Origin of the sequence: Kitasatospora sp. NPDC051705, from assembly GCF_044453265.1 — a bacterium.
Lineage (GTDB): Bacteria > Actinomycetota > Actinomycetes > Streptomycetales > Streptomycetaceae > Kitasatospora.
Window position 1 is genome coordinate 74,469 of sequence record NZ_JBITCO010000018.1, and the last position, 55,621, is coordinate 130,089.

Annotated in this window: 51 protein-coding genes and 1 pseudogene (1 of these 52 running past the window's edge); 16 read left to right on the top strand and 36 right to left on the bottom strand. The window is 75.0% G+C overall.

The annotated features are described in order from the left end of the window. Positions 1 to 72: 72 nt before the first annotated feature. Entirely contained in the window at positions 73 to 924 is an 852-nt protein-coding gene (locus ACIA8Q_RS22515; protein WP_360211436.1) for an IclR family transcriptional regulator, read from the bottom strand. 369 nt (positions 925 to 1,293) lie between these two features. Here ACIA8Q_RS22515 and ACIA8Q_RS22520 point away from each other — a divergent pair, with 369 nt between their 5' ends. The 3 genes from ACIA8Q_RS22520 to ACIA8Q_RS22530 are packed head-to-tail and all read left to right on the top strand — an operon-like array spanning position 1,294 to position 4,467. After that, a complete protein-coding gene (locus ACIA8Q_RS22520; protein ID WP_360211434.1) occupies positions 1,294 to 2,604 on the top strand; it encodes an extracellular solute-binding protein in 1,311 nt (436 codons plus the stop codon). A gap of 37 nt (positions 2,605 to 2,641) precedes the next feature. Beyond that, a complete protein-coding gene (locus ACIA8Q_RS22525; RefSeq protein WP_360211432.1) occupies positions 2,642 to 3,622 on the top strand; it encodes a sugar ABC transporter permease in 981 nt (326 codons plus the stop codon). After that, positions 3,619 to 4,467, top strand: coding sequence for a carbohydrate ABC transporter permease (locus ACIA8Q_RS22530; protein WP_360211430.1), 849 nt, complete (start codon positions 3,619 to 3,621; stop codon positions 4,465 to 4,467). The genes ACIA8Q_RS22525 and ACIA8Q_RS22530 overlap by 4 nt, the downstream gene beginning before the upstream one ends. Before the next feature lie 61 nt (positions 4,468 to 4,528). Here ACIA8Q_RS22530 and ACIA8Q_RS22535 read toward each other — a convergent pair whose 3' ends face one another. Next, complete coding sequence (locus ACIA8Q_RS22535; protein ID WP_360211428.1) at positions 4,529 to 5,329, bottom strand: VOC family protein; 801 nt, start codon at positions 5,327 to 5,329, stop codon at positions 4,529 to 4,531. 121 nt (positions 5,330 to 5,450) lie between these two features. Next, positions 5,451 to 6,095 carry an alpha-ketoglutarate-dependent dioxygenase AlkB gene (locus ACIA8Q_RS22540; protein ID WP_360211426.1) on the bottom strand — a complete coding sequence of 215 codons (645 nt, stop codon included), beginning with the start codon at positions 6,093 to 6,095 and terminating at the stop codon, positions 5,451 to 5,453. A 186-nt stretch (positions 6,096 to 6,281) separates the two neighbouring features. On the opposite strand from ACIA8Q_RS22540, the gene ACIA8Q_RS22545 reads away from it, so the two are divergent. After that, positions 6,282 to 8,675 (top strand): ATP-binding cassette domain-containing protein, encoded by a 2,394-nt coding sequence (locus tag ACIA8Q_RS22545; protein WP_396317595.1) that lies wholly within the window; start codon positions 6,282 to 6,284, stop codon positions 8,673 to 8,675. Positions 8,676 to 8,770: 95 nt separating this feature from the next. Next, complete coding sequence (locus ACIA8Q_RS22550) at positions 8,771 to 9,358, top strand: hypothetical protein (RefSeq protein ID WP_396317596.1); 588 nt, start codon at positions 8,771 to 8,773, stop codon at positions 9,356 to 9,358. Between the two features lie 64 nt (positions 9,359 to 9,422). On the opposite strand, the gene ACIA8Q_RS22555 is transcribed toward ACIA8Q_RS22550, so the two are convergent. From ACIA8Q_RS22555 to ACIA8Q_RS22610, 12 genes and pseudogenes are all read right to left on the bottom strand, one after another. Further along, on the bottom strand, positions 9,423 to 11,051 hold the full coding sequence (locus ACIA8Q_RS22555) for an amidohydrolase (RefSeq protein ID WP_396317597.1): 1,629 nt from the start codon (positions 11,049 to 11,051) through the stop codon (positions 9,423 to 9,425). Continuing rightward, positions 11,051 to 11,902 (bottom strand): PaaX family transcriptional regulator C-terminal domain-containing protein, encoded by an 852-nt coding sequence (locus ACIA8Q_RS22560; RefSeq protein WP_360211418.1) that lies wholly within the window; start codon positions 11,900 to 11,902, stop codon positions 11,051 to 11,053. The genes ACIA8Q_RS22555 and ACIA8Q_RS22560 overlap by 1 nt, the downstream gene beginning before the upstream one ends. 52 nt (positions 11,903 to 11,954) lie before the next feature. Continuing rightward, on the bottom strand, positions 11,955 to 12,713 hold the full coding sequence (locus ACIA8Q_RS22565) for an Asp/Glu racemase (RefSeq protein WP_360211416.1): 759 nt from the start codon (positions 12,711 to 12,713) through the stop codon (positions 11,955 to 11,957). 132 nt (positions 12,714 to 12,845) lie between these two features. Next, the gene (locus ACIA8Q_RS22570) at positions 12,846 to 13,748 is read right to left on the bottom strand and encodes a fumarylacetoacetate hydrolase family protein (protein ID WP_396317598.1); all 903 of its coding nucleotides are present in this window, start codon (positions 13,746 to 13,748) and stop codon (positions 12,846 to 12,848) included. 19 nt (positions 13,749 to 13,767) lie between these two features. After that, entirely contained in the window at positions 13,768 to 14,967 is a 1,200-nt protein-coding gene (locus ACIA8Q_RS22575) for a cupin domain-containing protein (protein ID WP_360211412.1), read from the bottom strand. Next, entirely contained in the window at positions 14,964 to 15,938 is a 975-nt protein-coding gene (locus ACIA8Q_RS22580; protein ID WP_360211410.1) for a carbon-nitrogen hydrolase family protein, read from the bottom strand. The genes ACIA8Q_RS22575 and ACIA8Q_RS22580 overlap by 4 nt, the downstream gene beginning before the upstream one ends. A gap of 146 nt (positions 15,939 to 16,084) precedes the next feature. Beyond that, positions 16,085 to 18,640 carry an FAD-dependent monooxygenase gene (locus tag ACIA8Q_RS22585; RefSeq protein WP_396317599.1) on the bottom strand — a complete coding sequence of 852 codons (2,556 nt, stop codon included), beginning with the start codon at positions 18,638 to 18,640 and terminating at the stop codon, positions 16,085 to 16,087. Beyond that, positions 18,637 to 19,038: a thioesterase family protein gene (locus tag ACIA8Q_RS22590; protein WP_363365017.1), complete on the bottom strand. Its 402-nt coding sequence runs from the start codon at positions 19,036 to 19,038 to the stop codon at positions 18,637 to 18,639. The genes ACIA8Q_RS22585 and ACIA8Q_RS22590 overlap by 4 nt, the downstream gene beginning before the upstream one ends. Positions 19,039 to 19,053: 15 nt before the next feature. Next, positions 19,054 to 20,664, bottom strand: a pseudogene (locus tag ACIA8Q_RS22595) (AMP-binding protein); the annotation flags it as partial. 395 nt (positions 20,665 to 21,059) lie between these two features. After that, on the bottom strand, positions 21,060 to 22,010 hold the full coding sequence (locus tag ACIA8Q_RS22600) for a hypothetical protein (protein ID WP_360211408.1): 951 nt from the start codon (positions 22,008 to 22,010) through the stop codon (positions 21,060 to 21,062). Between the two features lie 216 nt (positions 22,011 to 22,226). Then, positions 22,227 to 22,778 carry a GNAT family N-acetyltransferase gene (locus ACIA8Q_RS22605; RefSeq protein ID WP_360211406.1) on the bottom strand — a complete coding sequence of 184 codons (552 nt, stop codon included), beginning with the start codon at positions 22,776 to 22,778 and terminating at the stop codon, positions 22,227 to 22,229. Continuing rightward, complete coding sequence (locus tag ACIA8Q_RS22610; RefSeq protein ID WP_360211404.1) at positions 22,775 to 24,097, bottom strand: DUF6271 family protein; 1,323 nt, start codon at positions 24,095 to 24,097, stop codon at positions 22,775 to 22,777. Before ACIA8Q_RS22610 ends, ACIA8Q_RS22605 begins: the two co-directional genes overlap by 4 nt. Before the next feature lie 493 nt (positions 24,098 to 24,590). On the opposite strand from ACIA8Q_RS22610, the gene ACIA8Q_RS22615 reads away from it, so the two are divergent. The 7 genes from ACIA8Q_RS22615 to ACIA8Q_RS22645 all read left to right on the top strand — a co-directional run bounded on the left by ACIA8Q_RS22615 (position 24,591) and on the right by ACIA8Q_RS22645 (position 31,488). Continuing rightward, positions 24,591 to 25,790 (top strand): peptidoglycan-binding protein, encoded by a 1,200-nt coding sequence (locus tag ACIA8Q_RS22615; RefSeq protein ID WP_360211402.1) that lies wholly within the window; start codon positions 24,591 to 24,593, stop codon positions 25,788 to 25,790. 310 nt (positions 25,791 to 26,100) lie between these two features. Continuing rightward, positions 26,101 to 26,703, top strand: a complete 603-nt coding sequence (locus tag ACIA8Q_RS22620) for a DUF2269 domain-containing protein (protein WP_360211400.1) — start codon at positions 26,101 to 26,103, stop codon at positions 26,701 to 26,703. Between the two features lie 123 nt (positions 26,704 to 26,826). After that, positions 26,827 to 27,942 carry an MsnO8 family LLM class oxidoreductase gene (locus ACIA8Q_RS22625; protein ID WP_360211501.1) on the top strand — a complete coding sequence of 372 codons (1,116 nt, stop codon included), beginning with the start codon at positions 26,827 to 26,829 and terminating at the stop codon, positions 27,940 to 27,942. A gap of 680 nt (positions 27,943 to 28,622) precedes the next feature. Continuing rightward, the gene (locus tag ACIA8Q_RS22630) at positions 28,623 to 29,006 is read left to right on the top strand and encodes a hypothetical protein (RefSeq protein WP_360211398.1); all 384 of its coding nucleotides are present in this window, start codon (positions 28,623 to 28,625) and stop codon (positions 29,004 to 29,006) included. Between the two features lie 142 nt (positions 29,007 to 29,148). Further along, complete coding sequence (locus ACIA8Q_RS22635) at positions 29,149 to 30,495, top strand: hypothetical protein (RefSeq protein WP_396317600.1); 1,347 nt, start codon at positions 29,149 to 29,151, stop codon at positions 30,493 to 30,495. An 82-nt stretch (positions 30,496 to 30,577) separates the two neighbouring features. Continuing rightward, positions 30,578 to 30,973: a roadblock/LC7 domain-containing protein gene (locus ACIA8Q_RS22640; RefSeq protein ID WP_360211394.1), complete on the top strand. Its 396-nt coding sequence runs from the start codon at positions 30,578 to 30,580 to the stop codon at positions 30,971 to 30,973. A 137-nt stretch (positions 30,974 to 31,110) separates the two neighbouring features. Continuing rightward, the gene (locus tag ACIA8Q_RS22645) at positions 31,111 to 31,488 is read left to right on the top strand and encodes a hypothetical protein (RefSeq protein WP_360211392.1); all 378 of its coding nucleotides are present in this window, start codon (positions 31,111 to 31,113) and stop codon (positions 31,486 to 31,488) included. Positions 31,489 to 31,634: 146 nt separating this feature from the next. Here ACIA8Q_RS22645 and ACIA8Q_RS22650 read toward each other — a convergent pair whose 3' ends face one another. The 7 genes from ACIA8Q_RS22650 to ACIA8Q_RS22680 all read right to left on the bottom strand — a co-directional run bounded on the left by ACIA8Q_RS22650 (position 31,635) and on the right by ACIA8Q_RS22680 (position 38,431). Further along, entirely contained in the window at positions 31,635 to 32,036 is a 402-nt protein-coding gene (locus tag ACIA8Q_RS22650) for a DUF6188 family protein (RefSeq protein WP_360211390.1), read from the bottom strand. Positions 32,037 to 32,184: 148 nt separating this feature from the next. After that, on the bottom strand, positions 32,185 to 33,321 hold the full coding sequence (locus ACIA8Q_RS22655) for an NUDIX hydrolase (RefSeq protein WP_360211388.1): 1,137 nt from the start codon (positions 33,319 to 33,321) through the stop codon (positions 32,185 to 32,187). 215 nt (positions 33,322 to 33,536) lie between these two features. Continuing rightward, on the bottom strand, positions 33,537 to 34,472 hold the full coding sequence (locus ACIA8Q_RS22660; RefSeq protein ID WP_360211386.1) for an SGNH/GDSL hydrolase family protein: 936 nt from the start codon (positions 34,470 to 34,472) through the stop codon (positions 33,537 to 33,539). After that, on the bottom strand, positions 34,447 to 35,670 hold the full coding sequence (locus ACIA8Q_RS22665; RefSeq protein WP_360211384.1) for a glycosyltransferase: 1,224 nt from the start codon (positions 35,668 to 35,670) through the stop codon (positions 34,447 to 34,449). Before ACIA8Q_RS22665 ends, ACIA8Q_RS22660 begins: the two co-directional genes overlap by 26 nt. After that, a complete protein-coding gene (locus ACIA8Q_RS22670) occupies positions 35,667 to 36,884 on the bottom strand; it encodes a glycosyltransferase family 1 protein (protein ID WP_360211382.1) in 1,218 nt (405 codons plus the stop codon). Before ACIA8Q_RS22670 ends, ACIA8Q_RS22665 begins: the two co-directional genes overlap by 4 nt. A gap of 110 nt (positions 36,885 to 36,994) precedes the next feature. Further along, positions 36,995 to 37,183, bottom strand: coding sequence for a DUF1508 domain-containing protein (locus ACIA8Q_RS22675; RefSeq protein WP_360211380.1), 189 nt, complete (start codon positions 37,181 to 37,183; stop codon positions 36,995 to 36,997). Positions 37,184 to 37,477: 294 nt separating this feature from the next. Then, positions 37,478 to 38,431 (bottom strand): DUF2690 domain-containing protein, encoded by a 954-nt coding sequence (locus ACIA8Q_RS22680; RefSeq protein WP_396317601.1) that lies wholly within the window; start codon positions 38,429 to 38,431, stop codon positions 37,478 to 37,480. A gap of 450 nt (positions 38,432 to 38,881) precedes the next feature. On the opposite strand from ACIA8Q_RS22680, the gene ACIA8Q_RS22685 reads away from it, so the two are divergent. Continuing rightward, positions 38,882 to 39,376 carry a helix-turn-helix domain-containing protein gene (locus ACIA8Q_RS22685; RefSeq protein WP_396317602.1) on the top strand — a complete coding sequence of 165 codons (495 nt, stop codon included), beginning with the start codon at positions 38,882 to 38,884 and terminating at the stop codon, positions 39,374 to 39,376. A 155-nt stretch (positions 39,377 to 39,531) separates the two neighbouring features. On the opposite strand, the gene ACIA8Q_RS22690 is transcribed toward ACIA8Q_RS22685, so the two are convergent. From ACIA8Q_RS22690 to ACIA8Q_RS22710, 5 genes are all read right to left on the bottom strand, one after another. After that, positions 39,532 to 40,296, bottom strand: a complete 765-nt coding sequence (locus tag ACIA8Q_RS22690; RefSeq protein ID WP_396317603.1) for a D-Ala-D-Ala carboxypeptidase family metallohydrolase — start codon at positions 40,294 to 40,296, stop codon at positions 39,532 to 39,534. Positions 40,297 to 40,443: 147 nt separating this feature from the next. Beyond that, on the bottom strand, positions 40,444 to 41,169 hold the full coding sequence (locus ACIA8Q_RS22695; protein WP_360211372.1) for a peptidoglycan-binding protein: 726 nt from the start codon (positions 41,167 to 41,169) through the stop codon (positions 40,444 to 40,446). A gap of 230 nt (positions 41,170 to 41,399) precedes the next feature. Further along, positions 41,400 to 42,497: an N-acetylmuramoyl-L-alanine amidase gene (locus ACIA8Q_RS22700; RefSeq protein ID WP_360211370.1), complete on the bottom strand. Its 1,098-nt coding sequence runs from the start codon at positions 42,495 to 42,497 to the stop codon at positions 41,400 to 41,402. A 211-nt stretch (positions 42,498 to 42,708) separates the two neighbouring features. Next, on the bottom strand, positions 42,709 to 43,092 hold the full coding sequence (locus tag ACIA8Q_RS22705) for a peptidoglycan-binding domain-containing protein (protein ID WP_360211368.1): 384 nt from the start codon (positions 43,090 to 43,092) through the stop codon (positions 42,709 to 42,711). A 208-nt stretch (positions 43,093 to 43,300) separates the two neighbouring features. Continuing rightward, on the bottom strand, positions 43,301 to 43,948 hold the full coding sequence (locus tag ACIA8Q_RS22710) for an HNH endonuclease family protein (protein WP_360211366.1): 648 nt from the start codon (positions 43,946 to 43,948) through the stop codon (positions 43,301 to 43,303). A 591-nt stretch (positions 43,949 to 44,539) separates the two neighbouring features. Here ACIA8Q_RS22710 and ACIA8Q_RS22715 point away from each other — a divergent pair. Then, entirely contained in the window at positions 44,540 to 44,761 is a 222-nt protein-coding gene (locus tag ACIA8Q_RS22715; RefSeq protein ID WP_360211364.1) for a hypothetical protein, read from the top strand. Positions 44,762 to 44,915: 154 nt separating this feature from the next. On the opposite strand, the gene ACIA8Q_RS22720 is transcribed toward ACIA8Q_RS22715, so the two are convergent. Together ACIA8Q_RS22720 and ACIA8Q_RS22725 are read right to left on the bottom strand one after the other, a co-directional pair. Further along, entirely contained in the window at positions 44,916 to 47,012 is a 2,097-nt protein-coding gene (locus ACIA8Q_RS22720) for an MMPL family transporter (RefSeq protein WP_360211362.1), read from the bottom strand. 166 nt (positions 47,013 to 47,178) lie between these two features. Then, positions 47,179 to 48,120 carry a deoxyribonuclease IV gene (locus ACIA8Q_RS22725; protein ID WP_360211360.1) on the bottom strand — a complete coding sequence of 314 codons (942 nt, stop codon included), beginning with the start codon at positions 48,118 to 48,120 and terminating at the stop codon, positions 47,179 to 47,181. A gap of 247 nt (positions 48,121 to 48,367) precedes the next feature. Here ACIA8Q_RS22725 and ACIA8Q_RS22730 point away from each other — a divergent pair, with 247 nt between their 5' ends. Together ACIA8Q_RS22730 and ACIA8Q_RS22735 are read left to right on the top strand one after the other, a co-directional pair. After that, positions 48,368 to 49,453, top strand: a complete 1,086-nt coding sequence (locus ACIA8Q_RS22730) for a right-handed parallel beta-helix repeat-containing protein (RefSeq protein ID WP_360211358.1) — start codon at positions 48,368 to 48,370, stop codon at positions 49,451 to 49,453. A gap of 76 nt (positions 49,454 to 49,529) precedes the next feature. Next, complete coding sequence (locus tag ACIA8Q_RS22735) at positions 49,530 to 50,561, top strand: methyltransferase (RefSeq protein WP_387903982.1); 1,032 nt, start codon at positions 49,530 to 49,532, stop codon at positions 50,559 to 50,561. A 75-nt stretch (positions 50,562 to 50,636) separates the two neighbouring features. On the opposite strand, the gene ACIA8Q_RS22740 is transcribed toward ACIA8Q_RS22735, so the two are convergent. The 7 genes from ACIA8Q_RS22740 to ACIA8Q_RS22770 all read right to left on the bottom strand — a co-directional run. Continuing rightward, entirely contained in the window at positions 50,637 to 51,344 is a 708-nt protein-coding gene (locus ACIA8Q_RS22740) for a class F sortase (RefSeq protein ID WP_360211354.1), read from the bottom strand. Between the two features lie 119 nt (positions 51,345 to 51,463). Next, complete coding sequence (locus tag ACIA8Q_RS22745) at positions 51,464 to 51,940, bottom strand: hypothetical protein (RefSeq protein ID WP_360211352.1); 477 nt, start codon at positions 51,938 to 51,940, stop codon at positions 51,464 to 51,466. 338 nt (positions 51,941 to 52,278) lie between these two features. Further along, positions 52,279 to 52,608, bottom strand: coding sequence for a TcmI family type II polyketide cyclase (locus ACIA8Q_RS22750; protein ID WP_360211350.1), 330 nt, complete (start codon positions 52,606 to 52,608; stop codon positions 52,279 to 52,281). Continuing rightward, a complete protein-coding gene (locus ACIA8Q_RS22755) occupies positions 52,605 to 53,060 on the bottom strand; it encodes an SRPBCC family protein (protein WP_360211348.1) in 456 nt (151 codons plus the stop codon). Before ACIA8Q_RS22755 ends, ACIA8Q_RS22750 begins: the two co-directional genes overlap by 4 nt. A gap of 1 nt (position 53,061) precedes the next feature. After that, complete coding sequence (locus ACIA8Q_RS22760) at positions 53,062 to 53,322, bottom strand: acyl carrier protein (RefSeq protein ID WP_360211346.1); 261 nt, start codon at positions 53,320 to 53,322, stop codon at positions 53,062 to 53,064. A gap of 38 nt (positions 53,323 to 53,360) precedes the next feature. Further along, positions 53,361 to 54,602, bottom strand: a complete 1,242-nt coding sequence (locus tag ACIA8Q_RS22765; RefSeq protein ID WP_360211344.1) for a beta-ketoacyl synthase N-terminal-like domain-containing protein — start codon at positions 54,600 to 54,602, stop codon at positions 53,361 to 53,363. A gap of 5 nt (positions 54,603 to 54,607) precedes the next feature. Next, on the bottom strand, positions 54,608 to 55,621 hold the 3' portion of the coding sequence (locus ACIA8Q_RS22770) for a beta-ketoacyl-[acyl-carrier-protein] synthase family protein (RefSeq protein ID WP_360211342.1). Its footprint extends 243 nt past the window's final position; only the last 1,014 of its 1,257 coding nucleotides appear in the window; its start codon lies off the right edge, out of view; its stop codon occupies positions 54,608 to 54,610.

Consider the following 55,621-nt stretch of genomic DNA (forward strand, 5'->3'; position numbering starts at 1 on the left):
CCTGGCGCTCTATTCCGGACGGGGTCCGGTGCCTTTCGGGGTGCCGGGCCTTTTCCGTTTTTCCGGGGTGGATCAGGACGGCTGGCGGTCGGAGCCGAGTTCGCGGGAGATCCGCAGGCCGGCCTGGGCGACGACCGGGCCGAGGGCCCGGACCCGGGCGGCGGTCATGCGGGAGGTCAGGCCGGAGACGGACAGGGCCGCGGTCACCTCGCCGGTGTGGTCGAAGATCGGTGCGGCCACGCAGCGGACCTCGGGTTCGTTCTCGCGGTCGTCGATGGAGTAGCCGCGGGCGCGGATCCGGGCGAGGTCGGCCCGTAGGCGGGGCTCGTCGGAGATGGTCCAGGCCGTGACGGGGCGCAGCCCGGCGGCGACGACCTCGGTGACGGCCTCGTCGGGGAGCCAGGCGAGGATGGCCTTTCCGGTGGCGGTGCAGTAGGCGGGGGCCCGGCTGCCGACGCGCGAGGCCATCCGGACGTTGGTCTCGTCCTCGACCTTGTCGAGGTAGACGATCCCCGGGGCCTGCCAGACGGTCAGGTGGACGGTCTCGCCGGCCTCGCGCTGGAGCCGGCGCAGGTGTTCGGCGGCGACGCTGCGCAGGTCGAGGGTGGACAGATAGGCCTGGCCGAGGCGCAGTGAGCCGTGGCCGAGGCGGAACCAGCCGGTCTCGCGGTCGCGGTCGAGGAGGTGTTCGTCGAGCAGCGGGCCGGCGAGCCGGAGCACGGTGCTCTTGTTGAGGTCGAGGGCCTCGGCGAGCTGGGCGAGCGGGACGCCGCGTCCGTCGCCGTGGTCGCGGACGTGGCCGAGGACGGCGAGTGCCCGGCGCAGCGAGGACGACTGGTTGCGCTCGGTCGTGGCCTTCCGGCCGGCACCGGCACCGGTGCCCGCGGGCTGGTCGGTCGCGGCCCCGGGGCCCGTCTCCGTCATGGGTCCGTCCCTCGTCTCGTGCTGCCGGTGGTCCCGCGCCCTGCGGCGGCGGTGGTCAGAACGTACCCGTTCGAGTCGGCTCCGCCGCTTCTTCGACACAACGTTGTGCAGTGCAAAACTTCCCGAACCGCCTCTTGTTGGCGCCGATCGCCCGCGCCTAACGTCCCTGCCATCGAGCAGGCGGGCCGTCCCACCCGAACGGTCCGCGTTGCCGCACCCTCACACCGGCCTGCCCGGGACGCCGTCGCGTGCGTCCGGGCCGGCCACCACCCACACCCACCATCGGCCCCGGTCAGGGCCCGCTTCGACGTACCCGTCCCCAACGGCGCGCGTCTCGGCGGCAACTGTCGGGAGGGGAGGTCCTCACCCATGCGACTCATCGGACGGAGTGCCGCGGCCGTCGTCCTCGCCGCCGGCTGCCTCGCCGCGACGGCCTGCGCTCCGGGCACCGCGGCACCGGCCGTGGACCGGGCCGGCGACGACCGGACGGGCACCCTCCAGGTCTGGCTGTACAACGAGGCCGGCAACGCCGCCAAGGAGGCGGTGATCGCCAAGGCGGTCGGCGAGTTCCAGGCCTCCCACCAGGGCGTCACCGTCCGGGTCGGCTACATCGACACCGACGCCTCGGCCCGCGCGGCCAAGATGAAGGGCGCCTTCAACGACCCCAACAGCGCCCCCGACCTGGTGGAGTTCGGCAACACCGACCTCCCCGGCTACGTCGCCGCGGGCGGTCTCGCCGACATCGGCGCCGACCTGGACGCCTGGCCGGACAAGGGCGACCTGGACCCGGCGATCGCCAGGACCGCCGTCGTGGACGGCAGGACCTACGGGCTGCCCTGGTGGGTCGGCGTCCGCGCCCTCTACTACCGCAGCGACCTGTTCACCGAGGCCGGGCTCGCCCCGCCGGCCTCGTACGCCGACCTCGTCGCGGCCACCCGGAGCATCCACGCGGCGCACCCCGACACCTTCGGCATCGCCGTCGGCGGCAAGTACACCTTCGGCGCGCTGCCGTTCGTCTGGGACGCGGGCGGCGACATCGCGGCCAAGGACGGCACGGCCTACAAGGCGGCCATCGACTCGCCGGCCTCGCAGGCCGGGATCAAGCGCTACACCGACCTCTTCGGTGCCGACGGCTGCCCCGCCCAGCAGTGCGCCGACCTCACCGGTGGCAAGACCGTGGACCTGTTCGCGGCCGGCAAGTCGGCGATGGCGATCCTGCCCAACTCCAGCCGCAGCAAGGTCGACGCGGGCGCGGTGAAGGGGAAGTACGGCGTGGTGCCGCTGCCGGGGGAGAAGGCCGGTTCGATCGCGCCGGCCTTCGCGGGCGGCAACAACCTCGGCGTGATGAAGGCGGCCAAGCACCGCACCCTCGCGGTGGAGTTCGCCCGGCTGCTGGCCGGCCCCGCGTACCAGGAGCAGATGTACGACGCGATGGGCAACCTGCCGACGCTCAGGTCCGTCAGTGCCAGGGTCGCGGCCAAGGACGCCTTCCTGAAGCCGTTCACCGACACCATCGCGGCGGGCACCAGGTTCGTGCCGCTGGACCAGGCCTGGGCGCAGATCGACGCCCAGTCGGTGATCCCGACCATGCTGCAACAGGTCGTCACCGGCAAGGCGGACGTGGCCAAGGCGTCCGGTGACGCGGCGGGCCGGATCACCTCCGCCTTCGCCGCGCACTGACCCCGCCCCGGCCCGTGGAAGAGAGCAGGTCCCGCACGTGTCCGTCCCCACCACGACCGCCCCGGCGGCGCCGCCCTCCCCGGGCAGTCGCCGCGGGGGCCCGGCGCCGGCCGCACCCCCGGGCGGCCGGCGCCGCCGAACCCCGCTGCTGCTGCTCCTGCCGGCCGCGGTCGTCCTGGTACCGCTGGTCGCCTATCCGATCTACCAGTTGGGCCTGTTGTCCGTGCTGGACTTCGGGCAGGCGCAGGCCTCCGGCGGGGCCCCGACGTCCTTCGTCGGCCTCGGCAACTACACGAGGATCCTCCAGGACGGCCAGTTCTGGTCGGTGCTGCTGCAGACGGTCGGCTTCGCCGCGTTCTGCGTGCTCGCCACCCTGGCCGTCGGCGCCGCGCTGGCCGTGCTGCTGACCAGGGTCGGCCGCTGGCCCCGGCTGGTGCTGACCACCGCCGCGACGGCGGCCTGGGCGGCGCCGGCGATGACCGGGTCGACGGTCTGGAGCTTCCTGTTCGACACCAACCTCGGCCTGGTCAACCACACCCTGGTGCGACTCGGGCTGACCGGCTTCCACGAGTTCAACTGGTTCTACGACAAGTGGACGGCGTTCCTGATCGTCGGTGCCGTCGTGGTGTGGCACTCCTTCCCCTTCGTGATGGTCACCCTCTACGCGGGGATCCGCGCGATCCCGGAGGAGATCCTCGAGGCCGCCGCGCTGGACGGCGCCAACACCTGGACGACCTTCCGGCGGATCACGGCACCGATGCTGCGGCCGATCCTGACGATCGTGGTGATCCAGTCGGTGATCTGGGACTTCAAGGTCTTCACCCAGATCTACGTGATGACCGAGGGCGGGGGCATCGCCGGCCAGAACCTCGTGCTGAACGTGTACGCGTACCAGAAGGCGTTCGCCTCCTCGCAGTACGGGCTGGGCGCGGCGATCGGCGTGATCATGCTGCTGGTCCTGGTGATCCCGACGGTCCTCTACATCCGCACCCTCCGACGGACGGGGAACGACCTGTGAACTCCCGCAGCCGGTGGCGCCTCGCCGCCGACACCAGTGCGCTCGTGCTGGCGGCGGCCACCGCCTTCCCGGTCTTCTGGATGGTGCTCTCCGCCTTCAAGCCCAAGGGCGAGGTGCAGTCGCTGGACCCGAAGCCGTGGACGGCCCACCCCACGCTGGAGAGCTTCCGCCAGGTGCTCAGCGTGGACGGCTTCGGCCGGTACTTCGTGAACAGCCTGGTCGTCGCGCTGTCGGTGGTGGTGCTCTCGGCGGTCGTGGTGTTCCTCGCCGCGGTGGCCGTGACCAGGTTCAGGTTCCGGTTCCGCACCACCGTGATGGTGATGTTCCTGATCGCCCAGATGATCCCGGTCGAGGCGCTGACCATCCCGCTGTTCTTCATGTTCCGCGACGCCGGGCGGTTCGCCCCGGGGGTCGGGCTGAACACCCTGGCCTCGCTGGTCCTGGTGCAGTTGGCGTTCTCGCTGCCGTTCGGCATCTGGATGATGCGCGGATTCGTCGCCGCGGTGCCGGTGTCCATCGAGGAGGCCGCGCAGATCGACGGCGCCAGCCGCACCCGCATCCTGTGGCGGATCCTGCTGCCCCTGGTGGCGCCGGGCCTCGCGGCGACCAGCGTGTTCTCCTTCATCGCGGCGTGGAACGACTTCGTGTTCGCGAAGACCTTCATCATCAGCGCCACCGAGAACCAGACCCTGCCCTCCGCCCTGCTGGTCTTCTTCAAGCCGGACGAGAACGACTGGGGCGGCATCATGGCGGCGTCCACCCTGATGACCGTCCCGGTGCTGGTGTTCTTCGTCGCCGTCCAGCGCAAGCTGGTCTCCGGGCTCGCGGGCGCGGTGAAGGACTGACCGCGGCCGCCCCTCCGGCGGCGCCGGCGGGCCCGGGCCCGCTCCTTCGGACCCAGCCGGCTCAGGCGGCCGCCGCGGACTCGCCGGGCGGGACGCCGATCAGCGTGAACAGGGCGCCGGCGTCGTCCCGGACCAGGGCCGCGCGGCCGAACGGCGTCGGCCCGGGGCCGGTCAGCACGGTGCCGCCCAGGGCCCGGACCAGGGCGGCCGCGCGGTCGGCGTCGGCCGTCGCGAAGTGGGTCAGCCAGGCGGGGGCGCCCGTCCCGGCGGGGCCGATGCCGCCGGCCGGGCGGCCGTCCACGCGGAAGACGGTGGAGCCGGCGGCCGGCCGGTCGTAGCCGTAGCCGAAGACACGGCGGTAGAAGTCCCGGGCGGTGTCCGGCGCGGGGGACCGGTGCTCGTTCCAGGCGAACGCGCCGGGCTCGTCGACCAGGCCCGCGCCGTCGATCGCGCCGGCCCGCCAGAGGCCGAAGACCGCTCCGAGCGGGTCGACGGCGAGGGCGGCGTGCCCCTGGTCGGGGACCTCGTACGGCTCGCGGACGATCCGGCCGCCCGCGGCCCGGACCAGGGCGGCCGTGTGCGGGAGGTCGGCGCAGGCGAGGTAGGTCGTCCACCCGGCGTCCGGGGCGCCGGACGCCGCGGCGGCTTCCGGCTCCCCCGCCCCCTCCGGTGTCCCTGCCGTGGGTGCCGTGATCGCGGCGACCTGCGCGCCGTACCGGGTGGCGACGGCCTCCGCGGGGCCGGTCGGCACGAACCCCCAGTCGAACAGCGCGCCGTAGAACCGCTGTGCCCTCGGCAGGTCCGGCGTCGTCAGCACGACCCAGCACGGGACGCCCTCGTGGTACCTGCCGGCCTTCGGCATGCGGCCTCCTCCGTGCCGGGCGCCCCACTGGCCAGCGTCCGCGTCCGGCCGGGCGGCGGCAACCGGTGGGTTCCAGCGGCTGCCGCGGAGCCGACCGCGCCCCGCAGGTCGGGTCCGCGGGTCAGGCCACCCCGTGCGGCCGGAACTGGACGCTGATCCGCGGGCCCACCGGTCGGGCCGTCTTCGGGACAGCGTGCTCCCAGGTGCGCTGGCAGGAGCCGCCCATCACCACCAGGTCCCCGTGGCCGAGCGGGTGCCGGACCACCGGGCCGCCCCCGGCCCGGGGCCGCAGCAGCAGCGCGCGCGGCTCGCCGACGGAGAGGATCGCCACCATGGTGTCCTCGCGGGCGCCGCGCCCGATCCGGTCGCCGTGCCAGGCGACGCTGTCCCGGCCGTCCCGGTAGTAGCAGAGGCCGAGGGTGCGGAAGGGCTCGCCGAGCTCCTGCGCGTAGTGCCGGCTCAGCGCCGTCCGGGCCCGGCCGAGCACGGGGTGCGGGGGCTCGGCGTCCGCCGGGTAGGAGGCGAGCAGCCGGGGGACGTCGACCGTCCGCTCGTACATCTCGCGCCGTTCGGCCCGCCACGGCACGGTCGCGGCCAGGTGTTCGAACAGCAGGTCGGCGCCGTGCAGCCAGCCGGGCAGCACGTCCAGCCAGGCCCCGTCGCCGAGCGCGGTGCGGCGCAGCCCGGTGAGCGCCCCGAGGCGGACCTCGCCGTCGTCGCCGGCGTCGTCGAACAGCGAGGGCTGGAGGTGGACGGTGCTGTGCATGGGGTCAGCGTACGCCCGGATTCGAACGAGTGCGCGAATAGTGGTCTGCGCGACGTGCGCCCGCGCCCGCCGGTTAGGCTTCGGAGGTGCCGGGCCGGTCGCCGTCCACGGGCTCCCGGGAGGCGTCGGCGACCCCCGCGACGACGGCCCGCCCCCTCGCAGCCCCGCCCCACGGATGGAGAGACGATGAGCAAGCCCAGGAGGACGGCGGCGCAGCCGTCCGCCGCGTACGGCGCCGACGGCCACGACATGATCCGCGTGCACGGGGCCCGGGTGAACAACCTCAAGGACGTCAGCGTCGAGATCCCCAAGCGCCGGCTGACGGTGTTCACCGGGGTCTCCGGCTCGGGCAAGAGCTCCCTGGCCTTCGACACCATCGCCGCCGAGTCCCAGCGGCTGATCAACGAGACCTACAGCGCCTTCGTCCAGGGCTTCATGCCGACGCTGGCCCGCCCCGAGGTGGACGTCCTGGAGGGCCTGACCACCGCGATCATCGTCGACCAGCAGCGGATGGGGACGGACCCGCGCTCCACCGTCGGCACCGCCACCGACGCCAACGCCATGCTGCGGATCCTGTTCAGCCGGCTCGGCGAGCCGCACATCGGCTCGCCCCAGGCGTTCTCCTTCAACGTCCCCTCGGTCAGCGGCGCCGGCGCGATCACCGTGGAACGCTCCGGGCGGACCGTCAGGGAGAAGCGCAGCTTCAGCATCACCGGCGGCATGTGCCCGCGCTGCGAGGGCCGCGGCCGGATCTCCGACATCGACCTCACCCAGCTCTTCGACGACACCAAGTCGATCTCCGAGGGCGCCATCACGATCCCCGGCTGGAAGACCGACAGCTGGTGGACGGTCGGCGTCTACGCCAACTCCGGCTTCCTCGACCCGGACAAGCCGATCCGCCGGTACACCAAGAAGGAGATGCACGACTTCCTCCACCGCGAGCCCACCAAGGTCAAGGTCAACGGCGTCAACCTCACCTACGAGGGCCTGATCCCCAAGCTCCAGAAGTCGATGCTCTCCAAGGACCGCGAGGCCCTGCAGCCGCACATCCGCGCCTTCGTCGACCGCGCCGTCACCTTCACCGCCTGCCCCGACTGCGACGGCACCCGGCTCAGCGCGGCCGCCCGCTCCTCCAAGGTCGGCGGGATCAGCATCGCCGACGCCTGCGCGATGCAGATCAGCGACCTCGCCGACTGGGTCCGCGACCTCGCGGAGCCGTCGGTCGCACCGCTGCTCGGCACCCTGCGGCACACCCTCGACTCCTTCGTGGAGATCGGGCTCGGCTACCTCTCGCTCGACCGGCCCTCCGGCACGCTCTCCGGCGGCGAGGCGCAGCGCGTCAAGATGATCCGCCACCTCGGCTCCGCGCTCACGGACGTCACGTACGTCTTCGACGAGCCCACCACCGGCCTGCACCCGCACGACATCCAGCGGATGAACGAACTCCTGCTGCGCCTGCGGGAGAAGGGCAACACGGTGCTCGTCGTCGAGCACAAGCCGGAGACCATCGCGATCGCCGACCACGTCGTCGACCTGGGCCCCGGAGCCGGCACGGCGGGCGGCGACGTCTGCTTCGAGGGCACCGTCGACGGGCTGCGGGCCAGCGGCACCGTCACCGGCCGGCACTTCGACGACCGGGCGGCCGTCAAGCCGGCGGTGCGCACGCCGACCGGCGCCCTGGAGATCCGCGGCGCGACGGCGAACAACCTGCGGGACGTCGACGTGGACGTCCCGCTCGGCGTGCTGTGCGTGGTCACCGGCGTGGCCGGCTCCGGCAAGAGCTCGCTGATCCACGGCTCGGTCTCGCGCGGGGAAGGCGTGGTGGCCGTCGACCAGTCGCCGATCAAGGGCTCGCGGCGCAGCAACCCGGCCACCTACACCGGGCTGCTCGACCCGATCCGCAAGGCCTTCGCCAAGGCCAACGGCGTCAAGCCGGCCCTGTTCAGCGCCAACTCCGAGGGCGCCTGCCCCACCTGCAACGGCGCCGGCGTGACCTACACCGACCTGGCGATGATGGCCGGCATCGCCAGCACCTGCGTCGAGTGCGAGGGCAAGCGGTTCCAGGCCTCGGTGCTGGAGTACCGCTTCGGCGGCCGCGACATCAGCGAGGTGCTCGCGATGCCGGTCTCCGAGGCCGAGGCGTTCTTCGGGGAGGGCGAGGCGCGCACCCCGGCCGCCCACCGCATCCTCGGCCACCTCGCCGACGTCGGACTCGGCTACGTCAGCCTCGGGCAGCCGCTCACCACGCTCTCCGGCGGCGAGCGGCAGCGGCTCAAGCTGGCCACCCACATGGCCGAGAAGGGCGGCGTCTACGTCCTCGACGAGCCGACCACCGGGCTGCACCTCGCCGACGTCGAGCAGCTGCTCGGCCTGCTGGACCGGTTGGTGGACTCCGGCAAGTCGGTGATCGTCATCGAGCACCACCAGGCCGTGATGGCGCACGCCGACTGGATCATCGACCTCGGACCCGGCGCCGGCCACGAGGGCGGCCGGGTCGTCTTCGAGGGCACCCCGGCCGACCTGGTCGCCGCCCGTTCCACGCTCACCGGCGAGCACCTCGCCGCCTACGTCGGCGGCTGACGGCCCGACGGCCCGACGGCCCGACGGCCCGTCCGGTGGGTCCGTACGCCCGGCAGGGCCCGCCGGACCTGCGGGACAGGCCCTAGCCTGCTGCCATGGCGATCCACGGTTTCGGGCCCACCGAGTTCCAGCTCGTGCTGCTGCGGCGGATGGCCGACTTCAACCCCGACCTGGTCGAGGCGGCCGTGCGGCGGCTGGCGGCGAGCAGGCCGGCGATGCGGGAGGCGAACAAGCGCTGGCAGGCGATGCTCCGCTCGCCCCGGTCCCCGCGCGGTGCCGACCGCTGCGCCGCCGTGCTCGGCCCGCCGGAGGCGACGGTGCCGCGCCGGATCGGGGACCTCGCCTGCACCGCGCGGCAGTGGCCGCTGCCGCTCTGGCCCGACCTGCGCTTCGAGAGCCTGGTCGGGCCGGCGGACGCGGGCCGGCCGCTGCTGAACGAGTGGCTGGTCCGGGCCCCGGGTGCCCCGGCACCGCGGCCGGCGACGCTCGCCGACCTGACCCCGTGGAGCTGCGTGGTGGCCGACCTGGGCGCGGCGTTCCCGCCCGCCCGGCCGCGGGAGGGCAGTGCGCCGACCCGCTTCCGGCTCGACTTCACGGCGCCGGACGCGGACGGCCGGGCCCGCTCCTGCACCGCCGACTTCACCTGGGGCCTGCTCCAGGAGGTGCGTCCCGCCGGACCGTAGGGTTCCGCCGGACCGGCCCCTAGGGTCTGTCTTCGAACCCGCGTCTGCGGGGCGGCGACAGACCCTATGCGCTCCCGGCCCCGTGCACCGTGCGGCCGCCGATCACGGTGCGGTCGGGCCGGAGCTCGCGCAGCTCGTCGACCGGGCAGCTCAGCGGATCGACCGGCCAGAGCGTCAGGTCGGCGAGCGCGCCCGGGCGCAGGCTGCCGCGGTCGGCGCTCTCGCCGACCAGACGGGCCGCGTGGACGGTGTGCAGCGCGACGGCCTCGGCCCGGTCGATGGCGTGCTCGGGACCGACCACCCCCGCCGTGGTCCGGCGGGTGGTCATGCCCCACACCGAGATCATCGCGCCGTACGGGCCGACCGGGAAGTCCGAGCCGGCGGCGAGCAGCGCGCCCTCGTCGAGCCACTCGCGCAGCGGGAAGATCCCGGCGGTCCGCTCCTCGCCCCAGGCCCGCTGCTGGGCGAGCGCGCCGTCGTGCAGCAGCGGGTGCTGGACGGTCACCGGGACGCCGAGCGCGATCGCCCGGGCCCGCTGGTCGGCCCGGGCCAGTCCGCCGTGCTCGACCACCAGGGTGCCGGGCGGCAGGCCGGGGCGGTGCTTCAGCACCTCCTCGAAGACGTCCAGCAGGGTGCGCAGGCCGCGGTCGCCCCAGGCGTGCACGCCGACCCGCCAACCGCGCCCGACCACCCGGTCGACGGCCGCGACCAGCTCGGCCGGTTCCCAGAGCAGGCGGCCGTGGTAGCAGGGCTGCCCCTGGTAGGGCTCCTCCAGCGCGCCGGCCTCGAAACCGCCGTCGATGCCGAACTTGACGCCCCACAGCCGGAGCAGGTCGTCGTCCCGGCCCTCGGCGCGCCAGGCGTCCATCCGGTCCAGCAGGCCGTCGACCTGCTCCGGGGTGCGCGTGGCGAAGCCGGAGACCAGGGCGCGGACGCGGACGGCGAGCGCGCCGGCCGCGCGGGCGGCGTCCAGCACCGGGAGGTCCTCGACGGGGACGAGGCAGTCCCGGACGGTGCCGATGCCGGTGGCGGCGTAGTCGGCGGAGGCGGCGCGCAGGCCGTCGATCCGTTCGGCGAGCGCGGGCCGCGGCAGGACGCGCTCGACCAGCTCGACGGCCTTGTTGACCAGGCGTCCGGTCAGCCGTCCGTGCGCGTCGCGTTCGATCACCCCGCCGGGCGGGGCGGGGGTGGCGGCGGTGATCCCGGCCAGCCGCAGTGCGGCCGAGTTGAGCACCATGTTGTAGGCGCCGCGGCGGACCAGGACGGGGTGGTCGGCGGCGGCTCCGTCGAGCTCCTCGGTGGTGGGCATCCGCTGCTCGGCCAACTGCACCTCCTGCCAGTTGACGGTGGTGTGGATCCACTGCCCGGCGGGGGTGCGGGCGGCCCGTTCGCGGATCAGGCCGAGGAACCCGGCGAGGTCCCGGGCCTGGTGGACGGGGACGCCGTGGACGCTGTGACCGGCCAGGACGAGGTGGGTGTGGGTGTCGTCGAAGGCGGGCAGCACGGTGGCGCCGGGGGCGTCGAGGACCCGGGTGGCCGGTCCGACCAGGGCGTCCAGGCCGTGCGGCTCGGGGGACAGCGCGGTGATCCGGGTGCCGGTGACGGCGAGTGCGCGCTGCGGCGCTTCGCCGGGGACGAGGGTGTGCACGGTGGCGGCGCGGACCAGGAGGTCGGCGGGTTCGGGGGCGGGCATCACGGCTCCTGGTGGGGTGGGGTGCCGGTGGGCAGGCCGGTGACCTTCTCGACGTGGCGCAGCGCGGGCCCGGCGAGCTGGGCGTGCAGCTCGGTGAAGACGGCCCGGGCGGCCACCGCGTTCCAGTCGTCGGGCAGCAGCGGTTCGGGCAGGCCGGGGTCGAGGTAAGGGAGCCGGCGCCACTGGGTGAGCATCGGCACGTAGGCGCGGAACGCCTCGACCGGGTCGGTCCGGGGCCGGGGCCGCAGTTCGGCGGCGACCGGGCGCCACGCGTCGTCGAAGGCCGCGTACTGCGCCTCGATGGCGGGGAAGTCCCACCAGCCGGCCACCGCGGTGCGCAGGTCGGCGAAGCCGGCGTACTCGGCGGAGAGGAACAGGTGGACGTAGGGGCTCAGGCCGAGGCGTTCGAGCAGGCGCCGGGCGTCCGGCAGCAGCCGGGCGGGGGCGAGCCAGACGCCGGGGGCGGCGTTGCCGAAGCCGAGCCAGCTCAGCCGGGAGCGCAGCTGGTGGCGGTGGGCCCGTTCGGACTCCGGGACGGAGAAGACGGCCACCACCCAGCCGTCGCCGAGTTCGGCGGGCTCCAGGCTGTGGAAGATCCGGCGGTCGCCCTCCTCGAACACCGGGGCCATCGCCGGGGCGAGCCGGTAGCCGGTGCCGCCGCGGCGTTCCTGGAGCAGGGTGCCGGCCTTCTTGAGCCGGGAGATCGCCGAGCGCACGGCGGGGCCGTCGACGTCGAGCTCGGCCATCAGCGCGATCAGGTCGGCGATCGATATCCAGCCGCCGAGGCGGCGGACGAACTCGCCGTAGACGGTGTGGATCAGCGAGCTGGGCCGGGACGTGCTCTCCGCCATGGTGGGCCTCCTCCCCGGCAGCTCGTGTGATCATAGCGGCGGCCGACGGCGGTCAGGCCTGCGCGTGGGCGCCGGAGAGCAGCTGCCCGGCGCCCGGGGCGAAGGCCGGCAGGCCGAGGGCGCGGAGCAGCTGGTGGACGGTGCAGATCGCCGCCGAGACGACCGGTTTGCCGAGCTGCTGCTCGGCCTCCTCGACGGCGGCCAGCGAGGGCATCTGCACGCAGGCGGAGAGGACCACCGCGTCGGCCCCGGCGTGGTCGAGCCGTTTGGCGATGCCGGGCAGCCGCGCGGGGTCGTGGGCGGCCACGTCGAGGTTGTCGGGGATCTCCAGGGCCGCGTGGTCGAGCACCTCGACGCCCTCGTGCCCCAGGTAGTCGACCACGGTCCGGGCCAGCGGCTTCAGGTACGGGGTGACCAGGACGACCCTGCGGGCGCCGAGCACGCGCAGCCCGGCGACCAGGGCGCCGGCGCTGGTGACCACCGGGGCGGGGGCGCCGTTGTCGGCGGTGCGCCGGTGCAGCCGCTGCTCGGCCTCGCGGTGGTAGCCGGGCCCGGCGGCCATCACGGCGACCAGGCAGGCGTAGCCGAGCACGTCGACCCGGGCGTCGGAGAGCTCGGTGGCGCAGCGGTCCGACTCGGCGTCCATGGCGCGCAGCTGCTCGGGGGTGACCCTGGTCATCCGCATCCGGCTGGAGTGGAAGGTGAACCGCTCGGGCGCGACCGCCTCGCGGGCCCGCAGCAGGGCGGGGACCTCGGTCTCCATGGTGACGTTGGAGCTGGGGACGATCTGGCCGATCCGGTAGGTGGTCACGGGGGTGCTCCTCTCGGCGTGCGTCGGAGTGTGCGGTGCGCGTGCGCGGAATGCGACGGGCGGTAGGCGGTGGGCGGCAAACGGCCCGGGGCGGGTGTGCGTCGCCCGGGGCCGGTGCGGGCGGGCCGGCCCTCAGCGGGCGTCGACCACCGGGTTGGCGAGGGTGCCGATGCCCTCGATGGTGGCCTCGACCAGGTCCCCGGGCTGGAGGAACTGCGGGGGCACCATCCCGGCGCCGACGCCCGAGGGGGAGCCGGTGGCGATCACGTCCCCGGGTTCCAGCGTGACGCCGGAGGAGATGTCGGCGATCAGCCGGGCGACGCCGAACAGCATGTGGCGGGTGTTGGAGTCCTGCCGCAGCTCGCCGTTGACCCGCAGCGAGAGGTCGAGCCGCTGCGGGTCGGGGATCTCGTCGGCGGTGACCACGACCGGGCCGAACGGTGCGTAGCTGTCCTGCCCCTTGGAGAAGAACCACTGCCCGGAGCGACGCTGGTCGCGGGCGCTGACGTCGTTCACGATGCTGTAGCCGAAGACGTGCCGCAGGGCGTCCCGCTCGGCCACCCGGAAGGCGGGTTCGCCGATCACCACGGCGAGTTCGCACTCCCAGTCCAGCTGCTTGGTGAGCGCCGCGTTGTGCAGGATGGGCTGGCCGGGGCCGGTGACGGCGGTGGCCGGCTTGCCGAACAGCACCGGGCGGTCGGGCAGTTCGCGGTCGGTGTCCAGGGTGCGGTGCGACTCGTCGACGTGCTCCAGGTAGTTGAGGCCGACGCCGACGATCTTGCCGGGGCGCAGCGGCGCGCGCAGCGAGACGCCGGAGAGCGGCCGGACGGCGGGGTGGCCGGGGCCGACCGGGGCCAGCAGGGCGCGGAGGGTGGCCAGGGCGGGCGCGCCGGCCCGGACCAGGCCGAGGAGGTCGGGCGGCAGCGCGGCGCCGGCTGAGGCGGCGAGGGCGGTCAGGTCGGCGACGTGCTCGCCGAGCCGGGCACCGGGGCGCGGGGTGTCGTCGCCGTCGGCGCAGTAGGTCAACAGGTGCATGGTCGGGTCTCCTCGGGGTTCAGCACGGGGTGACGGGCTGGTGCCCGTCGTGGTCCGGGTAGGCCTCCTCGCGGTGGAGACCGAGCGCGTGCATCACCGGGAAGTCGTTGAACGAGAACAGGCAGGCGTCCTCGCCGGGGTCGAGGTTCGCGTGCTCGTGCCAGGCCCAGGACGGGACGACGAAGACGTCGCCCTCGCGCCACTCGAAGCGCCGCCCGGCGATCACCGAGACGCCGTGCCCCTTGGCCGCGGTGTAGACGACGGAGCCGGTGTGCCGGTGGGCGCGGGTGGCCTGCCCGGGGCGCAGCAGCTGCAGGTGGGCGGCCATGGTCGGCATCACCGAGCCGCCGGTGACCGGGTTGGTGTACTCCATGACGACGCCGTCGTAGGGCGATCCCTCGGTGGCGCGGGCGAGTTGGCCCAGCGCGTGGTAGCTGGGCTCCCACGGCCAGCCGAGCAGCGGGGAGTACGGGCGGCTCCACTTCTCGACGCCGTACGGGAGCAGGTTGCCGCCGTAGCTCAGCAGCGAGGAGTTCACCACCGGCCCGGGGCGCTGGTACAGCTCGGGGTGGACCTCGTAGAAGTTCGCGTCGAGCATGTTGACCAGCGGGATGTCCAGGCCGTCCTGCCAGATCACCGGGCCGTCCGCGGACTCGTTCCCGTGCTCGTGCCAGGTGTTGTTGGGGGTGATCGCGAAGTCGCGCGGGCCGACCCTGAGCTTCTGCCCGTCCACCACCGTCCAGGCTCCGGTGCCCTCGTGGACGAAGCGCAGCGCGGCGGCCTGGTGGCGGTGCGCGGTCATCGCCTCGCCGGGGCCCATGATCTGCAGGCCGGTGTACAACAGGCCGACGGCGGCGCTGAGTTCGCGTCGGCCGGGGTTGACGAGCATGACCACCCGGCGGCCCGCGTCGTCGGCCTTGACCAGCGGCAGCGCCTTGCGGACCAGCGGGCGCAGGTCCGCGTAGCGCCAGAGCACCGGCACCGACCTGGGCTGCGGGTACCAGGGCTCGATCTCGTTCGCGACCGTCCACAGGGCGCCGGCCTCGTGCTTGGCCAACTCCTCGTAGTAGGAGACGAGTTCCGGGCTGTCGGTGACCCTGGCCCGGCCGATCCGGTCGTCGTCGTAGCCGTCGCCCGGGCTGCCCGGGCGGCCGGGGCCGTTCGGCTCCTCCGGGCCGTCCGGTCGGTCGCGGTCGGTCGTCCCACCTCGGCTGGTCATGCCTGCTCCTCCTCGGGGAGTACCAGCGGCCGCAGCGGGCGGTTGTCCACGTGCAGCCGGAAGACGTCGAAGCGGTTGTAGTGGCCGACGATGTCGTGCATCTGCTTGGGCTGGATGCACCGGGCGAGGTCGATCTCGGCGTAGACGATGCCCTCCTCGTCCACCAACGGCTCGACCACGGCCCGCCCGTCGGGGCCGAAGACGCCCGACAGCGCGCTGCGCGGCCGGGCGAGCAGCTTGCGCACCTCCTGGTCCCCGCCCGCGACGACGTCGACGATCTCGGGCGAGACGGTGGAGCAGGCGACCACGGTGAACAGCTTGCCCTCGAAGCAGTGGGCGGCGGCGCGCAGCGCGATCGCCTCCGCCATGTCGTAGTCCTCGGGGGCCACCGGCAGGGCGATGTAGCTCGCGGCGTGCACGAGTTCGCCCTGGGCCAGCAGGGTGAAGCGGGCCAGGGTGTTGGTGTTCTCCCCGCAGGCGAGGGCGCCGAGCGGGCCGACGGCCGTCCGGTGGACGCGTAGGGAGCTGCCGTCGCCGGGCGTCCAGGTCAGCTTCTCGGCCCAGGTCGGCACCAGCTTGCGGTGCACGCCGAGGAGTTCGCCGTCCGCGCCGATGATCAGCAGGGTGTTGTACAGCACGCCCAGGCTGTGCCGCCCGCGCTCGTTCACGCCGATCACCAGCACCACCCCGGCCTGCCGGGCGGCGGCGCGCAGGGTGTCCACGTACGGGCCGGGCACGTCCACGGAGGCCCGGTAGAGCCGCTCGTACCAGGGCGAGCCCTGCACGGGGTTCATCGTCCAGTTCCAGTACGGGTAGCCGGGGACGAAGACCTCGGGGAAGACCACCAGGGAGGCGCCGTGGCCGGCCGCCTCGTGGATCAGTGCGACGGCCTTGTCCACGGTGGCGGCCGGGTCCAGGTAGACGGGGGCGGCCTGGACGGCCGCGGCGGTGAAGCGGGGCAGGTCCGGCACGGCGTCTCCTCGGGTCCCCCGGGTGGTCGGTCGGTGGGGTGGTGGGGTGGGTGCGGTCGTCGGGTCGGTGTGGCTCGCCGGGTCGGTCCGGCTCCTCGGCTCGGTCCGGCTCACCGGGGTGTCGGTCCGTCGGCGTCGCCGGTCGCTCACCTCGCGGGCCCTTCGGCAGGTGCTTCGGCGGTCCCTGCGGCGGGCCGGTCGGCTGCCGGTACGCCCGGTGGCCAGCGGCGGTGCACCGGCGCCTCCGCCGGGCGCCGCAGGTGCAGCCGGGGCGCGACCCGGTCGGCGCCCGGGCCCGGCGGTCGGCGGCTGCCCGCCGACCACGGGCCGGGCCAGGGCGCGCCCGGCCCGGAGTAGCCCTGCTCGGCGGCCGCGTGCAGGGTCCAGAGCGGGTCGTACAGCTGGGCCCGGCCGACCGCGACGAGGTCCGCCCGCCCGGCCAGCAGGACGGAGTTGGCGTCGTCCGGCCCGGAGATCGCGCCGACCGCGATGGTCGGCAGGCCGGTGGCCGCGCGGACCAGCTCGGCGAACGGGGTCTGGTAGCCGCGCCCGTACGGCGGCCGCTGGTGGGCGACCACCTCGCCGGTGGAGACGTCCACCGCGTCCGCGCCGGCGTCGCCGAGTGCGCGGCAGATCGCGACCGCCTCGGCCTCGGTGGTGCCGCCCGGCGCCCAGTCGCTCGCCGAGATCCGCACCAGCAGCGGCCGCCCGGCCGGCCAGGCCGCCCGGACGGCGGCCAGCACCTCCAGGGGCAGCCGCAGCCGGTGGGCGAGCGGCCCGCCGTAGCGGTCGGTGCGGCGGTTGGTCAGCGGCGACAGGAAGCCGGACACCAGGTGGCCGTGGCCGAACTGCAGCTCCAGCACGTCGAATCCGGCCCGTGCCGCGCGCTCCGCCGAGGCCGCGAACTCCGCGGTGACGGCGGCGAGCCGGTCGGCGCCGGCCGCGCCCGGGGTGGGGGAGGCGGCGTCCCAGGGCAGCGGGGAGGCGGCGATCAGCGGCCAGCCGTCGGCGAGCGGACGGCCGATGCCGTCCGGGCCCGGCACGGCGGTGGCGGCCCGCCGGCCGGCGTGGGTCAGCTGGATGCCGAGCGGTGTGTCGCTCACCGCCCGCACGGCGTGGACGAGTTCGCGCCAGGCCGTCTCCTGCCGGTCGTTCCAGAGGCCGGGGCAGTGGTCGGTGGCGCGGCCCTCGGGGCTGACGGCGGTCATCCCGGCGAGGACGAGTCCGGCGCCGCCGAGGGCCTGCGCGGTCAGCTGGGCCCGGTCGAAGGCACTGGGCAGGGTGTCGGCGGAGGTGAAGGTCGCGAGCGGGGGCACCACGACGCGGTTGCGCAGCTCCAGCGCGCCCAGTTTCAGCGGCCGGAACATCGGCGGGGTGCCGGGCCCGCCGTCGCTCCCGCCGTTTCCGCCGGTTCCGCCGGTCCCGGTCCGGGTCGCGCCCCCGCCGGTCCCGCCCTCGCCGCCGCTCCCGAACGCGGCGTCCACCGCGTCGACGAACCCGGGGTCGCGGGAGCGCAGGTTCCCGTACGTGACCCGGCGGCTGCGGGTGAGCAGGTTGAAGGCGAACCGGTCCGGGTCCTGCCCGGTGCGCCGCTCCACCGTCTCGAACCACTCCAGGCTCGCCTGCGCGGCCCGCTGGGTGGACTCCACCACCGGCCGGCGCTCCGCCTCGTAGGCGGCCAGCGCGGCCTCCACGGTGGGCTGTTCGTGCAGGCTCGCGGCGAGCGCGAGGGCGTCCTCCAGGGCCAGTTTGGTGCCCGACCCGATCGAGAAGTGCGCGGAGTGCGCGGCGTCGCCGAGCAGGACGACGTTCCGGTGCCGCCAGCGCGCGTTGCGCACGGTGGTGAAGCGGATCCAGCGCGAGGCGTTCGGGATCAGCCGGTGGCCGTCCAGGTGCCCGGCGAACAGCTCCGCGCAGCGCCGCACGCTCGCCAGGTCGCTCTCGCCGCGGGCCGGCTCCCGTGCGGCGAGGGCGTCGAAGCCGGCCCGGTGCCAGGTGTCCTCGGCGGCCTCCACGATGAAGGTCGAGCGCCGCTCGCCGTACGGGTAGGCGTGCACCTGCAGGGGGCCGAAGTCGAACTGCTCGACGATGAAGGTGAAGGCCTCGAAGACCCGGTCGGTGGCGAGCCAGATGTAGCGGCAGTGCCGTTGGTCCAGCTCGGGGCGGAAGGCCTCGGCGTGGGCCGCCCTGGTGGCCGAGTTGATGCCGTCGGCGGCGACCACCAGGTCGTACCCGGCGGCGAGTTCGCCGACCGGCGGCGCGGGCGTGCGGTAGCGCACGTCCACCGCGAGGCGTTCGCAGCGCCGCTGCAGGATCGCGCGCAGCCGGTTGCGGTCGAGCGCCGCGAAGCCGTGCCCGCCGCAGGTGCGGACCTGGCCCGCGTAGCGCACGTCGATGTCGCTCCAGCGGGCGAACTCGGCGCCGATCGCGGCGAACACCTCCGGGTCGGCCTGCGCGATGCCGTCCAGCGTCTCGTCGGAGAAGACCACGCCGAAGCCGGACTCGTCCTCCCGGCCGTCCCGCTCGAACACCGTGATCTCGCGGTCGGGCGCCAGGTGCTTGGCCAGCGCGGCGAAGTACAGACCGCCCGGGCCGGCGCCGATCACCGCGATGCGACGGGCCCCGGCGCCCCCGGCGGGGCCGTCCGGTTCGCTGCGCCGGACCGCCGAGGTGCGGGCGCCCGGTGCGCCGGGCCCGTTCACGCCACCACCTCCGGCTGCTGCGCCCCGGACTCGGTCAGCGCCCGTCGGACCGGCTCCGGCCAAGGCGCCGCGCCCTTGGCGTGCGGCGCGGCGTGCACCACCGACATCCGGCCGGACGCGGCCAGCCCCTGCGGGCCGTGCACCTCGAAGGCGTAGTGCAGCGAGGAGCCGCCGACCCGGACCACCCGCAGCTCGGTGCGGACCAGGTCGCCGAACCAGAGCCGTTCGCGGTAGTCGGCCTCGAAGTGCACCCGGGGGATCCGGCCGAACAGCTCGGCCAGGCCCAGCCGGCGCAGCAGTGCGGCCTCGGCCGCCTCGGCCCAGCGCTGCACGGCGGAGAAGTGGTAGTGCCCGGCGGCGTCGGTGTCGGACCACTCCACCCGGCGCTCGACGGCCACGCTGGCCGGGGCGGTCGCCGCCCGCCTGCGCAGCTCGGCGCGGTGCAGCTTGCCGGTCGCGGTGCGCGGCAGCTCGGTGACGAACTCGACCGCGCGCGGGTACTTGTACGGGGCGATGGTGCGTTTGACGTGCTCCTGGAGCGCGCGCACCGTCTCCGGCCCGGCGGCGGCGCCCTCGCCGAGCACCACGTAGGCCTTGACCACCGTGCCGCGCAGGTCGTCGGGCGCCCCGACCACCGCGCAGTCGGCGACGTCGGGGTGGCCGGCGAGGGCCTGTTCCACCTCGGGGCCGGCGATGTTGTAGCCCGCGGAGACGATCATGTCGTCGTTGCGCGCCTGGTACCAGTAGTAGCCGTCCGGGTCGCGGACGTAGGTGTCACCGGTGAGGTTCCAGCCGTCCCGGACGTAGCCGCGCTGGCGTTCGTCGTCCAGGTAGCGGCAGCCGGTCGGCCCCTTGACGGCGAGCAGTCCGGGCACGCCGTCCGGCACCGGTCGGCCCTGGTCGTCGAGGACGGCGGCCCGGTAGCCCGGCACGGGGCGGCCGGTGGCGCCGGGGCGGATGTCGCCGTCGGCGGCCGAGATGAACACGTGCAGCAGCTCGGTGGCGCCGATGCCGTCGATCAGCCGCTGCCCGGTGGCCGCCAGGAAGGCCTGCCAGAGGGGGGCGGGCAGGTGCTCGCCCGCCGAGACGCAGCGCCGGACGCCGGAGAGCCGGTCGGCGAGGCCGGCGGCCAGGATCGCCCGGTAGGCGGTGGGCGCGGTGAACAGCACGCTCACCCCGTGCCGCCGGACCTGTTCGGCGAGCTGCTCGGGCGTGGCCTGCTCCAGCAGCAGGGTGGCGGCGCCGGCCCGCAGCGGGAACACCACCAGGCCGCCGAGGCCGAAGGTGAAGGCGAGCGGCGGGGTGCCGCCGAACAGGTCGTCGGGGGTGGGCCGGAGCAGGTGGCGGGAGAAGGTGTCGGCGTTGGCCAGCACGTCGCGGTGGAAGTGCAGGGTGGCCTTGGGGCGGCCGGTGGTCCCGGAGGTGAAGGCGATCAGGGCGACGTCGTCGGCGGCGGTCGGGACGGCCTCGAACCCGCCGTCGGTGGCGGCGCAGCGGGCGGTGAGGTCCTCCGGGCCGGGACCGCCGAAGGCGAGCACCCGCAGGCCGGGGGTCTCGGCGCGGGTGAGGTCGTCGAGGTAGCGGTGGTCGCACAGGGCGAGGAGGGGGCGGGCGACCCGGTGGAGCTCGGTGAGCTCGGCGGCCCGCAGTAGCGGCATGGTGCTGACCACCACTCCGCCGGCCTTCAGGACACCCAGCCAACAGGCCACCAGCCAGGGGGTGTTGGGGCCGCGCAGCAGGACCCGGTTGCCGGTGGCCAGGCCGAGTTCCTCGGTCAGCAACCGGGCCACCCGGTCGGCGTGGTCGCGCAGTTCGCCGTAGGTCCACTGGCCGGTGGGGGTGAGCAGGCAGCGGCGGTCGGGGCCGAACCGGGTGATCGTCTCGTCGAGCAGCGCCCGGGCGCAGTTCAACCGGTCGGGGTAGGCCAACTCCGGTAGTTCGAAGAGGAGTTCAGGCCACTGGTCAAGGGGTGGGAGATGGTCGCGACAGAACGTGTCCACATGCGCTGAGGGGGAGAGCTCCATGGGCGGGCACCTCATCGTGCGAGCGGGAGTGAGGCCAGTATGGTGCTTCGGTGACGCCAGTCAAGAGAGCGATACATGCATTCGGGGGAGCAGGCACCGCCCGGGCGCGGGGCGGCCGGCCCGGGCGGGGTGGTCCGGCGGGGTGGTCCGGGCGGGCCGGTGCGCCGCCCGGGGGAGGCGCGGGCGGCGGGGGTGCCGGAGGTCCGCGGCGGGGCACGGCAGGGCGCGCGGGAACGGCGGCGGACGGGCCCGCACCCGGCGGCCGTGCGAGTCGGGGCGGGGGAGGGGTGCGGCAGGGGTGCGGGAGGGAGCGGCGGGGTGCGGCCGGAGGTCCGCGGCCGTCGCCGGGGCGGTCACGCCCGGCGCGCGTCCGTCAGGCGTCCGTCAGGCGCCCGTCAGGCGGGTCCGAGGGCCGCCCGGGCACGGTCGGCGAGCAGACCGGCGAACAGGGTCAGGGCGGGTGCGGCGGTGCTCCCGGGGCCCGGGTCGCGGACGTCGAGCAGGGCCGAGCCCACCCGCACCAGGACGTCCGTGCCCTGGGTGTCGTCCGTCCGGGCGGCGCTCTGGTCGCCGATCGGGGGCAGCGGGAGGACGGAGGCGCCGTCGCCGCCGATCCGGGCGAGCGCCAGGTCGAAGGCCCGCCCGGCGGTCTCCGGCGAGGCGAAGGTGACCACGGTGAACTGCGCGCTGTGCGTTCCGGAGGACGCGAAGGTCACGGTGGCGTAGGCGAGTTGCCGGTCGCAGGCGTCCGGGACGAGGCACGGCGCGTCCGCGCCCGGGCCGGCTCCCGAGGTGGGGCCGCTGCGCACCTGCCAGCCGCCGGGCATGGCGCTCAGGTCGGGCAGGACGGCGCGGACCTGGGCGGGGTCGCGCAGCGTACGCCCGGCGTGGGCCAGGTCCGGCCCGTTGGGCTGCAGCAGCGGGCGCGAGCCGAGGTTGATCCCGACGGCCACCAGCGCGGCGACCACCACCAGCGACAGGGTCACCAGCACGGGGACGGCGCCGAGCCGGGCGGCCCGCGCCGTGGACCCGGCGACCGCCGGGTCCACCCGCAGGTGCACGGTCGGCTCCTCGGGGGGCTTGCCCAGCTCGGTGGTGGCCAGGTACCGGGCGAACGCCGGGTCCGCGGCGAGCAGGTCGCCGACGGCGGCGGTGAGCCCGGAGCGCGCCCGGGCGTCCCCGGGGTTCGCCTCGATCGCGGCGACGGCCCGGGCGCCCTCCGCCGAGGCCCGCAGGCGCGTCCGCACCAGATCCGCCACCGCCCGGCCAGGGCCGCCGGCCACTCCCTCGGCGGCCCGCACCAGCCCCCCGACCACGGCCGGCAGGAGCTCCTGGCCGTCCCCCATGGCAACCCCCTAGCCGCAACGAGTCGTCGCCGCCCGGCGGCGCGCCTCGCCGCCCGCCGCCGGGGCCTTCCGTCAACGATCCCGGACGCGGGGCCGGTTCGTCCCCCGGAAGACGGAACGGAGACGCAACCGCAACCGCCCGCGGACCGTGCCGGGAGCGGAGTGGCCGGTGTGGCCGGAGGGGGTGCCGCCCCGGGCCGGCCCGCCCTCCGCGGCTCAGGCCGGTGGGGCCGCCGCGGCGGACGGCGGTGCGGCGGACGGCGGTGCGGGGGGTGTCACGGGCATCGACATGTAGACCGCGCGCCGGCCGTAGCAGGCCGGCACCGCCACCTCCCGGTGGGCGCGGTAGCCGAGCAGCCGCAGCAGGATGTCGGCGCCCCGGACGGCGACCATCGAGATCTCCTCGAAGCCCTGCGCGCGGGCCTGCTCCCGGAAGTGGCGCATGAAGCGCAGGGCGACGTCCCGGCCGCGCAGCTCCTCGTCGATCACCAGGTCGTGCACGTGCAGGTTGGCGGACGCGTACCGCTGCTCCTCGGGCCTGGTGAGGTCCGGGCAGCGCAGCGGCGGGTAGGGCAGGCTCAGCAGGTAGCCGCGGACGGCGCCGTGCAGCTCCAGCACGAAGCAGGTGCCGGGCGAGCTGCGCCCGCGCGACTCCAGGGCCTCCCGGCCCTCGGAGAGCCCGTCGGCCGCGTAGGCGGCGTGTTCGAGGGCCACCACGGTGTCCCAGTCCGCCTCGGCGAGCAGCCGGAAGCGCAGGTCCTCGCTCACCTGGCCGGCACCTCCGAGGGGGTGAGGCGTTCGGCGCGGGCGGCGTCCACCAGGGCGGACCAGGCCTCGATCAGCCGGGCGAAGTCCTCGGCGTCGGCCTGCGCCTCGTCGAGCAGCCGGGCTCGCCGGGGCGCCAGGTGGTCGGCGAACTCGGCGTACTTGCCGCCCAGGCGCCGGTATGAGCGGTCGACGACGTCCAGCCGGCGGACGTTCTCGGCGCGGTCCCAGGCGGCGCTGCGCCGCACCGAGTCGAGCACCGGGGCGATGCGCACCGCGTGCCGCTCGTCGAGCAGGTCGCCGCCGACCGCCATCATCTCGCCGTACACGGGGTGCAGGTAGAGCATCGAGAGCAGGAACTTGACGAAGCGCAGCTGGTAGGCGGTGAAGCCGGGGCCGGTGCGCCGCTCCGGGGTGTAGTGGTTGACGATGTGCCGGTTGTGGACGACGCCCGGCAGGCCGGAGTCGAGGACGACGTGCAGCAGGAAGTAGTCGCTGCCGATGGTCTCGGTGGCCGGCGGGAGCGGCAGCCGCTCGTAGACCCGGTGGTCCAGGCCGAGGTTGCACATGTCCACCCGCCAGATGTCGGGGGCGCCGAGGACGGACTCGTCGGTGCGGAACGGCTCGGTGCCGCCGCCGGTGAACGAGGCCTCGACCAGCTCGCGCTTCTCCTCCTCCGTCCACACCGGCGGCGCCCACAGGCCGACGACCTCGTGGTAGACGGCCGGGTCGAGGTCGCGGATCTCGCCGACGTCGACGGAGAGTTCGCCGATGAAGGAGGCGCCGACGAGGGAGACGGGCTTGTCCGCGTCGGCGGGGTCGAGCTCGCTGACGGTGACGTCGGCGGCGGCGTCGCCGGCCCGGCGGCCGAGCGAGAGCAGTTCGTGGTGGATCGGGAACACCTTGCGCCCGTCGAGGAGTTGGTACTCGCTGTCGGAGTCTCGACGGTGCACGGAGGTGCAGCCGAGGGCGGCGGCGACCAGGAACACCCGGTTGGTGCAGGCGCCGTAGGAGACGCCGTCGGGGAGCATCAGGTCGAGCAGCCGGTCGGGGTCGGTGGCGCCGGAGCGCCTGCTCACCCGCCGGAGGAAGTCCCGCTGCCGGTCCTCTCCGAGGTGGTGCACGACGACCCCGGGGGTGGCGGCCAGCGCGCCGACGGCGCCCGCGTTCTCCGCGAAGCCCGCGGGGCCGGCGGTGTCGAGGACCAGCAGGTGGACCTCGGCGTCGAAGTGCTCGACGGCGTGCGCCGCCTCCTCGGCGAGTGCCGCGATGGTGGCGGCGCAGGCCCGGTTGGTGGGCAGGGCGAGGCAGACTCGTCTCATGGCGGGCTTCTCCGTTGGTCGTCAGGGTCGTTGCCGCGGCGGCGGGGTGGGTGCGCCGGTGGTCGTCGCAGGCGCCGCCGGACGGCTTCCGTCCTGCTGCCCGACTCGCCCTGGCGGCAGGCGAGTTCGCGAGGCCCCCGCGCGTCGGGCGTCGGGGTGCCACCCCGGTCCGTCCGGTCTGCGGACTACCGTGGACTAGACCACTTTTGATGTCAACGATTGACAGGGCGGGTCGGGTGGAGGTGCAATGCGCGCCCTCCCGGGCGCTCCCCGCCGCCCCGGCCGGGCCCGTGCGGGCACGGCGCGGTGCGGGTCCGGCGGCGCCTCCGTGCGGGCGCCCGGTTCGCACGGGAGCGCGAATACCCGTCACCGGGTCGAACGGCCGCGCGGGCCCGGGCGGTTCACGGCCGCGGATTCGGCCATCGGGGTCAATCCGGAGCGGGGACCTGCCGATACCGGCAACGACGTCCCTACGCCGTCCGGAGGAGACCGCATGCCCGACCTGTGGCTGCCCGGTGCCGAGATCCACGACCTCGGCGACCACGCGCCGACCGACCAGCAGTACCCCCCGAAGGCCATCGCCCACATCACCTGGGACCGCAACGCCACCGCCGCGGCCCCGCAGGACTGGTGCACCTTCGAAGACCTCGTCGGCTACTTCACCGGCGCCGGCGCCGGAAACGCCCCGCACCTGGTCTGGGACCCCTTCAGCGGGCGGACGGCCCAGCTGTTCCCGGCCGACTCCCGCTCGAAGAGCCTGCTCAGCCCGCCGGAGAGCCCGACCCGCACCAACCGCGCCGGCCGGGTCGTCATCCAGATCGAGGCGGTGTTCTTCCCGTACTGCCGCTACCGGGGCGCCGTCTACCCGCGGCTGGTCGACACCCCGTGCGCCGGCTGGGACCGGCTGCACGCCTGGATCGGCTCGTGGGGCGTGCCCGACACCTGGCCGATGGGCCGGCCGACCGACTTCACCGACCACCGCGACGAGCAGGTGTGGGAGACCCGCGGGGGGTGGTACGCCCACGCGCACGTGCCGTTCAACGACCACAGCGACCCCGGCTCCTGGCCCGACCTCACGGCGGGCTCGGGATCCCCGGGCTCCCCGCCCTCGCAGCAGCACCCGGCTCCCCCGGACGAGCCGGCCCCGCCCCGCTACCAGGTCAGCATCAACGGGCTGCCCTACGGCTACGGCGCCGAGGGCTACCAGGTCACCGCCGTCGGCCGGGCGCTCGTCGCCCAGGGCTCCGGCTCCCACTACCGCTCCGGGCCCGGCCCGAACTGGACGGACGCGGACACCGAGAACTACGCGGACTACCAGCGGAGCCTCGGCTACAGCGGGCAGGCCGCGGACGGCGTCCCGGGGGAGGGCTCGCTGCGGCGGCTGCTCGGCTACCTGCCCGGGCCCCGGTCGGTGTCGCTGGCGCACGTCGTCGCGGCCGCCCGGACCGATCCCGGCGCCGAGCAGGGGCACCGCAGTTACGGGGCCGAGGCGGCGATCGTCGAGCAGGCCCTGGCGGACGAGGGGCTGCTCGAACAGCGCTGGGTGGACGGCTCGTTCGGGAGTCGGACGGTCGCCGCCTATGCCGGGTGGCAGCGGCGCTGCGGGTACGCGGACGCGGACGCGGACGGGATCCCGGGGCGGGACTCGCTGCGCCGCCTGGGATCGGCGCGGGGGTTCGGCGTGACGGACTGACGGGGTGGGCGGGGTGGCCGGGGTGGCCGGGGTGGTCCCGGGTCGCGGCTTTCCGCGACCCCGGCTTCCCGGTTCCCCGGCTTTGGGGTTCCCCGGCTTCCGGGTACGGCCGGGGGAGGTCGCCGGGTACCTCGGAGGGAGGGGTGCGGGTGCTTTCGGGCCGGGTCGGGTACTCGCTCGGGAGTAGTCGGGGTTACTTCCGGTGGCAGATGCCCGATGAGGGGCGGAGCGGAGAGTCTGGGCCCGTCCTCGCCGCACGGCGGTGATGCCGCCGCGGCCCGGCCGCGGCCCCGACCCGAAGGAGGCACCCGTGCGCCCGTCCACCGCACCGGCCGCGGAGCCGAGTCCCGCCCGCCCCGCCCGACGGCGGCCGCCCGGCGGCACGCTGCCGCCCAGGGCGCGCAAGAGCCTGGTCGTCGTACACGTCGTCGCCTCGGTGAGCTGGCTGGCCCTGATGCTCTGCCTGCTCACCCTGGCGGTGACGGCGCTGGCCACGGAGGACGCCGACCGGTTGCGGTCGGCGTACCGGGCGATGGGGATGCTCGGCGACGCGCTGATCCTCCCGCTGAGCCTGGCCACCCTGGTCAGCGGGGTGGTGCTGGGGCTCGGCACCTCCTGGGGGCTTTTCCGCTACTACTGGGTGAGCGCGAAGTTCTGGCTGACCCTCGCGGCGGCAGCCGCCTCGCTGATCGCCCTCAGCGCCCGGCTGCACGACGCCGTGCGCGTGGTGAACGCACACCCGACCGGCCCGATCTCGGCGGCGGACCTCGGGTTCGTCCGTCTCAACACGGTGATCGTCCCGTCCGTCGCGCTGGCGCTCTACCTCTTCGCGGTGGTGCTCTCCGTGTTCAAGCCCTGGGGCCGTCGGCGGCCGGGCAGTCGGCGTGGGCGCATACCCGGCGCCCGCGGGTGACGCCGGTCCGCCGGGGAATGCCGGCGCTCGGCGGCGGTGTTCTCCACGGACGTGACCAGCGCACCAGGGACCAGGGCACCCGCGACGGGCGGACCAGCGGCCGACGCGGGCGCGACGCCCGCGATCCGGCTCTCCGTGCTCGACCGGTCCCGGACGAGACAGGGCGAGGAGCCGGCGCAGGCGCTGCGGGACACGGTGGCCTTCGCCCAGGAGGCGGAGCAGCTGGGCTACCACCGGTTCTGGGTCTCCGAGCACCACGGCGTGCCCGGAGTGGCCGGGTCCGCGCCGACGGTGCTCGCCGCGGCGGTGGCGGCGGCCACCACCCGGATCCGGGTCGGCACGGGCGGAGTGATGCTGCCCAACCACCGGCCGATGGTGGTGGCCGAACAGTTCGGCGTGCTGGCCTCGCTCTTCCCGGGCCGGATCGACATGGGCCTCGGCCGGTCGGTCGGGTTCACCGACGGAGTGCGCCGGGCCCTGGGCCGGGAGAAGGACGCAGCGGACGACTTCGGGGCCCAACTGGTCGAGCTGCTCGGCTACTTCGACGGCTCGCAGCAGGTGCACCGCGGCGTCCACGCCCGGCCGGCCGAGGGCCTACGGGTGCCGGCCTTCGTCCTGGCCACCGGCGCCGGCGCCGACCTGGCCGCCGACGCCGGGCTGCCGCTGGTCGTCGCCGCCACGCGAGGGGAGGAGCGGATGCCCGCGGCGATCGACCGGTACCGCGCCGGGTTCCGTCCCTCGGCGCAGGCGGCGCAGCCCTACGTGGTGATCGCGGGCACGGTCGCCGTCGCCGGGACGGCGGAGAGCGCGCGGGAGCTGCTGATCCCGGAGGCCTGGGCCGGTGCGTACTCCCGCACCCACGGCGAGTTCCCGCCGCTGGCCCCGGCCGCCGAGATCGCGGCCCTGTCGATGGGAGCGCGCGAGCGCGCCGCCTACGAGCAGTCGCTGAAGGGGCACATCGCGGGCACCCCGGAGCAGGCCGCCGCCGAACTCGCCGCCCTGATGGCGCGCAGCGGCGCGGACGAGTTCCTGGTGACCACCAGTACCTACGACCGCGCCGCACTGCTCGACTCCTACCGGCTGCTCGCCCGGGCGGTCGGCCAGCCGGTCGGGCAGGGTGTCGGCCAGCCGGTCGGCCAGTCGGCCGCGCAGGGCGTCGCTACCCGGGCCGCCGGTCGGGAGGCGGCGGGGCCGGAGGACGTCGACCGGACGGTCGCTCAGGCGGTCGGTCGGGCCTGACTGCTCCGGGCCGCTCCGGGACGCACCGCCGACCCCCTCCGCCGCTCCTCCGCCCGCATGTCCAGCTCGCTTCAGGCCGCCCCGCCCGGTTTCCGAGCAGGGCCGATGACCTGCTAGTGTTCTTCCCGTCGAGAGGAAACGATCTCTCGAGCAGGCGTCAGCGGTGCTACCAGAGCACGTCCTACTTTCAGTAGGGAGAGTCCGTGCAACCCGGGCCTGGCGCTCCACCCGAAGGGGCCCGTTCCGTCCAACGGAACGGGCCCCTTCGTCATGTCCGGGGGCCGGCGGGGCCCGTTCGCCCTTCACCCGACGTCCGATCGCCACCCGTTCGGCGCCCGTTCGCGGCCCGTTCGCGGTGCCGGTCTCGGCCGGGCCCCTTTATCGCATTTCGGTGGCCGAAACCCTGTTGCTCAGCCGGTTATCAGCCAAGGTCCCGTTCCTGGTGGCCGGTGGGCGACGGCGGGTGGCAACGTCAGGGCCAGCCGGTTCTACTGTCACGGGCTGGTGACGCACCGTCATACCTTGGCTGGAAGTAACTGCCAATGATGTGAATATGCCATTGGAATGTTCGTCATATGCAATCCGGCAGTAGCCTTCCGTGTCGAACCCGCCACTGCTGGTGGCGAATCCGGCCGAGTCGCGCTGCGCCCGGCCGCCCAGACCCCCGCGAAGGAGCCGGTGTGCCGGGTATCGACGAATGCCTCGCCGGAGCGATGGCGATCACCGGAGCCCGCTCCGCGAGTCTGGTCGACTGGAGCAGCGGACTTGCGCTCGGCGGTCTCGGCGAATGCCCGGCCGGCGACCACGAGACCGCCGCCGCCGAGGCAACCGACCTGGTGCGGGCGACGGTTGAGAGTCAGACCTTCACCGGGGCGGAGGAGCGGCGGTCGCCGCTCCAGGACATCATCGTCACTGCCGGTCGCAGTTACCACCTGATCTGCTTCATCGACACCGTCTTCGACAGCCGTCTCGTCCTCCACCTCTGGCTGGACCGGGCGGAGGGCAACCTCGCGGCCGCCCGCTACCGCCTCCAGGGCCTCGCCGAGGAGCTGGTGCTCGGGTGAGCCCGACACCCACGAGGGCCGGCGGCTTCCGGCCGGCACACCGGGCGCACGTCCCCCGGCAGCGGCACGTCCCCGGGCACCAGCAGCCCGCCGGGCACGGGCACCCCGCCGGGCGCCGGCAGACTCCCGGGCGGTGGTCCGCATGAACGCCGCACCCACCACCGATCCCGCCACCGGTTCCACCGCCGGTTCCACCGCCGCACCCGCAGCACCCGAACCCGTGCCCGCCGCGAGGCCCGGCACGACCTCCACCACGCCCGCCGCGACGCCGATCGCGGAGCCCGTCACCCTCCCGCCGTCCGCCCCGCCGCAGACCCCGGGCGAGGCCCTCGGCCTGCTCGCCACCCGCCGAGCCACCGGCGCACTGCACGGCCCGCTCGGCAGTCTGCACCTCGTGGACGGCCGGGTGACCCACGCCGACTCACCCCGGGCCCCGGGGCTGGCCGACCTGCTCACCGGCTGCGGCCGGATCGCGCCCGCGGACTGGGCGGAGCTGCTCCGCGCCCACGGTCCGCACGCCCGGGTCGGCGAGGCGATGGTCGACCGTGGCCTGATCGGCCGCGGGGAGCTCGAACTCGGCCACCTCGGCACGCTCTTCGACGCCGCCTTCTTCGTCCTCGCCGACCAGGCCGGTGGCACCTGGCGGTTCGAGCACGAGGCGCGGCACTGGCTCGGCCCGGTGGCGGAGGTCGACGCCGACCGGCTGCGCCGCGAGGTCGACCGCCGGAGCGGGCTGCTGGAACAGATCTGGCCCTGGGGGCGGCTGGACACCGCCCCCGTCCGGCCCGCCGTAGCGGGCTTCCACGCCCACCGGCGCCCGCCCGGTCGCCGCCAGCGCGAGCTGCTCGACCACGCCGACGGCCGAAGAACCCCGGCGGACCTGGCCCGACTGCTCGGCAGGTCAGGCTTCGGCGTGACGGCGGACGTCCGCCGACTGGCCGCCGCGGGACTGCTCGACGCCGGCCTGCTCGACGTCCCGCGGCACGCGGCGCCGAGGGCCGCGCCACCCGGGGCGCCCGGGGTGCCGCTCGCCGCCCCACTCGGGGTACGGGCCGGTGTCGCACCCGCCGCCCCAGCCGTGTTCCCGCCCGCACCCTCCCAGGCCGGACCGCTCGCGCCACCGCTCGCTTCACCACCGCTCGCTTCACCGCCCCTGGCTTCGCCACCCGCTCCACCGCTCGCCGCACCACTCGCTCCACCGCTCGCCGCACCACTCGCTCCACCGCCCGTCGGGGCGCCGACCGTGCCGCCCCTCCCGGCACCCGAGGCGCCATCACCGCCGCGCCGGTCCGGAGGCCTGCACCGCAGGGTTCCCGGCGCCACCCTCACCGGCGTCGGCATCCTCCCCGGTGCCACGCCCCCCGGGTCCGTGGCGGCCGACCGTCCCGCCCACCCGCCGACAACGGCAGCGGCCCACCCGCTGACCGTCCCCGACCCGGACATCGCGCTGCTGACCCGGGTCCGAACCCTTCTGGAGGCCCGACTTTGAACGACGCTCCGCCCGCGACCCCGCCGTCCCGGCCATGAGGCGGGCGCTCAAGCAGCGTGTCGGAAGGAGACAACTGATCGCCTTGGAGACCGAGCTGCTCGCCGAACTCCGCGCCGTCAAGCATCGCGTCCCGCACCTCGCGGGAGGCCTGGTCGCCAGCGTGGACGGTCTGCTGGTCGCGCACGACACCCACGGAACGGAACCCACCGGCCTGGCCGCGATGACCGCGGCCTCGCTGTCACTGGCCCAACGGCTCGCCGACAGCACCGGCCAGGGCGACTTCCGCGAGTCGCTGGTGCGCGGGGAGCACGGCTACGTCGCCACCTACGCGGCCGGTGGCAGCTGCGTCCTGACCCTCCTGGCGCACCCGGACGTCAACGTCGGCCGGTTGCACCTGGAGGCGCGCCGTTCCGCCCAGCGGATCGCCGGACTGCTCAACGAGGCCCTCCTGCCGAAGGACCCCCGCGAGCCCGGCTGAACGGCGGATCCGGTCCGGCCGGGGCCGTCCGGACCCTGGCCCGCCCTGAGACCCACCCCGAGAACCGTCAGAGAACCGAACCACCGAGAACCACCCGACGACCGAGAACCACCCAACCACCGAACGGGAGTACCCAGATGACCGACGCAGCAGGCGCCCTCAAGCAGGCCATGACCGCCATCGAAGGCGCCATCGGCGCCGCCCTCGTCGACTACAACAGCGGCATGGCGCTCGCGACCCTCGACGGCCCCGGCGGGCTGGACCTCAACGTGGCCGCCGCCGGGAACACCGACGTGGTGCGCGCCAAGATGCGCACGATGGACATGCTCGGACTGGGCGGAGACGGGATCGAGGACATCCTGATCACGCTCAGTACCCAGTACCACCTGATCCGCCCGCTCACCGGACGTACCGGCAAGGGCCTCTTCCTCTACCTCGCCCTGGACAAGGGGCGCGCCAACCTCGCGATGGCCCGCCACCAGCTCACCAAGGTCGAGGCCGATCTGGAGGTCTGACGACCGCCCACCGGATCGTCCGGACGCCCACCGGATCGTCCGGACGCCGACCGGGCCTCGGGACGGCGACCGGATCGCCCGGACGGGAACAGGACCACCCGGTCCCGGCCGGGACCGGTCCGGTCCCGGCGACGCCCGGCGGCGGCTCAGGCCCCGCCGGGCGCGGTCCAGCTGACCTCGCCGCCCGGCAGCCCCGCGCACACCGAGCCGTCGGCGGTCACCACGCTCCACGGCGCGAGCCGCGCGTGCGGCGGGACGGACAGCGCGCCGCCCTCCGCGAAGCCCAGTTCCAGCCCGCCGGCCAGCGTGATCGCGGCGCTCTCGACGGTCCGCCCGACGAGCGCCAGCAGGGGTGGGGTCGGGCGGAAGGTCAGCGCCGGGAAGAAGTGCTCGACCTCCGCGGGGGCGGCGAAGGACGGCGCCGCGAAGCGGAACTCGTGCGCCACCCGGACGGACACCCGCCCGTCGAAGGCGAGGTCCAGTCGGACGCCGCCGCTGACCGACTCCACCCGGCGGCCGGCCAGCACCTCCGTGATCGCGTTCTGCATGCCCCCAGTGTGGCCCACCGGCCCGGCGCCTGTCCGCCCGTGCCCACAGCTCCGCCGTCGACGTGCCCGCCGGACCGGAATCCGGGGGCCCCGGGCCCCGGACTCGGGGGATCCGAACCGGAACCCGTGAGCCCCCGGGGCGGCCCGACTACCCGGTCGGCTGCCCGCGGACCAGCTCGACGGGCCCGCCCGCCCGTTCCCTGGCCGCGAGCGAGGCGGCCGTACGGGCCCAGGAGTGCTCGTTCAGCAGGGCCCTCGCCTCAGCCGGGTCGCAGAGCCGCCACTCCACCAGCTCCTCCTCCTGCAACGCGATCGAGTCGAGCATCCGCTCCGTCACCACGCCGCCGTCGAACACGTACACCAGTACGGCGGTGTCCCGCCCGCTCGCCGGGCCGGCCAGGGCGTCGGCGGCCGCCCCCGGTTGCCAGTCGACCGCCAGCAGCCGGCCCGGCTCGACCTCCCAGCCCAGCTCCTCGAGGATCTCGCGCCGCGCCGCGGCCCGCGGCATCTCCCGGGCGGCCTCGACCCCGCCGCCGGGCAGCGTCCAGTACTCCTCCCGGCCCCGCGGTCCGTCCCACGGCCGCAGGCGGACCAGCAGCACCCGGCCGGAGCCGTCGGTGAACAGCGCACGCGCCTTGGCCCGGATCCGCGGACGGGTGGCGATGTAGGTGTCCCGGTCCATCGGCGGCTGGGACGACAGGGACGGCTGGGACGACTGGGACGGCCCCGGCGGCGCCGCCAGTGCGGGCGCCGCGGCGAGCCCGGTGTAGGCGGGCGGCGGTTCGTCCGCCGGCAGGTGGTCGAGGGTGTGCCCGACCGGCCTGCTGTCCTCCAGCTCCAGCGGACCGGCCGACCGGCGCACCCGCAGGCAGGCCGTCACCCGCCGGGACAGCCGCGGCGGCAGTGCGTGGACCACCTGCTCCGGGGCCAGCCAGGCCCAGCCGCCGACCTCCGCCGCATCCGGCGTGAAGGCCGCGGCCTGTTCGGGGGTGAGGGGATCCGCCCAGTACAGGTAGGCCGCGATCGGGGGCCGGGAGTCGTCGAGCGTCCAGTCCACGCAGGCCAGGGGCCCGAGCCGGGGGGTGAAGCCCAGTTCCTCCACCACCTCGCGCACCGCGGTCTCCCGCGGCGAACGGTCCTGCGGCTCCCACCCGCCGCCCGGGATCGCCACCGGGTGCCTCCGGTCGTAGGGCAGGCGCACCACCAGCACCCGCCCCTGGTCGTCCGGGAACAGTACTCCCGCCGCTGCCAGCAACTCCCGCGCGCTCCCCGGTGACGCCTCCACCAGCGCTCCCTCCGCCTCGCCCGATCCGTACCGCCGTGTCCTTGCGACGACTCCCACCGGTACCCGCGCGGTTCCCGCCCCACACCCCTGCTGATCACTCGTCAGTGTCCGGCGCGGCCGGCCCGATCCGCCCGATCCACGAGAGCCACCCGTCCACACGACCGCGGGTCCGTCCGGGGCCGTCGGACCGGTGAGGCCGCCGGAGCCCCCGGGCGTCACCCCAGGGAGGCCAGCGCCTGGGCGGTCGCCCGGGCCATCTGCTCGTCGTGCCGTCCGCTCGTGCCCCGCAGCCGGGCGGCGCCCTCGACGGCGGCGAGGGCGAGCAGACCCGGCAGGAGGTCGGCGCTGCGGGCGGCGACCCAGCGGGTGCCCCGGGTGGCCATCCACCAGAGGTCCGCGGCACGGCCGGGCGGAGGTTCGGCGGGAGCGGTGGCGGGCGGGGGCCCGAGCGGGCGTCCGAGGGAGGCCAGCCGGGCGTGGAAGCGGTGGGCGATGAGGTGGTGGCCCTCGGCGCTGGGGTGCAGCCGGTCGGCGCTCAGCAGGTGGCGCCGAGCGCACCAGGGCAGGTCGGCGAGGTGCAGGTGGACCGCCCGGTGACGCGCGGACAGGGCGTGCACCACGGTGTTGACGGCCTGCATCCGCCGCGCCAGTGGTCGGGCGAGCGGCGCGGGCAGCCGGAGCAGGGTGCCCGGGTCGGGCAGGCAGGCGGTGAGCAGGACGGCGCCGTGGGCGGAGAGCTCGCCCAGCGTGGAGTCCAGCTCCAGGGCGGTGCGGCGGATGTCGAAGCCCGCCCGCAGCGTGTCGTTGCCGCCGACCACCACGGCCGCGACCGCCGGGCGCAGCGCGAGCGCGGCGGGCAGTTGGCGGGTCGTCAGGTCCGCGGTGAGCGCCCCGCTGGCCGCCAGGTTGGTGAAATCGACGTCCTGGCCCTCGGGTGCCAGGGACCGCGCCAGGACGGCGGCCCAGCCGCGCCAGCCCCCGGCGACCGGGTCCCCGACACCCTCCGTCAACGAGTCCCCGAGCGCGACGAACCGGACCACCGGCCGACCGGCAGCCGATCGCCCCCCGTCCACGGCCGGGCCGTCCGCCACGGGCCTGTCCACCGCCCGGCTGCCCGGAGCCCGGTCAGGCCCGGTGCCGAGCACGTCCATCCCGCCCCTCCTCCGCCACGCCGCGGCCCGGTACCCCGTGGGCCGCCAGGAAGGCCTCCACCGCCGCCGGCCAGCCGTACCGTTCGGCCTGCGCCCGGGCCGCGGACCGCCGCGCCTCCTCCGGACGGGCCAGCACCTCGCGCACCGCCGAGGCGAAGCCGGCGCCGGTGTCCGCGGCCGCCACCCCGGCCCGGCCGACCAGCGCGGGCAGCGCGGAGGAACGGCTGACCACCACCGGAGTGCCGCAGGCCAGGGCCTCCATCGCCGCCAGCCCGAAGGTCTCCACCGGGCCGGGTGCGAGCACCACGTCCGCGCAGCCCAGCAGCCGGGCCAGCGCCTCCTGTCGGTCGAGGTGCCCGAGGAAGCGCACCGGCAACCGCAGCCGGTCGGCCCGGCCGACCAGGCGCTCGCGCAACGGTCCGGCGCCGGCCACGGCCAGGACGGCGGGCACCCGGCGGGCCCGGAGCGCGGCGAGGGCCTCGACCGCCCGCTCGGGCCGCTTCTCGGCGGAGAGCCGGGAGCAGAGCACCAGCAGCGGCTGGTCCGGTTCGGCGTAGCGGGCCCGCTCGGCCGCGCGGGCGGCCGGTGGCAGGGGCTGCAGTGCCGTCAGGTCCACGCCGAGCGGGGCGCGGACCAGGTTGGGCACGCCGATCCGGCGGAACTCGGCGGCCGCCCACCCGGTGGTGCACAGCACCGCGTCGTAGGCGCGTGCGGTGGCCGCGTTGAGCCGGTCCGCGGCGATGTCGGCGAGCGGCCGGGGCAGCCCCCACGTGCGCAGGACGCCGGCGGCGCTCTCGTGCGAGACCATCACCGAGCGGACGCCGTGCCGGCGTGCCCAGTCGCCGGTCCAGCGCAGCGTGGTGCGGTCGGAGACCTCCAGCCGGTCGGGCTTCAGCCGGGTGAGTTCGGCGGCGACGGCGCGTCGGTCGGTGAGCACCCGGTAGCCGCCGCTGGCCGGCAGGACCGGTCCGGGCAGGGTGACGACGAGGCCCTGCTCGGTCTGCTGCTCGTGGCGCCGTTCGCCGGGCACGACGAGCACCGGCCGGTGTCCGGCGGCCAGGTAGCCGGCGCCGAGGTGGCGCAGCGCGGTGCGCAGCCCGCCGGAGACCGGGGTGACGAAGTTGGCGAGCCGCACGATGGTCAGCGCCTCGCGGCCGCCCGGGCCGCCCTCGCCGGTCGGGTCGAACGGGGTGGTCATGCCGGCAGCTCCTCCGCGAGCACGGCCGGCGCGGTCGCCGCCGGGGAGTCCACGACCGGGGGCAGCGGCACGCCGTGGTGCTCGGCGAGCACCTCCGCGTAGTGCCGCAGCAGCAGGTCGCCGACGGCCTCCCAGGTCCGAGCGGTGACCTCGGCCCGCCCGGCCCGCCCGTAGGCGGCCCGTCTGGAGGGGTCGGCGGCCAGTTCGGCGACGGCCCGGGCGACGGCGGCGCCGTCCCGCGGCGGCACCAGCAGGCCGGTCCGGTGGTGTGCGACCAGGTCCAGCGGGCCGCCGGCGGCGGGGCCGACCACGGGTACCCCGCTGGCCATCGCCTCCTGGATGGTCTGGCAGAAGGTCTCCAGCGGGCCGGTGTGCACGAACACGTCCAGGGTCGCGAAGCAGCGGGCGAGTTCCTCACCCGTGCGGCGGCCGAGGAAGACCGCGCCCGGCATCGAGGCCCGCAGCCCGGGCGCGGACGGTCCGTCCCCGATCACCACCACCCGCACGCCCGGCAGTGCGGAGGCGGCGGTCAGCAGGTCGACCCGCTTCTCGGGGGCCAGTCGCCCGACGTACCCGACGAGCACCTCGCCGCCCGGGGCGAGCGCCCGGTGCAGCGCCTCGTCCCGGTGGCGGGGGTGGAAGCGCGCCGAGTCGACTCCGCGCGGCCACAGCTGCACCCGGGGCACGCCGTGCGCGGTGAGGTCCTGCGCGGCGGGGGTGGAGGGCGCCAGGGTCCGGGCGGCCGCCCGGTGGACGGCGCGGATCCGCCGCCAGGCGGCGGCCTCCCCGAGGCCCCGCCCGGCCCGGTAGGCGTGCGCGTACCCGGCGAGGTCGGTCTGGTAGACGGCGACGGCGGGCACGCCGAGCCGGGTCGCGACCTGCATCCCGCGGGCGCCGAGCACGAACGGGCTGGCCAGGTGCACGATGTCGGGCCGGTGTCCGGCGACGGCTGCCGCCAGGTGCCGGCTCGGCAGCGCGATCCGCACCTGCGGGTACCCGGGCAGGGGCACCGACGGGATGCGGACCACCGGCAGCTCCACCTCCCCGGCGCCGCCGAAGGTGTGCGGCGGGCACTCGGCACCGCGCGCGGGGGCGGGGGTGACGACGAGGGGCTGGTGGCCCCGGCGGGCCAGGTGCTCGGCCGTCCGCAGCACGCTGTGGGCGACTCCGTTGACCTCGGGCGGAAAGGATTCGGTGACGATGACGACGCGCATGCCATCGTTCTGTCCGCGTCCGGCGTGCACCCGGCCAAAGGGATCTGTCGAACAAGCGAACGCGGGTCGGCGATTTGCACCGCCGACCCGCGTTCCCGTGCCGCACCGCCTCAGAGGGACCCGGCGGACTCCTTGAGCTCCGCGTACGGGGCGAGCTTGCGGATCGACTCGATGCTCCTGAGGCAGTCGTCCTTGCTCTCCTGCGGGTCGCCGGTGACCACGATGGTCCCGTTGCTCGCCTTGAGCCGGAACCGGTGCATCCCGCTCTCGTCCGTGTACAGCTCGAACTTGCCAGCCATGCCAGTCGACACCTCTCGCTCAGGTAACCCCCACACACCGCAACCTAGGACCCGTCCCGTCGGCCCGCCCGCCGACCGGACCCGTTCGGGTCAGGAGGCGCTCGCCGGCCCCGGGGAGCGGGAACGGCCCGGGGCGGGTGTGCGGACCACCTGCCGACCGACGGGTCGTCAGCGGGTGGTGGGAGCGCCGTGGCCGCAGGTCCCGACGGCGGGCGGGCGGCCGGAGGGCGGATCCGGCGCCGGACGTCCGGGCGTCCCTTGGGACGGGGACGGCGTCCCAAGGGACGCCCGGGGTCACCGGTCGGTGGGTGCGGCCTCCGGGTCGGCGGACCGCGTCAGGACGGCGGCCCGGGTGGCCGGGTCGCTGACGGTCTCGGTGCAGGCGCTGCCGTTCTGCTGGGTGCCGCACACGCGCAGGGTGGTGTCGGCGGGGCTCGCGTCGACCATGGCCGAGTAGTTGTCGTAGCCCCAGTGGATGAGGGCGGTCTCGTGCAGGCCGGTGCCGGTGGTGATGGTGGCGCTGTCGCCCGGGCCGCCGTCGGTGATCCCGGCCCAGGCGGCGCGGCAGCGGTGGCTGTAGTGGACGTAGAGGATCACCTTGCCCACGTTGCCGGTCATCACGGTGCGCTCGTCGGCGTCGCACCCCATGGCGTGCGGGTCCTTGCCCTCGCACCCCGTGCCCTGGCACAGCGGCGCCGGTCCGGTGTCCGTGGCGGTCGCCGGTGGCGGCGGGGCCGCCCGGTCCTGCCGGTCGCCCCGGTCGCCGGGGGAGAGGACGGCGAGGAGGGCGAGCACGGCGGCGACCGCGAGGCCCAGCAGGGCGGCGGGCCGCCACCGGCGGGCGACCACCGGCGGGGCGACCACGGCCGCCACGGCCGGCACGGCTTCGGCTACCGGCTCCGCGGCGGATCGCCCGTCGGACTGCCCGACGGACCGCCCGTCGGCCGCCGCGCCGGACTCCCCGGGATCGGCGGACCCCGGCTGCCGGGCGGCCTCGGCCCGGCGCAGCAGCGCGTGCAGCCGGTCGCCGTCGCACTCCACCGCGGCGATCAGCGCGTCCAGGGCCTGCTCGCCGATGAGGCGCTTCCCGTTCGTCCACCGCTCCCAGGAGGCCTTGCTGAGGCCGGTCCTGCGCCCGAGGTCGGCGAAGGACAGCCGGTGCGCGTCCTTGACCGCGCGGAGCTCTTCGGCCAGTGCCCGGGATTCGTCCGAGAGATCGTCAGGGAACGGCTGCCAGCCCTTGCTCATGGCGTGATTACCTCGTGGGACGTGTCGGCGCGGGGCGCGGAAAAACTGATCGCCTTTCAGGCTACTTCGTAAAGCGGAGGTATTCGGACCGTCTTCGATCCCTCCCGGTGGAGCTCGGTCGAGACCGCTCGATCCCGGTCGAACCCGGTCGTGTCCGGTCGATCCGGGGACGGAGCGTCACCCTCCGTATGCCGGTGGTGTCTCAACTTGATCCGGGTCGGCGTCTCAAGTCGCAGCTCGGGGCGGTGAGACGTCCCGGAGACGGGTGGGGCGCCGGACGGCGGCTCGAATCTGCCCTGCCGATGTCGCAAAGTTGAACCTGCCGGTAACACCGGAGCCGGGGAGAGCACTCTGATGAGCAGGGGCCGCCGACGGAAGGACGGGGACGACGGCCTCACGACACCACACCGATCACCTCGGATCACGTCAGAACGAAGCGGGGGACACAGCATGGGCAGCCGACAGGCAGCCGAGAACACGACTCCGGCCCCGGCCGGGGAGCTCACCAGGGAACTCCAGCTGCTGAAGGCCAGGTCAGGCCTGACGTACGCGGGGATCAGCGAACGCACGCACTACGCGAAGTCCTCGTGGGAGCGGTGGGTGAACGGCAAGCAGTTCCCGCCGCGGGACGCCGTGGAGAGCATCGCCGGCGTCTGCGCGGGCGACACGGGGCGTCTGCTCGACCTCTGGAACAGGGCGGAGGCCTGCCGCACGGCTCACGGGGATCCGGACGGCGGAGCGGGCGGCGGAGCGGCCGGCGGTGCGGCCGAGGGCAGGGCGGCGGCCGGGTCCGCGGCGGTCGGAGCCGGCGGCAGTGTGTGGGCAGCGCGCACTGACGGCCGGCTGGGGTACCTGCTGCGGACGCCCGTCCCGCTCGGCCTGACGGTCGCGGCGGGGGTGGCACTGGCCGTCACCGGCAGGCGGGTGTTCCGCCGCGGGGCCTGACCGCCGCGCGGCCGCGCCGCACGCACCCGAGGCGCCGCAGGCGCCGCGAGCGCCGCACGCGCGAAGCCCGTGGGCCCCGACCCCCTGCGAGGGGTCGGGGCCCACGGGCCGCTCGCGTCGCACGCCCCGCGCAGGGCAGGGCAGGGGCCGGGGCGTCAGGCGACGCCGTCCTGCCACCACCAGGAGCCCGACCCGTAGGAGCCGTGCTCGACACGGCTGTCCACGTGCTGCCACGAGACGGTGTACGTCTCGAGGCCGGAGAAGCCGCAGGTCTCGGCGATCCGGTAGACGGCGAGCGTGGAGAGGCCCGACACGGCGATGTCCGCGGCGACGCCGTAGGTGTGCATCGAGTTGGCCGCGCCGCCGACCTGGGCGTTGTACGAGGTGCTGCGGAATCCGGAGTTGACGGTGATCGACCGGTCGCCGGCCTTCTTCCGCAGCGCCTCCAGCTTGTACATGGTGCGTCGGACGTTCTCCCGCACCTCGCCGGAGCCGACGCTTCCGCCGCCGAAGCCCGCGCCGTCGTGGCTGGTGAACTCCGACCAGTTGAAGTGGGCGGTCGAGCCGTCCGACTTCTCGAGCGCGTTCAGCGCCCCGAAGGTCTGCGGGCCGGCCACGCCGTCGGCGCTCAGCCCGTACGCGGCCTGGAAGCGGCGCACGGCGGCGGCCGTGCCGGGCCCGAAGGAGCCGTCCACGGCCACGTAGGTCTGGGAGGCGGAGTCCGCCGCCCAGCCCGCCACGCGGATCTGGAGTTCGGTCACGGCGGCGCCGGACGAGCCCTGGCCGAGGTTGCCGGACCACCCGTAGGCGGCCGCGGGGCGGGCGAGGGCCACGTCGGTGAGCGCCGCGATTCCGGCTGCGGCCACCGCGCCGGTGCCGTAGCGCAGCAGCGAGCGGCGGTCGAGGGGAGTGCTGTTCACATCGGTCTCCTCGGGGAGTGTTCCGTGGGCGGTGCCGGTCCGGTTGCGGCCGGGAGCTCCCCGGGCGGGCCCGGGGAGCTGCGGGACGTGCGGGAGGTGCGGGAGGTGCGGGAGGCGCAGGAGGGTGCGGGCGTCGTGCCCGTCCGGTCAGTACCAGTTGTGGGACTGCCAGAAGCTCCACGCCGAGCACGGGTCGCCGTAGCGGCTCTTGATGTAGTCCAGGCCCCAGGCCAGCTGGGTGGCCGGGTTGGTCTGCCAGTCGGAGCCGGCGGAGGCCATCTTGGTGCCCGGCAGCGCCTGCGGGATGCCGTACGCACCGGAGGACGGGTTGGTCGCGTAGACCTTCCAGCCGCTCTCGTGGACGTAGATCTGGTCCAGGCAGCCGAACTGGCCGTTGACGCTCCAGCCGTGGCTGCCGAACTTCCACTGGGCGGTGATCTGCACCGTCCGGGCGACGTGCAGCGCGTTCATGGTGGCCGGTCCGGCGACGCCGTCGGCGTCCAGGCTGTGGCCGCCCTGCCAGCTGGTGACGGCGCCGGCCGTCCCCTGGCCGTAGGCGCCGTCGGCGCTCGTGCCGACGGCCCGCTGGACCTCGGCGACCTTGTTGTGCAGGGCGAGTTCGGTGCGCGCGCCGTAGACGCCGTCCTCGTCGAGCCCGTTGTCGTGCTGGAAGCTGCGCACCGCGGCCTTGGTGTTCGGGCCGTAGGTGCCGTCGACGCCGCTGGCGGGCAGGTAGCCGATGCCGGCCAGGTTGCGCTGGACCCAGGTGGTCGAGTCCTGCGCCTGTGCCTGGGCGGGCAGCAGGGCCAGGGTGACGAAGGCCAGGGTGGCTGCGGCGGCTCCGCGCGCGGCCGAGATTCGTATCACGGTCATCCCCTCCGGGTGCCTGTCGGGTGATCAGGCGGTGCCGCCAACTCTCCGTGCCGCCGGGGCGTCCCACCAGGCTTCACGGCGTCCCTGGGACGTCCCACCTGCGGGTGGAGACACCCCGGCCGGTTCGGTGGAGACAGCTGCTGACCAGGCCGGTTCGGGCGCCGACGCGGCCCGCCCCGCACGGCGTCGGAGTCCGTGCGGGGCGGGGGAACGGTGAGGGGAGCGGGGTGTCAGGCGAGCAGCCGGCTCCAGGTGCGGGCGTCCACCACGCCGTCCGCGGGCAGGCCCGCCGACTTCTGGAAGGTCACCACGCCGGCCTGGGTGCCCGGCCCGAAGGAGCCGTCGACCGTCAGCGCGACGCCGTGCGCGACGAGCTGGCTCTGCACGGCGGTCACCGCGCTGCCGGAGGCGCCGCGGGTGAGCGGGGAGACGGCCTGGCTCCACGTCTGGTTGCCGGCGACGCCGTCGGCGGCGGCGTGCGTGGTGTTCTGGAAGGCGGTGACGGCGGCCTGCGTGGCGGGGCCGTAGGAGCCGTCCACCGTCAGGGTCGCGCCGTGCTGCACCAGCAGGTACTGGAGGGTCTTGACCTTCTCCCCGGAGGCGCCGTTGGAGAGCATCGGCCACACCGGTCCGGTCGGGTCCCCGCCGATCCGCGCGGCCACGTCGCGGCGGATCTGCGGGATGAGCGCGTAGAGGCGGTCGCCCGGGCACTCGGTGTTGTTGAAGTCCCGGTGGCCGTAGACCTGGTAGGCGCGCAGCCCGTACTGCTGGCAGATGTAGGTGATCAGGCCGACGAGCGCGGTGTACTGCTCGCTGCGCGGGTCGACGGTGCTGTAGGTGCCCTCGTTCTCGATGCCGATGGCCACCGTGTTCTGCGACGTGCAGTGCGCCGACTCCACGTGCTGGGTGCCGCTGCGCAGCGTGGAGAGGCTGTTGTGGCGGCCCTCGACGACGTAGCCGCCGCGGCTGACGGTGAAGTGCTGGCCGGTGTCGATCCAGCCCTCGCTGTCCATCTGGTAGGTCTGCATGGAGCGGGCCAGGGAGAACGCGGCGGCCTGCGAGTAGTCCGTGGTGTTGGCGGTCGCGGTGTGGTGCACGATCACCTTGTCGGGCGCGCCGGCCAGCACGTTGATCGGGCTGCTGGACGGGCGGGCGCCCCACGTGCCGGTGTCGGCGATCGTCGGTCCGGTGGCGGTCTGCCGGGCGGTGGCGGCCTGGGCCGCCGTGGCGGGCAGGGTGGTGCCGAGCAGGGCGCCGGTGCCGAGCGCGAGCGCGCCGGCCAGGACGGAACGGCGGCCGGGGAGGGACGGGGCGGTGTCCTGGGTCATCGGGTGGTACCTGTTTCCTGGCTGTCGGGAGGTGGGCGGGAAGGCCGCCGCCCCCGGCCGGTCGGTGGCGCGGGGGCGGCGGGTCCGGTGCGGGGGGCCGGTCGGCCGGGAGCCGCCCGGCCGACCGGCGTGCGTGGGCGGCGGCATCGGCCGCGCCGCTGCCCCGGGTGGGGCGGGGCGGAGCGGGCTCAGCCGTCGCGTCGTGCTCCGGTCAGGAGGAAGTGGGCAGCGCGGCGCGGCACTTGGCGTCCTGGTCCTCGTCGCCGTAGCCGAGCAGGAGGTCCCCGGTGCGCGGGCCCACGATGCCGTCGGCGTACTTGGCGCCGCTGATCAGCCGGCCCTGGAACCAGACCACCGCGTTCTTGGTCTTGGGGCCCCAGTAGCCGTCCTCGTCGATGTGCGGGTACCAGCTGTTCTGGGCGAAGTGGTTGATGTCGTGCTGGACGCACCACACCGCCGTCCAGTTGTTGGCCTGGTGGTCACCGACGTAGCCGACCTGCGTGTTGGCGCTCGCGGTGCCGGCCAGCATCGTCACGGTGACGGCGGAGGCCGCCGCCACCACGGCGGCGCGCTTGGCCAGGGTACGGATCACCACGGTTCTCCTCGGGGTTCGTGCGGTCCGCCCCCTCGGCGGACCCTTCGCTCGCCACGCTAGGAGCGGCAGGGCCCCGGCCACCACGGTTCGCCGTCCCGGGACGGTCCCCGGAGCGTCCCGGGACGGCGGCGTGGGACGCGCGGCGGTCCGGGACGTGCCACCGGCCCGGTGCGGGGGTCCGCGCCGGGCCGGAAGTGCGGGTGGGGCGTCAGCAGTTGTTGAGGATGCCGGTCAGCGCGGTCTTCTCGGCGCTGTCCACGGTGAGGTTGTAGTACTGCTTGACCTGCACCCAGGCCCGGGCGTACGTGCACTGGTACGAGGCCTGGGGCAGCCACTCGGCGGGGTCGCGGTCGCCCTTGGAACGGTTGCTGCTCGCGGAGACCAGGAGGAGCTGCGGCCGGCTGACGTCGTTGGCGAACGCCTGGCGCTGGGCGGTGGTCCAGGCCCACGCCCCGGAGGCCCAGGCCTCCGCCAGCGGCACCAGGTGGTCGACGTCGAAGGACGACGGGTTGGTGGTGGTGGCGTTGTCGTAGACGGAGGACCAACTGCCGCCGGTGGCCTTGCAGGAGGTGTCGGTGGTGACGTTGCTGCCGTCGCGCTTGACGATCCACTCGCGGGTGTCGCAGGTGCCGCTGATGGTGATCCAGGCCGGGAACAGCGTCCGGTCGTAGCTGTCGCCGTGGGTCTCGGCGGTGGCGGGCATCCCGGCGAGGTAACTGCGGGCGGTGGCGGCGGATATCGGGGTGGGCAGCGCGGCCTGGGCGGGGGCGACCGCGGTGAGCACGGTGGCGGCGGTGAGCGCGGCGACGGCGGGGGCCGTGGTCAGGAACCGGCGGATGGATATGGAGGGGGCCATGGCGAACGCTCCGTCATCAGATAGTAAAAACTGGTGAGTTGCGTGCGCTAGTGTGTCGGCCCTTTGGCTACGCGGGTAGACCCGGGACGGGAAATTCCTGGTGACCTCCGGTGCGGACCGGGACAATTGGGGCTTACGGCACGGGAGACGGCCGCGCGGCCGAGCGCGCGCCGACCGCGGCGCGAGCGGTGGAAGCCGTGGGATCGGCGCGAGCGGTGGGATCGACGCGACCGGTGCGAGCGGTGGGATCGACGCGAGCGGTGGGGGCGGCGGGATCGGCGCGAGGCGTCGGCGGACGCCGCCGCGACCCGGGACCGGTTCCCTCGTGACCGTGCGGACGGCGGGAGCGCCCCGGGCCGGCCGACCGCCTCGGCCGCGCTGCGCCCGGGTGTCCGAAGGCGTTCACTCGGGGGAGGGGCGTCATCACCCGGATGCCCCAGTCCGGTTGCGGTTCCGTGCGGAATGTGCGGATTCGTGTGCAAACCTTGGCGCGGCGCCTCCCCGTGGGGGCGTCCGCCCGCGCCGTCGAACGGTCCACCGGTCGGTCGGGGGCCCGGGGCGAGGACCAGACACCAACCAAGAGGACATCAGATGTCGCTTCGTGGGAACATCCGCAAGCTCGCCGTGGTCACGGCGGTCGTCGGCGCCGTCGTCGCGGTGCCGACCGCGGCCGTGGCGGGCGGTCACCACGCGTCCGGCTCGTCGAGCTCGGCCAGCCTGGAGTCGGGTTCGGCTGGTGTCGGCCTGTTCGGCCCGCACGCCAACTGGCTCAACGCCCACCAGCACGAGGACGAGTTCGAGATCGGCGGCTGACCGCTCGTGATCGGCTGAGCCCGGGGACCGCCGCGCGGTCCCCGGGCTCACGCCTGTCCGGCGGGGGCGCCGCTCCGGCTACCCCCGCCGGGCCGCCGCCGTCCTCCCGCGGGGTCCTCCGGTCACCCCCGCCGGGCCGCCGCGGCGTTCCGGCTCACACCTGTTCGACCGGGACGCGCTCGCCCGGCCCCGTCGTCCGGGAGAGCCGGCTGGGCCACCACATGTGCCGGTCGATGTCCATGGTGAGCGCGGTGACCAGCACCGACCGCACCACCAGGGTGTCGATCAGGACGCCCAGCGCCACCGCGAACCCGATCTCGGCGAAGCCCACCACCGGCAGCGTGCCGAGCACGGCGAAGGTGCTGGCCAGGATCAGGCCGGCCGAGGTGATCACCCCACCGGTGGCGGACAGGCCGGTCAGCGCCCCCTGCCGGGTGCCGTGGTGGACGGCCTCCTCCCGGACGCGCGTCATCAGGAAGATGTTGTAGTCGATGCCCAGGGCGACGAGGAAGACGAACACGAACAGCGGGAACGCGTTGTCCTGGCCCTCGAAGTGGAAGACGTGCTCGAAGAAGAAGGCGCTGATCCCGAGCGTCGCGGCGAAGGACAGCACCACGGTGGCGATCAGCACCAGCGGCCCGGTGAGCGCCCGGAGCAGGATGGTCAGGATGACCAGCACCACCCCGAGCACCAGCGGGATGATCGCCCGGTTGTCGGCGGCGGCGGCGCGCCCGGCGTCCAGGATGACCGCCGTGCTGCCGCCGACCTTGGCGTCCGCGCCCGGGACGGCGTGGACGGAGGCCCGCACCCGGTCGACGGTGTCCTTGGCGGCCTGGCTGTCCGGCGGGTCGGTGAGCGTGGCCTGGAACAGCGCCTGCCCCTCGTGGGCGACCGGCGGTGAGGTGGCCGCCACGCCGGCGGTCGCTCCGGCGGCGGCCCGGACGGCCGGGGCCCCGGCCTCGGTCGAGATGATCGTCAGCGGCGCACCCGTCCCGCCGGGGAAGTGCTGTTCCAGCACCTGCTGGCCGACCACCGAGTCCGGTGTGCCGGTGAAGCTCCCGGCCGTGCTGAGCCCGGTCGCGTTGAGCGAGACCAGCCCGATGCAGCAGGCCGCGAGGGCCAGGGCGGTGCCGATCCAGACGGTGCGCGGCCGGCGGCCGATCCACGCCCCGATGTGCGCCCAGCGGCCGGTCCTGGTCGGTTCCGGGGTGTCGAAGTCGGGCTTGACCGGCCAGAACACCCACCGTCCGGCGATCACCAGCAGGGCCGGCAGCAGGGTCAGCATGGCGACCAGGGCGACGAGCACGCCGATCGCGCAGACCGGTCCGAGGCCGCTGGTGGAGTTCATCTCGGCGATCAGCAGGCAGAGCATCGAGGCGACCACCGTCGCCGAGGAGGCGAGGATGGCGGGCCCGGCCCGGTGCAGGGCGAAGGCCATCGCCTCGTGCCGGTCCTCGTGCCGGCGCAGCTCCTCGCGGTAGCGGGCGGTGAGCAGCAGCGCGTAGTCCGTCCCGGCGCCGAGGACCAGCACGATCAGGATGCCGGCGCTCTGCGCGTTGACGGTCAGTCCGGTGTGTTCGGCGAGCAGGTAGATGATCGCCTGGGAGACGATCAGCGCGCCGGCGGCGGAGACCAGCGGCAGCGCCCACAGCACCGGGCTGCGGTAGGTGAGCAGCAGCAGGACGATCACCACGCTGACGGTGGCGGCGAGCAGGGTGCCGTCGATGCCCGCGAAGGCCTCGGCCTGGTCGGCGCCGACCCCGGCGGGGCCGGTCACGTGGGTGGTCATGCCGTTGCTGCCGTCGGCGGCCGTGCTGCGCATGCTGTCGACGGCGGGCTTGAGGTCGTTCCAGCCGTTGGTGCCGATGTCGACCGGCACGATGGTCTGCATGGCCTGGCCGTCGGCCGACACCACCGGGCCGACCACCGGCCCGACCACGTGCGGGGCGGAGGCGAAGGCCGTGGCGTCGCGGGCGGCCTCGGCCCGGTCGGCCGGGGTGATGCCGCCCGGCCGCTGGTACACCACCACCGCCTGCGCGGTGTCCACCGGCTGGAAGGCCCGCTGTTCGGTGAGCACCCGGGTGGACTCGGCGTCGCCGGGCAGCCAGCTGGAGGCCTGGTTGTCCTCGGCGCCCATCAGCTTCCCGGCGAGCGGGCCGGTGGCGATCAGCAGCACCAGCCACAGGCCGAGCACCACCCACTTGCCCCGGCGCCCGCACGGCAGGGCGGCGAGCCGCCCTGCCGGGCTCATCGGCGCTCCCCGGTGCCCGGTCGGCCCGGTACGGCCGGGGCCTGCGCCCGCGCGCACCGTCGGACGTCTCGCTGGCAACGCTCACTCATGGGAAGTCCCCCACAGGGCCGGAGGCGGTACGCGCTCCAGCCTCGCACCGGTGGCGGCGCCCGGCAGCCCGGGTGGGTCAGACGTGGACGGCGGCCCGGTCGCGCAGCTCCTTGAGCACGGCGATGTCGGCCGCGTGCCCGGTGCCGTCCCCGCCGTGCTTGCGGTCCGGGGTCTCCACGACCAGCGGGACGCCCGCCGTCTCCGGGTGCTCGAACAGCTCGCGGAACGGCTCCGCGCCGATCATCCCGGCGCCGATGTTGGCGTGCCGGTCCTTGCGGGCGCCGACGACGTCCTCGGAGTCGTTGGCGTGGATGAGCCGCAGCCGGCCCGGGCCGGCCGCGGCGGCCAGCGCGTCGAGCGCGGCCGTGACGCCGCCGGGCTCCGCGAGGTCGTGGCCGGCGGCGAAGGCGTGGCAGGTGTCCAGGCAGACGCCGACCCTGGGGTGGCCGTCCAGCGCCTCGACGTACTCGGCGAGCTGCTCCAGCCGGGAGCAGAGCGAGTTGCCCTGGCCGGCGGTCGGCTCCAGCAGCAGCCAGGGGGCGTCCTCGCCGAGGGCGTCCAGTTCGTCCAGCAGCGGCCGCACGTCGGCCCGGACCTGGGCCATCGCCTCGGCCCGGCGGGAGCCGCCGCCGGGCGCGGTGCCGACGGCCGAGCCGGTGTGCAGGACGACGCCGAGCGCGCCGATCGCGTGCCCGCGGCGCAGGGAGTGGCGCAGCGAGTCGGCGGAGCGTTCTCGGGTGGCGGGGTTGTCCGAGCCGAAGTTGATCAGGTAGGGCGCGTGCACCCAGGCGGGGACGCCCTGCTCGGCGCAGGTGGCCCGGAACTCCTCGTCCTGGGCCGGGTTGCCGGGGGGAGTGGCCCAGCCGCGCGGGTTGGCCACGAACACCTGCACCGTCTCGGCGCCGACCCGCCGCGCGTAGGCCAGGCCCGTCCCGGCGAGCCCGCGGGCGGCCACCGGGACGTGGGCGCCGATCGGGTTGCGGACGGTGTTGGGCGGCGCGGTGGGTGCGGTGGTCATGGCCCCGAGGATGTCACGCGGCCGGGTGGCGGCGGCGGCCCGTCAGTCCCGCAGCCCAGCCCTGGTGGCGGGCCCACCCGGCCGCCCTTAGCGTCGACTCGGCCGCACCCACCGGCCGTCACCACCCGCACACGGCGCGTCAACGCGTGCGCCGCGTCGGTCCCAGTCCCGCACACCGCGTACCACAGCGCCGCCCGGCCGGCCCCGGCCGCATCCCCGAGCGCGCCGGAGAGACAGGTCACCACTCATGCCCACGCGACGGGTCCACCACCTCGCCGCGGCCGCCGCGGCCGCCACCACCGCCCTGACCACCGCCCTCGCCACCCTGGCCGCCGTGCCCGCGGCGCACGCCGCCGAGCAGGGCACGCTGCACCTCGTCCCCGCGGGCGCATCGGTGCAGCAGGCCGTCGACGCCGCGAAGTCCGGCGACACGATCCAGCTCCTCCCCGGCACCTTCCGCGGCAGCGTCCGCATCACCATGCCCGGCCTCACCCTGCGGGGCTCCGGCCCGGCCAGCGTGATCACCCCCGGGGACGGCACGGAGAACGCCTGCGCCACCGCCGGGCACGGCATCTGCGTGGTCGGCACCGAGGCGGCCCCGCTGGCGGACGTCACGGTCGAGGCCCTCGCCGTCACCGGCTTCACCAGGAACGGCATCGACGCCAGCGGCACCACCGGCCTGGCCGTGCGCGCCACCTACGTCCACGACAACGCCCAGCAGGGCATCAGCCAGGAGATGTCCACCCGGGCCGCCATCGTCGGCAACCGCTCGGTCGACAACGGCCAGTCCGGCGTGTTCCTGGCCAACTACGCCTACCGCGAGGGCGGCGCGCCCGACACCGGCGGGACGGTCGTGGAGGGCAACGTGCTGACCGGCAACCGGGTCGGCGTCACCGTCCGCCGCCTGCGCGGGCTCGCCGTCCAGGGCAACGAGATCACCGGCAACTGCGGCGGCGTGTTCGTGGTCGGCGACGAGGGCGTCCCGCGGGCCGGGGACCTCGACGTCCGGAAGAACCGGGTCGTCGCCAACAACCGGTTCTGCCCGGCCAACCCGCGCCTGGGCGCCATCCAGGGCGCCGGCATCGTGCTCACCGGCACCGAGGACACCCGGGTCACCGACAACGAGGTGCACGACAACGTCGGTAGCTCGGACTTCTCCGGCGGCATCGTGCTGTTCAAGAGCGTCGTCGGCGTCTCCAACGCCCGGGCGACCGTCTCCGACAACCGCCTGAGCGGCAACAGCCCGGCCGACATCGCCGACCGCGACACCGCCGGCGCCAACACCTTCTCCCGCAACACCTGCGACCGCTCCGAGCCCTCCGGCCGCTGCTGAGCCCGTGCCCCGCCGGCCCCGCACCCGGACCGCGCCCGACCCCGGCCACCCCACCCGTCGACAAGGAAGACCGCCCATGACCACCGCACCCGCCACCAGTCCCCAGGCCGCGATGCGCCTGCGCGAGCTCGTCTTCGGCGCCGCCTGCGCCGCGGCCGTCCGCGCGGCCGCCCGGCTCGGCGTGGCCGACGCCCTCGGGGACACCCCGACCGCCGTCACCGACCTCGCCGCCGCCCTGGACACCGAACCCCGCCAGCTGCGCCGGCTGATGCGCGCGCTCACCTGCTACGGCATCTTCGCCGAGACCGCCGACGACCGCTTCGAGCACACCGAGATGTCCCGGCTGCTGCGCGAGGACGCCCCCAACTCGCTGCGCTACATCTCCCTCTGGTGCACCGAGCCGTGGACCTGGGAGGCCTGGCCCAAGCTGGACGAGGCGGTGCGCTCCGGCCGCAACGTCTTCCCCGAGCTGTTCGGCAAGGAGTTCTTCGACTACCTGCACAGCGACGGGGGCGACTCCGCCAAGGTCTTCGACAAGGCGATGACGACCTCCAGCCGGCAGTCCGCCCAGGACTTCGCCGAGTACCTGGACCTCACCGGCGTGGACTCGGTGGTCGACATCGGCGGCGGCCAGGGCCACGTCCTGGCCAGCCTGCTGGAGAAGCACCCGGCCCTGCACGGCACCCTGCTGGACCTGCCCAAGGTGGTCGCCGGCGCGGACGCCCGGCTGCAGGACGGCGGCGCGTTCTCCGCCCGCGCCCGGCTGGTGCCCGGCGACTGCCGGATCGACATCCCGGTCCGCGCCGACCTCTACATCATCAAGAACATCCTGGAGTGGGACGACGAGAGCACCCGGCGCACCCTCGCCAACGTGGTCGCCGCCGCCCGTCCGGGGGCCCGGGTCGTGGTGGTGGAGAACCTCGTCGACGACAGCCCGTCGATGCGCTTCACCACGGCGATGGACCTGCTGCTGATGCTCAACGTCGGCGGCGCCAAGCACTCCGAGGCGAGCATGGTGCGACTGATGGAGGAGGCCGGACTGGACGTCGCGGTCGTCCGCCCCGTCAACCCCTACCTGCACGCCTTCGAGGCCACCGTGCGCGGCTGAGCGGCACCCGCGCGCGACGGAACGGACGACCGCCGGCCCCCTCGGGGGCCGGCGGTCGTCCGCGTCCGGGGTCCGTCAGGCCTTGCGCGAGGACTCCAGGTGCGCGAAGACCACCACGTTGTCGAGGTAGTCCTTCCGCTTCTTGTCGTAGGTGCCGCCGCAGGTGATCAGCCGCAGCTGGGCGTCGGGCGTCTTCCCGTAGACCTTCTGGTCGGGGAAGGCGTTCTTGGCGTAGGTCTCCACCTCGTCCACCGCGAACACCGCGACCGTGCCGTCCGCGCGGGTCACCTCGACCTTGTTGCCCGGCAGCAGCAGGCTCAGCAGCAGGAACACCGCCGGGCCCTTGGTGGTGTCCACGTGCCCGGCGACCACCGAGCTGCCGCGCTCGCCGGGGGTGACGCCGTCCCGGTACCAGCCGACCAGGTTCTTGTCGTCCGGCGGCGGCGCGTTGAGCTGGCCGGCCGCGTTGAGGGTCAGCTCGGTGAACGGTGCGTCCACCCCGATCTGCGGGATCCGCAGCCGGGTGGGCTTGGCGGGCTTCAGCGCCGGTGCCGCGGGCGCGGCCGCCGGGCTCGGCTTCGCGGCGGCCGGCGACGTCGCGGCGGCGGGCGCCGTCGGCCCGGGGGTGGCCGGTGCGGACGCCGCCGGGGGAGCGGCCGGGGCGGCCGCCGGGTCGTCGGCCGGCTCGGTGTCCACCGAGTTGTAGATCAGCAGCAGACCGACCGCCGCCGCGCCCATCCCCCCGCGCAGCAGTCGGGGCATTCCGGAGACGGGACCGCCCATCGCTCCTTCTCCTCCTCGTCTCTCCTCGTCCGGGGGCGCTCACGGACCCCCGCAACGGCGCGCCGCCCCCGTGCGCCCCACCCGTGAGGGGGAGGCGCCCAGAGGCGGCAGCGTCGGCGTCAGGCGGTGGCGCCGGCGGAGGTGCGGCGGCCGCGGCGCAGCGCGACCGCCCCGGCGCCCAGGCCGCCGAGCAGCAGCACCGCGCCGGAGGCGAGCCCGCCGCCGGACAGGGCCAGCCCGCCGCCGCCGGTGTGCACGCCGCCGTGCGGGGTCTTGGAGTCCTCGCCCTTGCCCTCGTAGCCCTTGCCCTCCGAGCCCTTCCCCTCGGAGCCCTTGCCCTCGTAGCCCTTGCCTTCGGAGCCCTTGCTGTCCATGGGCTTGCCGTCGGAGGCCTTGTGCTCCTCGGTGGGCGCGCTCCCGGCCTTCTTGTCGTCGTAGCTCTTCGAACTGTCGGTCCCGGTGCTCTTGTCCGACTTCTCCTGCCAGGTGAGGTTCTTGCCCTGGTCGGAGGAGCCGTCGGCGAAGGCCATGGGGGCGCCGACGGTGAGGACGGCGGCGACGGCCGCTCCGGTGAGCAGCGTGCGTGCAGAACGCATGAGGATGATCCTTCCGATCCGCGGACCCGTCGCGACCGCCGGCACGTCGCCGGACAAGTGGACTCGCGAGGGGTGCGCCTGAACTACCGTCATCCACCGTGCGGCCGCCTGCCACCGGAGCGTGGCAGTGCCGGTACGCTCCGTGCGCCCTTCGGGTGGAGTCCCGGGTGTGTTCACCCGAGTGCCCCGGCGGTCCGGGTGAATCGGCCCCGCGGCCGGTGCGGACCCGTCGTCCGGCGCCGCCCCGCGGCCGGTGCGGACGTGCCGGACGCGCGCGTGGGCCCGCCCCCGGCGGAGAGCCGGGGGCGGGCCCAGGACGTGCGGAGCGGTGAGCGGGCTCAGCGTTCCCAGCGGTAGAACTCGCGCGCCATCGCGTCCTTCGGCTCGCGCCAGGTGGCGGGGTCGTAGGCCTGGACGAAGGCGGTCAGGCGGTCGCTGACGGACCGGAACTCCGGGTGGCCGACGACCTTGGAGACGGCCGGGCCCGGCGGGCGGTCGGCCTCGATGAGGTGCAGGTAGACGTCACCGAACTGGAAGAGGCTGCGGCCGGTGACCCCGATCAGGTGCGGCAGTTCGCCCTGGTCGGACGCGGCGAACACCTCGGCGATGTCCGGGGCGGCCTCCGGCTTCATCCGGGCGACGATCAGCGCGCGGTGCGTCCCGGTCACTTCTCCTCCGCCCGCTTCTCGACCTTCTCGCGGATCAGCTGCATCTGGATCCGGGAGTTCTTGTTGATGTGGTTGACCATGCCGTCGTCGTCGACCGGGGCGGTGGGCTTCATCGCGAAGTCCTGGATCCAGCGCATCCGGGTCCCGGCCGGGACCTCGGCGTACTCCCAGCGGATGTCCATGAACTCGAACGGGCCGGGCTCGACCCGGCGGGCGCTCACCGCGAGCCCGGCCTTGTCGGTGGTGCGCTCGGAGACCCAGCTCCACACCTGGCCGTTCTCGTCCGGGTGCATGGTGAGCCGGAACCGGACGCTGTCGCCCTCGCGCTGCAGCACCTCGACCGAGGCGTACTCGCTGAAGAGGTCCGGCCAGTTCTCCAGGTCGTTGGTGATCTCCCAGACCAGGTCCAGGGGGGCGGCGATGACGATCTCGTTGTCCGTGTGTCCGGGCATCTCAGGCACCCGCCTTCGCGGCCAGGGAGGTGTTGACCAGCTCCAGGAACTCGGCGGGGCTCTTGGCCGACTCGGCGCCCGAGGTGACCTTGAGGTTGTGCCGGTTCTCCAGCTCGCCGACGACGCCGAGCAGTCCGAGCGAGTCGACGCCGAAGTCGTCGAACTGGGCGCCCGGGCGCTCCAGGTCCAGCGGGTCGACGGAGACGCCGGCCCGGGTCTGGATCAGGGCGGCCAGTTCGGGATAGCTGAGGGTGTTGCTCACGGGGGTGTCCCTTCAGACTGGGGTGGTGCGGTGGGGGTTCAGGCCGCGTCCCCGCGCCGGAGCACCAGCGCGGAGTTGGAGCCCATCAGCCCGCGGCTGAGCACCAGTGCGGTGCGCAGTTCGGCCGGGCGGGCGCGGCCGGTCACCAGGGCGAGCTCGTGGCAGACCTCGGTGACGTTGGGGGTGGGCGGCAGCACGCCGTCCTCCATGGCCAGGACGGCGGCGGCCACGTCGAGCATCGGGGCGCCGCAGTAGGCCCTGCCGATCCCGGACTTGGGCGCGGTGACCGGCACGTTCTCGGCGGACGGGCCGAGCGCGTCGGCCAGGGCGAGCGCCTCGGCCCGGTCGGCGGCCGGGACGCCGAGCGCGTCCGCGAAGACCACGTCGATCTCCTCGGGCGCGATCCTGGCCTCGTCCAGGGCGATCCGGATCGCGACGGCCAGCCCCTCGCGGGAGGCCTCCCAGCGGGAGGCCCCGGAGAAGGTGGCGCCGTGCCCGGCCAGGTGGGCCCGGACGGTGGCGCCGCGCCGCCGGGCGGCCTGCTCGTCCTCCAGCAGCAGCATCGCGCCGCCCTCGGCGGGGGCGAAGCCGCAGGCCTGTGCGGTGAACGGCAGGTAGGCCCGTTCGGGCCGGTCGGCGAGGCTCAGCTCGGGGTAGCCGAGCTGGCAGACCATCGAGTACGGCGCCAGCGGGGCCTCGGCCGCGCCGACCACCACCGCGTCGGTGCCGCGCTCGATCGAGCGGGCGGCGTGCGCGAGCGCGTCCAGGCCGCCGGCCTCGTCGGCGGCGACCACCCCGCAGGGGCCCTTGTAGCCGCCGCGGATCGAGATCTGGCCGGTGCTGGCCGCGTAGAACCACGCGATGGACTGGTACGGGCCGACGAACTGCGGCCCCTGGCCCCAGAGCTGCTGGAGCTCGCGCTGGCCGAACTCGCCGCCGCCGGAGCCGGCCGCGGTGACCACGCCGACCGCGAAGGGCTGTTCGGGGTCGGGCCGGAACCCGGCGTCCGCCACCGCGAGGTCGGCGGCCGCCATCGCGTAGTGCGTGAACCGGTCGGTCTGCACCAGGTAGCGGCTGTCGATCGCGGCCCGCGGTTCGAAGTCCTGCACCTGGCCCGCGATGCGCAGCGGCAGCCCGGTGCAGCCCTCGCGGGATATCCGGTCGAGGACGCTCACGCCCTGCCTGGTGGCCTTCCAGAAGGCGTCGGCCCCCACGCCGTTCGGCGCCACCACGCCGAGGCCGGTGACCACCGCCCGGCGGCCCTGCTGACGTGACGTCATGGAACTCACCCCGTTCTGTTGAGCACGACGGCGGACTGGAATCCGCCGAATCCGCTGCCGACCGAGAGGATGTGGCTCAGCGGCAGCTCACGCGCGGTGCGCGGCACGTAGTCGAGGTCGCACTCCGGGTCCGGCGTCTCGTAGTTGGCCGTCGGCGGGACCACGCCGTGGGCCAGCGCCAGCGTGCAGGCGACCACCTCGATGGCGCCGATCGCGCCGAGCGAGTGCCCGACCATCGACTTGATCGAGCTCATCGGGGTGCCGAAGGCGTGCGCCCCGAGCGAGCGCTTCACGGCGGCGGTCTCGTGCCGGTCGTTCTGCTTGGTGCCCGAGCCGTGCGCGTTGACGTAGTCGACGTCGGTGCGGTCGACCCGGGCGTGGGCGAGCGCGTCGTCGATCGCCCGGGACATCTCCAGCCCCTCCTGGGTGAGGCCGGTCATGTGGTAGGCGTTGCCGAAGGTGGCGAAGCCGCCGACCTCGCCGTAGATCCGGGCGCCGCGGCGGCGGGCGTGCTCCAGCTCCTCCAGCACCAGGACGGCGCCGCCCTCGCCGAGGACGAAGCCGTCCCGGTGGGCGTCGAAGGGGCGGGAGGCGTGCGCCGGGTCGTCGTTGCGCTCGCTGGTGGCCTTGATGGCGTCGAAGCAGGCGACGGTGATCGGTGAGATCGGGGAGTCGGAGGCGCCGGCGATGCAGATGTCGGCGCGCCCCTCCTCGACGGCCTGGAAGCCGTAGCCGATCGCGTCGAGGCCGGAGGTGCAGCCGGTCGAGACGGTCTGCACCGGCCCGTGCGCGCCGGTCCGTTCGGCGACCGCGGAGGCCAGCGTGCTGGGCGCGAAGGCCCGGTGCAGCTGCGGTTCGGCCCGGCGGTGGTCGACGTCCCAGCGGGCGCCGCCGGCGCTGACCAGGGCGTAGTCGTGCTCCAGCCGGGTGGTGCCGCCGACGGCGGTGCCGAGCGAGACGGCGATCCGCCACGGGTCCTCGGCGGCCAGGTCCAGGCCCGCGTCGGCGATCGCCTCGTC

Excerpts from the sequence above, each read along its gene's own strand:
- ACIA8Q_RS22515 (WP_360211436.1), bottom strand. The coding sequence starts at position 924 with ATGACGGAGACGGGCCCCGGGGCCGCGACCGACCAGCCCGCGGGCACC.
- ACIA8Q_RS22520 (WP_360211434.1), top strand. The coding sequence starts at position 1,294 with ATGCGACTCATCGGACGGAGTGCCGCGGCCGTCGTCCTCGCCGCCGGC.
- ACIA8Q_RS22535 (WP_360211428.1), bottom strand. The coding sequence starts at position 5,329 with ATGCCGAAGGCCGGCAGGTACCACGAGGGCGTCCCGTGCTGGGTCGTG.
- ACIA8Q_RS22540 (WP_360211426.1), bottom strand. The coding sequence starts at position 6,095 with ATGCACAGCACCGTCCACCTCCAGCCCTCGCTGTTCGACGACGCCGGC.
- ACIA8Q_RS22545 (WP_396317595.1), top strand. The coding sequence starts at position 6,282 with ATGAGCAAGCCCAGGAGGACGGCGGCGCAGCCGTCCGCCGCGTACGGC.
- ACIA8Q_RS22550 (WP_396317596.1), top strand. The coding sequence starts at position 8,771 with ATGGCGATCCACGGTTTCGGGCCCACCGAGTTCCAGCTCGTGCTGCTG.
- ACIA8Q_RS22555 (WP_396317597.1), bottom strand. The coding sequence starts at position 11,051 with ATGCCCGCCCCCGAACCCGCCGACCTCCTGGTCCGCGCCGCCACCGTG.
- ACIA8Q_RS22560 (WP_360211418.1), bottom strand. The coding sequence starts at position 11,902 with ATGGCGGAGAGCACGTCCCGGCCCAGCTCGCTGATCCACACCGTCTAC.
- ACIA8Q_RS22570 (WP_396317598.1), bottom strand. The coding sequence starts at position 13,748 with ATGCACCTGTTGACCTACTGCGCCGACGGCGACGACACCCCGCGCCCC.
- ACIA8Q_RS22575 (WP_360211412.1), bottom strand. The coding sequence starts at position 14,967 with ATGACCAGCCGAGGTGGGACGACCGACCGCGACCGACCGGACGGCCCG.
- ACIA8Q_RS22600 (WP_360211408.1), bottom strand. The coding sequence starts at position 22,010 with ATGGGGGACGGCCAGGAGCTCCTGCCGGCCGTGGTCGGGGGGCTGGTG.
- ACIA8Q_RS22610 (WP_360211404.1), bottom strand. The coding sequence starts at position 24,097 with ATGAGACGAGTCTGCCTCGCCCTGCCCACCAACCGGGCCTGCGCCGCC.
- ACIA8Q_RS22615 (WP_360211402.1), top strand. The coding sequence starts at position 24,591 with ATGCCCGACCTGTGGCTGCCCGGTGCCGAGATCCACGACCTCGGCGAC.
- ACIA8Q_RS22635 (WP_396317600.1), top strand. The coding sequence starts at position 29,149 with ATGAACGCCGCACCCACCACCGATCCCGCCACCGGTTCCACCGCCGGT.
- ACIA8Q_RS22645 (WP_360211392.1), top strand. The coding sequence starts at position 31,111 with ATGACCGACGCAGCAGGCGCCCTCAAGCAGGCCATGACCGCCATCGAA.
- ACIA8Q_RS22650 (WP_360211390.1), bottom strand. The coding sequence starts at position 32,036 with ATGCAGAACGCGATCACGGAGGTGCTGGCCGGCCGCCGGGTGGAGTCG.
- ACIA8Q_RS22660 (WP_360211386.1), bottom strand. The coding sequence starts at position 34,472 with ATGGACGTGCTCGGCACCGGGCCTGACCGGGCTCCGGGCAGCCGGGCG.
- ACIA8Q_RS22665 (WP_360211384.1), bottom strand. The coding sequence starts at position 35,670 with ATGACCACCCCGTTCGACCCGACCGGCGAGGGCGGCCCGGGCGGCCGC.
- ACIA8Q_RS22670 (WP_360211382.1), bottom strand. The coding sequence starts at position 36,884 with ATGCGCGTCGTCATCGTCACCGAATCCTTTCCGCCCGAGGTCAACGGA.
- ACIA8Q_RS22675 (WP_360211380.1), bottom strand. The coding sequence starts at position 37,183 with ATGGCTGGCAAGTTCGAGCTGTACACGGACGAGAGCGGGATGCACCGG.
- ACIA8Q_RS22680 (WP_396317601.1), bottom strand. The coding sequence starts at position 38,431 with ATGAGCAAGGGCTGGCAGCCGTTCCCTGACGATCTCTCGGACGAATCC.
- ACIA8Q_RS22685 (WP_396317602.1), top strand. The coding sequence starts at position 38,882 with ATGGGCAGCCGACAGGCAGCCGAGAACACGACTCCGGCCCCGGCCGGG.
- ACIA8Q_RS22695 (WP_360211372.1), bottom strand. The coding sequence starts at position 41,169 with ATGACCGTGATACGAATCTCGGCCGCGCGCGGAGCCGCCGCAGCCACC.
- ACIA8Q_RS22700 (WP_360211370.1), bottom strand. The coding sequence starts at position 42,497 with ATGACCCAGGACACCGCCCCGTCCCTCCCCGGCCGCCGTTCCGTCCTG.
- ACIA8Q_RS22710 (WP_360211366.1), bottom strand. The coding sequence starts at position 43,948 with ATGGCCCCCTCCATATCCATCCGCCGGTTCCTGACCACGGCCCCCGCC.
- ACIA8Q_RS22715 (WP_360211364.1), top strand. The coding sequence starts at position 44,540 with ATGTCGCTTCGTGGGAACATCCGCAAGCTCGCCGTGGTCACGGCGGTC.
- ACIA8Q_RS22720 (WP_360211362.1), bottom strand. The coding sequence starts at position 47,012 with ATGAGCCCGGCAGGGCGGCTCGCCGCCCTGCCGTGCGGGCGCCGGGGC.
- ACIA8Q_RS22725 (WP_360211360.1), bottom strand. The coding sequence starts at position 48,120 with ATGACCACCGCACCCACCGCGCCGCCCAACACCGTCCGCAACCCGATC.
- ACIA8Q_RS22730 (WP_360211358.1), top strand. The coding sequence starts at position 48,368 with ATGCCCACGCGACGGGTCCACCACCTCGCCGCGGCCGCCGCGGCCGCC.
- ACIA8Q_RS22735 (WP_387903982.1), top strand. The coding sequence starts at position 49,530 with ATGACCACCGCACCCGCCACCAGTCCCCAGGCCGCGATGCGCCTGCGC.
- ACIA8Q_RS22740 (WP_360211354.1), bottom strand. The coding sequence starts at position 51,344 with ATGGGCGGTCCCGTCTCCGGAATGCCCCGACTGCTGCGCGGGGGGATG.
- ACIA8Q_RS22745 (WP_360211352.1), bottom strand. The coding sequence starts at position 51,940 with ATGCGTTCTGCACGCACGCTGCTCACCGGAGCGGCCGTCGCCGCCGTC.
- ACIA8Q_RS22755 (WP_360211348.1), bottom strand. The coding sequence starts at position 53,060 with ATGCCCGGACACACGGACAACGAGATCGTCATCGCCGCCCCCCTGGAC.
- ACIA8Q_RS22765 (WP_360211344.1), bottom strand. The coding sequence starts at position 54,602 with ATGACGTCACGTCAGCAGGGCCGCCGGGCGGTGGTCACCGGCCTCGGC.